Raw genomic sequence first — 56148 nt, 5'->3', positions numbered from 1 at the left:
CAATTTGTTAAGAACGGTCAAACGATATTTATGGATGGAGGAACTACGATTTGTGCAGTGGCCACACAGTTTCCGTTTAATGCACATTTTCGCGTGGTAACCAACAATCAGGCATTGGTACCCATATTGGCAAAGAATAAAGGGATAGAAATCGTTGTTTTAGGCGGGGTTTATAATCGTGATACAGAAACCAACGTCGGGACCAGAACTTGTCAGGAAGTCTCGATGTATGTTGCTGATGCCTATTTGATGGGAGCTTGTGCTGCAGATCCCAATCATGGAATAACTGCCCGCATACGAGAAGACGGAGACGTAAAGCAGAGTATGATGAATGCGGCGTTGAAAACTATTGTATTAAGTAATCACGAAAAACTGAACCATCATGATTTTTTTAAAGTTTGTGATCTTGCCCCTGTTGATGTACTTGTTACAGATCTTCCCAGCGAAGATAAAAGGCTGGATCTGTTTCGTAACAAGGAAATCCTCATTGTCTGAATAATATTATATTCTTACGTCGTTATTGTCGTTAAGCTTGTAATGAAACTTTTTGTCCACTCCGACAGGCTTCATAAATCGCATCAATAATCTGTAAGTCTTTTAAGCCTTCCACTCCGTCTACAGGAACAATCGCTTTATGTCCGTCCAAAATAATACCGGCCATTTCATCCATTTGCACTGTCTGGTGCGTTTTGTGCGGTTGTGTTAATGGTCCGATGTGTGTTTTACCTTCTATTGGACCGTACCCTGTTGAAGGCTGCAGCTCAGCAAAACCTTTTTCACCATTTAAAAAGAAACGATCCAAATTATTCATATTGTACGTTGATAAGCACGATGCAACTGCACCACTTGGAAATCCCATTTGAAATTGAATCGTTTCGTCCACACCATCTTTAAATTTCTGTGGATCCGTTTTTGTCTCTTGCGCGGTGACCCAAACAGGTTCTTCACCTACCATGTAACGGGCGCCATTTATAGCGTAAATCCCTATATCCATCAAAGAGCCACCACCCGCTAGGTCTTTGTCTAATCTCCATTGATTCGGATCACCTATCTTAAAGCCGGACAGGCCCTGAAAAAATAAAATTTTCCCAAATTCGCCTTCCTTTCTCATCCGAACAATCTCCAACGTCTTGGGCTCAAAATGCATGCGATAACCCACCAAGAGCTTAACATTAGCCTCGCGGCATGCGTTTACCATGTCTTGTCCTTCCTTTGCGTTAAGAGCCATCGGTTTCTCACATATGACGTGTTTCCCTGCTTTTGCTGCCCTTATCACATGGTTGTGATGAAGCGCATTAGGCGTAATAACATAAACTGCATCGATATCGGTATTCTCTTTTATGTTATCAAAATTTTCATAGTTGTAGCAGTTTTTATCAGGTATATTATATTTCTCTTGCCAAGCTTTTATTTTCGAAGGAGTGCCACTAATAACACCTACAAGTTTGGCTCGTCTGCAAGACTGCATTGCTTCACCGACACGTGTACCGTAGCCACCCAAGCCCATAATAGCTACTCTTAGTGGACGATCGTCAAAAAAAGGAAATTTGCTTGATAAAAACGGTATACCAGCCGTTGAAATTGCTAATCTATGTATAAATTCCCGACGCGAATGCATATAAGTTTATTTAAAAATGATTTAACTTAACTAACTAACAAAATACTTAAAACAAATGTTTTACTCAATCTGTGGAAAATCAACAAACAATACACTCACGAATGGGAATATATGCCCAAGCTTCCACATGTAGATTAATATAAGGTTATTTTTTTGTGAAAAATTGTAGTTTAAACATGTATTTTATCGCTATATTACATAGCTAATATACAAAAACAGGAAATTTCCTGTATTTTTTTGTGCTTTTTCCTCTAGTGGTTACGCTAATTGTCTCGTTTCTTTGTGTAGCAAAATAAAATTACTACCAACTAATGAGAAAAACTATGGACAAGCATTATGGCGAAATTATCGAAAGAACAATTAGACGTAACGGTTATAGTATCAGTGAACTAGCCAGACTGATGAAAGTAAACCGTAGATCCATTTATAACTGGTTTAATCAACCCAAATTCAAACCGGAAATCATCTTCAAAATAGGTTGCGCTTTGAAGCACGACTTTTCAAATGAATTTCCCGAGCTGTTTTCATCAGAAGAGTTTCAGCATGCATTCAACAATAGTAAACTGTTGAACACCGCTTTACTGAGTGAAGAGCGTGAGAAAATAAACTATTGGAAAGATAAATATATCAATCTACTAGAAGAATACAATCAGATTTTGGCGATAAGCAGTAATAAGATAAATACGCTGTCCTATCCTTCTATGTAAGGTATACTATCCTATGAAAACACAAAAGACAAGGCCAACTAAAAGTTGGCCTTGTCTTTTGTGTGATTTGATGTAGTTAGGCTGGCAAACTGATTATTTCGAGAGCTTTATTTCCACTCTTCTGTTTTGCGACCTACCTTCTTCCGTTTCGTTAGTAGCCACCGGTTTGGTTGCTCCGAAGCCCTGCGCGGTTAAATTATCCGGACTTATACCTGCATTTACCAAATAAAGTTTGACGGCGTTGGCGCGATCAACCGATAGAGCCATGTTATGTTCAGCCGATCCTTCTAGAGAAGCATGCCCATTAATGGTAAACTTAACAGAGGGGTCTTTCTTCATTTCTCGTACGATTTGATCCAATACACTATAAGAAGCGGTTTTTAGCACCCCTGAATCGAACTCAAACAAAATATTTTTAAAGTTATAATTGGGTTTCTCAACGACCGGTTCTTCCTCCTTTTCTTCGACAGGCGCAGGCTCCGGTTCTTTCTCTTTTACCGGCTCTTCCTTTTTAACTGTTTCAACGACGGCATTTGGCTGCACAGCCATCTTCTTCGATTTACAAGCTTGCATACTCACAAAAACAGCAAGTAAAATAACAAATGGATAGGTTTTCTTAATATTCATCACGCATAAAATTTCTGTAAACATAAGGAATATCCAGAACATAGAAAAGATTCTCTATGTGAGTACCTCTAAAAAGGCTATCTTGAAGCTCTTTCATTAGGAACTAAAGTCAACTAAAACTTTAATGACAGCAGATGAAGTACTTGTGCAAGTTTTAAAAGCTTCATGAATGTGATCCGCTTCAAATTGATGTGTGATATATTTTTCCGGATCGACAGCCTTTTCTTTCACGTTTTTTATAACGTGCTCGAAATCTTGTATAGTGGCATTTCGACTGCTCATTAATGTAAGTTCGCGTTTATGAAAGGCAGGATGATTGAATATAATATCGCCTTTTTGAAGGCCAATCAATATATACTCGCCACCATGAGCAACATATTCAAATGCACGATTGATCGCATTTAAATTCCCGGTACAATCAAATACAGCTATTGGCATTTCTCCGTTCGTTATTGTACGCAGCGAATCCATGGAATCTTCTGCAGTAGCTAAAATCGTGTAAGGTATGTTGAGCGCCTCTTTGCAAAACTGTAAACGATTGGGATTGATATCCATAGCAATAACTATTGCACCGCGCACCTTTGCCATTTCCATGGTACCAAGACCAATTGGACCCGCGCCTATGACTAACACAAAATCGCCCGCTACGAAGTGAGCCCTAGCTACACCGTGTGCGCCAATCGCAAGAGGCTCAATTAGGGCCAGTTGTTGTATGTTAAGCTGGTTTTCTTTAATAATCAGATGATTTGGTACACTTATATAACGGCGCATACCGCCATCAATATGCACGCCGATCACTTGCATTTGAGCGCAGCAATTTGTTTTTCCTTTTCTGCAGGCGATACATTTTCCGCAATGAAGATAAGGCATAACAGTAACCAAATCTCCTTTTTCTAAGTTTGAATCAGGAGTCGTCTCAAGTATTCTCCCCGCCAATTCATGTCCAAGGATTCTTGGATACTCGAAGTAAGGCTGAGTACCGTCAAAAGCATGTATGTCGGTGCCACATATGCCAACTTTCTCTATCTGTATGATACTATGTCCTGCCGATAGACGCGGAACCGTTGATTGAACTATCTCTAATTTACCAGGTTCTTGACATATAATTGTTTTCATTTCTCTTAAGTTTTTCGAATACAAATAAGACGCATTTTAACGATTTTTCATTTAAAACAATTAGCCTATTGTTACGGGATTTTAACTTTGTATATTCCATATTGTTCAAATAAAGAAAAATAGCCTTATTTTTATAGATTATCATATTGAATATTGTTGTTTTATGAGTTCTGGTATGAGAGCGCAGAACGGTTCATATTTTCGGCAATGAAAACTAATATAACAGTGGTTTAATGAAAGTTGAGCAAATTGTTTTACATTCAGGGCATTCGAGCTCTTTTCAGGTTCGTAAAGAGCTAAAAGCAAACATCAATAATCGATGGCATTGCCACGCCGAATTAGAACTCATACACTTTCATCAGGGAAGTGGCACTCAGTTCGTAGGAGATCATATTCAGCGATTTAAAGCTGGCGACATCGTGTTGGTCGGTTCAAATTTACCTCATTATTGGCGTTACGATGCAGAATACGACGAAAGTAATGAGCAACCTTATTCGACGGTTATACACTTCCATGAAAATTTTTTAGGCGCAGCATGGCTTAGTTTACCGGAGTTTCGCTTGTTTAAGCACTTGTTTGATTCGGCACAACGAGGAATTATGCTAAAAGGACACGAGCATCCAATTGTTGTTGATCTCATGGCAGCTATATATGAATTAGAGGGATTCAATCGGTTAATGTCTCTACTAACCTGTTTACATTATATAGCGAACATTAAGTCACCCTGTGTACTAGCCTCCGTTGGTTTTTCCTATAAACACAGTGAAAATGAAACAAATCGCCTGCATAGTATTTACAACTACACCCTTAAAAATTTTAGAAATAAAATCGAATTAGATCAGGTAGCCGCCATAGCTGATTTAGTACCCAGTTCTTTCTGCCGATATTTTAAAAATCGCACCGGGAAAACTTATACGCGGTTTTTACAGGAAGTCCGTATTGGTTATGCCTGTAAGCTTTTGGTAGAAAACAAAGGTACAATCAAGCAGATATGTTACGAAAGTGGATTTAGCAATTATACCTCATTTCACGAAATTTTTAAATCGGTAACAGGTAAAACCCCTAAAACGTATCTACAGCTACACGGAGCGGGATAAACCTATGTAATCTATAAGCATATGTTGGAATGCTAAAAAAATTAGTGTAATTTTGATTCTTTAATTCATTAGTAATAGCTTTTGATATGGATCCGACCAATGACGATAAAAATAAGCGGGACGATAGGGAAGGACAGTCGGTAGATTTGGACCGTTTGTTGGATGGTTTGCTGTTTGATACAAACATAGTAAGCTACTCCAAGCAAAAAAAAGAAGGGCTCAAAGACCTATTAAGTAAACCCCTTCAAGTTGAGAATTTTGATACGCAAATCCCTACGTATCTTCGGACATTAATGGATGCTGCAAAGCATATTGATGAGAAGCTTGTTGATATTTACCGTACTTATGATCTTTCCAATCTTAAAATCAACTATAAAAAAGAGCTAAATCCGCAGCAGTTAGCTGCAGTATGTACCCTAGATAAGCCCTTATTGGTTATTGCAGGAGCCGGTACGGGTAAGACGCGTGTTATTACTTATAAAGTAAGCTATCTAATTGAAAAGGGATTTGAACCAAACGAGATTTTGCTGCTCACTTTTACGAGGAAATCGGCTAATGAAATGCTTAACCGGGTACAAAAGTTGCTGCATGCCAAGTCTATTACGAATGTACTAGGTGGAACTTTTCACTCTTTTGCTAATTATGCATTGCGAAAGTACCATGCTTTAGTCGGCCTTCCACCAAACTTTACCATCATTGATGGCGAGGATGTGGTCGATATCATCAGCCTTCTAAAAACCGAATTAAACTTAACGCCAAAAAAAGGAAGTAAGCATTTTCCTAAATCAAGTACGATTCAGAGTATCTTCTCTAAAGCAAAGAATCATGAATTGGGTATTGAGAATGTTATTGCCGAATATTTTCCCGAATATGAGCGATTTGTAAAAGACTTTCAGCGAATTTATACTTTGCTCGCTGCATACAAGCAGCGGTCGAACTTAATGGATTACGATGACTTGATTGATATATTACGTGATAAACTAAAAACTAATACGCATTTCAGACAAGTGCTACAGGCGAAAGTAGCTTACATTTTAGTAGATGAGTATCAAGATACAAACAATATTCAACGCGAGATCGTGGAATTGTTATCACAAAAAGGAAACATAACGGTTGTCGGTGACGATGCACAAAGTATCTATTCATTCCGTGGAGCTAACTTCGAGAATATTCTTCGTTTCCCACAACATTTTGAAAATTGTGGGGTAGTAAAAATTGAGGAGAACTATCGGAGTACACAACGCATTTTGGATTTTACAAACAAGCTGATGGAAAGTGCTCGGATCGGTTTTAAAAAAGAATTATTTTCTCGATTACATAAGGGACGAAAGCCTCGCATAAATCGGTTAGTCGATACGACCGAAGAAGCGGCTTATATTGTGGACACCGTCATGACACTGAAGGAAAATGATTTAGAATATTCTGATTTCGCTATACTAAGCAGAGCGTCATGGCAATCCAATTTTGTACAAGCAGAATTGATGAAGAGGAATATTCCATTCATTGTAGTAGGAGGAATAAAATTCGGTGAAAGAAGACATGTCAAGGACATGGTGTCCTTCCTAAAAATTATGATGAATCCGATGGACGCCGTGGCCTGGCATCGTATTCTAAAGTTGCTCGAAGGCATTGGAGACGTACGCGCAAAAGAAATTATTGTTAAAATACATGAGCAACACGGTCGAATTGAAACTAATTTGTTTGAAGGGAAAAAGCATGGAGAACATTTAAAAGAACTTTTAGATCTATTTAATCGAATGCAGCAATTAGGTTCTGCACCCGTCGATTTAATTCCTCCGATCTATGAATTTTATAAACCGCTATTAAAACAATTGGAAGACGATTTTGACGCCAGAGAAATTGATCTTGAGATATTTGCAGAGATTGCAGCTAAATACGAAGATTTAGAGAAATTTTTAGCTGATTTTACGTTAGAGCCGCCATCCAACCGATATCAGGATAAGACTATACCCTTTGATGAAAGTGACGAAAAACCTCTTACGATTTCAACAATACATTCTGCTAAAGGTTTGGAATGGCATACCGTTTTTGTTCCGTTTGCCCTTGATGGTATCTTGCCTTCGGTAAGATCAATGGCATCTTTAGAAGAAATAGAGGAGGAGCGACGTTTATTTTACGTCGCTTGTAGCAGAGCCAAGGAAAATTTGTTTATCACGATGCCAGCTTATGTTTCTTCTTGGGACGCTGTATTTACAAAACCGAGTCGATTCTTATACGGCATATCAGACAATACATACGATGTCATTAACGAATGACATATGTATTTCGGAAGATTTTGCTACTCGATTGATTAGAGACAGATTACTCTGTCGTAATCTGTCTTGTGAATACATTTATGTTGTGCCTAAATGATCCTTATGATACAGCTCTTGATTAAGATAAAAAGCCGTCAAGCTTAAATTGTTGTCTACACCTATTTTTTTCATGATAGATTTTCGTATTTCCTCGATCTTCCTTTTGGTGGTAAATAGCTGATAGGCTATTTCCCTGTTGGCATGACCGCTCATAATTAACTCCAATACGTCTCGCTCTTTTTGATTAAGCAATTCCATTTTGGATGAAAAAAGCGTTGATAAACCCAAGCTACCAAGTTTCTGAATAAACTGCAAGGATATACTGGGTGCTACATATTTGTTTCCCTTGATTATGTATTCGATAGCGAATAACAGCTCTTCTTCCGAAGCGTTATCCATAATTACACCGGCTATTTGTTGTTCGAGCGATTGCGTAACCAGGGATAAATCGCTAGACGACAAGATGGCAAGCATTCGGGACCTCAATGATAGGGATTCCATCTTTTTCAAATACCGAATATCGTCTTCATTATTCAGTTCAAACAAACAAACATCTGCCAGTTCGTCGTAAGACTCATCTCTCAACAACAATAAATTCTTCTCTTCCTTTAACATGGCTTGTAAGCCGGTTTTTAATAGTGGATTCTGAATTCTTAATTTGATATTCGCGTTCATAGCTTAAGTAATAAGGTAAATGTACTGTGTTATGATTTAACATGTTGATTTTTAAATTGTTTTTTATTTTTTTTAACATGTTAGTTACGCTCTATTTTCAGCTTCGTAGAGCGTCATCACCTTATTACTTGCCAATTTTAATTGTTGTTTGTGTTGTGAAAGAAGAAAGCGCGCATCAGAAGGGAGTTCTTCCAATTTTTCTGCATAATCATAGGCTTCGTAAATTATATTTTCGCCTTCTATGCAACTTTTAAGAATTGCTCGTCTCTTGTCTTCGCTGAACAAAGCCTTCATATCCATCCAACTTCGAAAAAACTCGCCTTCAACGGTCGCCCTATCGTTTGCCTTTCCACCGGTTCGCTCGAGCTCATCCTTTAATTCAGTAAGGAATTGATAGCTTTGCGTTATAAAATTGTGAAATTCTGATTTTAAATCAGTATCATTATCATCTAATTCCTGAATAGCATTTTCGTATCCAGCTATTCGGTCATTATTAAGCTGTATTAGGTCATTCAACAGAGGTGTTTTCGCTTCGAGATTTTCCATATGTATATTCAAGCGAAATCCATGCCGTTACGTCTTTCTATCGAGTGGCTCCGGGGATTTTGTTTAAGAGGCATATTGCCCGAATCACCAGTAATATGTAAAATTTAGTACACTTTTAAAATGTTTAGAAACACATTTAACGAAAGCAAAACAGCTACCTTGAAATAAAAACATAAAGTAAGACAAGCTATAAATAATAGCCTTAATAAACCCCATTTGTCTTTATATAGAACAGGGATAAATGGCCGGGTTGAGATGAGCTATTCGTCTGCTCCTTTTTTTTTCGACTTATTGATTCCTTTTGCATCTCCTATAGAATGTGATTGATGAATATCTGATTCCTGTTTGGCCTTATCCGCCAGCTTTTCGTAAAATTTATGGAGCATATCTAGCTCTTCCTCTGTAAAATCTTCAACGTCCACCATACGGTTACTCGCTTTTTTATTCGCGGCAACAAGTTCATTTAACTTTAGCTGGATTGCCTTTGAGTCTTTGTTTTGTGACTTTTGAATCAAAAACACCATCAAAAACGTAACAATTGTAGTTCCTGTGTTAATTACCAGCTGCCAAGTGTCAGAATATTTAAAAATCGGCCCGGAGAGCCCCCAACCGATGACAATTCCAAAGGCTATTCCGAAGGCAGTAGAACTCCCTGTCCAGCCGGTTATTTTATCGGAGAATTTTTCAAAAAAATTATTAGTTGACATATAAATCTTTTTTATGATCTGTATACAGAACACCTTATTCTGTGGGATTCTTCTTAAGAACATAGAATAGGAATTGAAAGTTTTCGAATACAAACGAATTAAGTACGGCGATAACCAAGAAATAAAAAAATGGACTGCTATGGTCAACCTTAAAAGGTAAGCGCCGCGGCGAGAAAACAGGTTTTATGCAAATTATGGACCGACCGAAATGATTGGTATGGTTTTATGTGTTGTATAGAAAAGTGGATTAGTTATTATGTCAACACGACGAAAACACTGGCATTTTTATTTTAAAAGCCTTTAAACACCAGCAAATGAAATGGGTATATTAATTGTTTCATTATAATAAAAAGTTTTTATGATGTTCAAAGTGGCAATTGCGATAGGTTCGTTATTCTTTATATTAAGCTGTAACGAACAAGAACGAAACAAATACAGAAATAGACCTTTGAGCATGGAGGATTCTATTACCAACAAAATGGAAGCTGACTCGGGAATTTTGGAGTCTGAAGATAAAGCCTTTGTGAATGCAGTTATAAGGTCTGGAATGGGAGAGATCGAAGCGGGCAAGTTGGCGAGCGAGAAGTCTAGGGATACAGCCATCCAAAGTTATGCTAAACTGTTGATTACACAACATCAACAGTTGACTAAAGACATGAAGGATATTGTAGCAGAGAGACGAGTGCAAATCCCAGAAAGTTTAGATGACGCACACACAGACAAGCTTAATCGCCTAAGAAGTAAGTCGGGGAAAGACTTTGAAAGTGCTTTTTTACAACAAATGATCGAAGACCATACAACGTCGTTAACCTTATTTGACCAAGCTGGAGCGCATGCTAAGGATGTACATATACAATCATTTGCTAACAAAAACATACCCATTATAAGAAATCACCTTCAAATTGCGAAGAAACTAAGCAGCAAGCTTAATTAACTAGCTAAATATTCAAACCCATTAAAAAGACAATGATTATGGACACCATATCGAGAGAGCAATTTCTAGGGTTGGCAAATGTAAAAAGCGATCGCTGTATCACCATCTACATGCCAACCCACCGTTCCGGTTTTGAAGTGAACGAAAAACAAGACCGGTTATTATATAAGAATATATTGAAGAATGTGGAAAAGCAGGTTCTTGATTCAGGCGGAGACAAAGCAGACATACAACAATTGCTTAAGCCAAGCTATGAATTGTTAGATGATAAGGAATTTTGGTATAAACTGGATTATGGTTTGGCGCTATTCATCACAGCAGACTCTTTTTTGGTCAAAAAACTACCCATATCAATAAAAGAGGAAGTCTATGTTAATAACACCTTTTATCTCACACCTATTTTCCCGCTACTTAATAATGATATACATTTCTATGTACTAGCCATTAGTAAAAACGCAACGGCTTTTTATAGAGGGACTGCCTTTTCTATTGAAGAACTGAGCATTGAGGGTTTACCAAGAGGTATGGATGATGTCATCCATTTTGAAGAGAAAAGTGGCCAGAGGTTGTTCAGAGCAGGAGGGAGCCCAGCAACCGGCATAGGTAGTGCTCATGGGCATGACGCTGGACTCGCAGATGAAGAAGAATATGTGGCAGCTTATTTAAAAGAAGTCGATCAAACATTATGGAAGGAAAAATTGGGAAATGAGAAAGCGCCTTTACTATTAGCCGGGGTAGCATATATGGCAGCGAAATATAGACAGATCAGTCGGTATGGAAATATTGTACCTGAATATTTAGCCGGTAATTACGAGCGGGTAGACACCCACATCATTTTTGAAAAATCGAGAAATATGATGATCCCTTTTTTGCAGAAACCGGTCAGAAGCGCGTTAGCAAACTATTATAACAATCTTGGAGGAGGGACCAGCTGCGACGACTTTTCGAAAGTCATTACAGCCAGTTTTTTCGGACAAGTAGAAAACCTTTTTGTCAAAGAACGAAGTCATGCATGGGGAAAATTTGACAAGGATCGTAATCAAGTAACGCTCCATACCGAAAAAGAATATGGTGATGAGTGTCTTGTTAATCAAGCGATCATTCATACTATTCAGAACGGTGGAAATATATATGTGTTATCCGAAGAAGAAATGCCCGACGCAAAATTGCTCGTTGCAAGCCTCCGTTATTAAGGTTGTATTTCGCCTACGCGCATAATTTGCGTAACTAAATTGAATGTCACGATCGCAGTTAATGAAAACATGATATGTGCAAAAAATAAACCTAGGTAGAAATGAGCATTTATACCAAGAGAGATTAAGTGTTTCTTTAAGGTAATTCTAACGAGCAAAATACTCGCTAATCCATGGGCGGCTCCAAATAGAAGCGCCGTTATTACATCAGATCTTCCTACGCCAAGGCGCCATAACAGATAATAAACGCCAACGAAAAAGACCCCCAACAAATAACACACAATAAAGCCTATGTATAAACGATTGGACATTCCCGTGGGCCTCGTTTCCTCCTTACGCGTTTCAATTAGTAAATAACTAAATAATTCGGTTAGCGTAATTCCCCTTTGGCTAACCGTAACGTATAGTTTTTGTACGAGTACCATCAGTATGGTTGCGCTCAATCCGGATAATATGAGTTTAATAAAAAGCATTTTATGGAATTTTATTTTGTTAAGCAATGATTATTCCTTTATGCTAAGCCAAGGGCTGTTTACCCCTGTCAGCACATTAGCAGTTGGTTGTCAAGAAGATATCTGCTTTTGCAAACAGGCTTATTTACTTTTTAGGACAGCTTGAAAACCAGACCGGTTTTGTATACCGATCTCATTATAAAATCGTCCTTATTTCTAATGTTCTGCTAATCTAACAACTACAGAGCTTTTTCTTTTTTACCCTACGTAAAACAAATTCTATTCTTTTTTTAGGTATATGTCTTGTTTCTTTATAAGAAACGAAGGTTAGAAAAATTTAATTATAAGTATTGATTGCTATCTCTTCGTCAAGCAGCATGGCGTCTGCCACGGTACAATGTTTTAATCAATTGTACTACGTAAGCAAAATAAAGATGCTGATTACAGGGAATTTCAATAGCATATTATCCAGAATAATTATGAAGAAGAGAATTGCATTTATAAGCGAACATGCCTCACCCCTTGCCATGTTAGGCGGAATAGACAGTGGAGGACAGAATGTGTATGTTACGGAGCTCGCCAGACAGCTCGCCAAAGACGGCTATGCTATTGACATTTTTACACGAAGTGATTGCGATAGACTACCTCGAATAGTGCGACTGTTTCCGGATGTAAGAGTTATCCATGTCAATGCAGGGCCACAGCAAAGCATACCAAAAGAACAATTATTTGACTTCATGGAGGTCTTTAAGGACGACATGATCACCTTTATTGAATCAGAAGGAATAGATTATGCTTTAATACACGCCAACTTTTGGATGTCGGCATGGGTTGGTCTATCCCTAAAATTGAGATATCGTATTCCATTGGTTGTGACGTTCCACGCCCTGGGTAAAGTTCGGCGATTACATTTACAGGAAGATGATAAATTTCCTCAAGAACGAGTGACTATTGAAGAAAATATCGCGAGAGAAGCCGATTGCATTATTGCTGAATGTCCACAAGATAAACAAGATTTAATTAGCATGTACAACGCTAATGCGAAACGAATAGCCGTTGTCCCTTGTGGTTTTAATCCCACGGAATTTTATCCTATCGATAAAATGTACGCACGTATGCTTTTAGGACTTCAGAATGATGAAAAAATTATTTTACAATTAGGACGCATGGTTCCGAGAAAAGGAGTGGATAACGTAATCCATGCGCTAAAATACTTGAAAGGGGATTTTAAAGTAAGACTTCTGGTTGTAGGAGGAGAAGGAAACGCTGAACAATTTATGGCCAGTGCTGAATTGAAGCGCCTTCAGAAAATCGTAGAAGAGGAAGGTGTTTCCTCATACGTCGAGTTTATTGGACCAAAGAAGCGAGAAGAATTGAAATATTATTACAGTGCAGCAGATGTTTTTGTTTCCACTCCGTGGTACGAGCCCTTTGGAATTACACCTTTGGAAGCAATGGCCTGTGGGACACCTGTAATCGGTTCAAACGTAGGAGGCATTAAATATAGCGTTGTAGATGGAGTAACCGGTTATTTAGTACCGCCTAAAAAACCTGTTGAATTGGCTAACAAGATGCAAAGGCTTTTGAAATCGGAGGGTGGCTTAATGGGATTACAGGGTATCGATAGAGTAAATCATCTTTTCACCTGGCAGAACGTCAGTAATGCGATCATGATGATATATGAGTCGCTTATTGATCCGGATTTTATTGTTTATAGAGATGAGTCGCAACTTATAGCACATGCTTTTGAAGAAGCGGCTTCCACATTTCAGTTCTCAGCCGCTCTACTTTCGCCTGCTATCCTGGAAGCTGGTAGTGTTATCTGCAAAGGCTTTTCAAAGGGCAAGAAGATGCTAATATGTGGCAACGGAGGAAGTGCGGCGGAGAGTCAACATTTCGCTGCAGAGCTTATAGGTCGTTTCGACATTGAGCGAAGGCCAGCTCTTCCAGCCATCGCGCTTACTGCCGATACGTCTACATTAACGGCATGGGCAAACGATTTTTGTTTCGAAGAAGTATTCGCAAGACAAGTCGAGGCCCTTGGTACTAAGGGCGATATCTTGTTTACAATTAGCACAAGCGGTAACTCAGAAAACATATTGCACGCAATAAAAAAGGCTAAGAAACTGGGAATGATCTGTATTAATTTACTGGGGAAGAAAGGAGGAGAAGCCTATCGTTTCGGAGATGTTAATATCATTGTCCCTTCCGATAGTACACAACGCATTCAAGAAATACAATTACATGTCATCCATTCGATCTGCACGTTGATTGAACAACGTATGTTTTCGTCGGAGGGATTGGTCCGCGAGACCGGTGAATTAAGGGCAACTACTAAGCGATTAATGAAAAACCGGGATGAACGCTTAGGATACGCGGTTTTAAACACTAACGCATATTATCTGACAAAACAACATCATGCAAGTTAATAGAAAGGCAGTGTTCTTAGATAAAGACGGAACGATCATACCAGACATTCCTTATAACGCCGACCCAAATAGAATTACCTTTGAAAAAGGGGTTGTCAGAGGTTTAAAGGAATTAGCAGCTAACGGTTTTGTCTTTATCATCATAACGAATCAGTCAGGCATCGCAAAAGGTTATTTCACGGAGGATGAGATTTTTGAGGTAAAAAAAGCATTGGCCCGACTGTTTATTGAAGAAGGATTACCACCTTTTGAAGGGTTTTATTTCTGTCCTCATCATCCTGACGGTATTGTCTCTCGTTTTTCCTATGCATGCAACTGCAGAAAACCCCAGCCTGGATTGCTGGAGCGGGCTGCCGAAGACCATCACATTTCACTAAGTCAATCTTGGATGATAGGTGATATCTTGAATGATGTTGAAGCAGGAAATCGTGCAGGATGTAAAACCATACTTATAGATAACGGCAATGAGACAGAATGGATGGTTGATGGTTATTATAGGAGACCATACTACGTTGCATCTGATTTTTTAGAAGCTGCTAATAAAATTATAACTCATTTAAGTACAGTAGATCATGAGCCAAAGATTAATAGATTTAGTCCATCAGTTTAAAGAGAAGAAAGTACTCGTTATTGGCGATTTTATTTTAGACGTTTTCATAAACGGAACGACTAGCAGGATCTCTCCTGAAGCTCCGGTTCCTGTAGTGGATGTACAAAAAAAGATGCTATGCTTGGGTGGGGCCGGAAATGTAGCTGCAAATCTTCAGGCGCTAGGAGCTACGACGCTCCTTTGCAGTGTCATTGGAGAAGACCTTTATGAATCGTCTGTAAAGCCTTTATTAAAGCGGCATAAAATTCAAGAACAATATTTGGTGCATGATAATAAAAGAAGAACGGAAGTGAAAACACGTGTTCTTGCAGATCAACATACGATTGTTCGTTTCGATGAAGGTGATCACTGTTCCCTGAGTGAATCTTCAGAATCGCTTCTGATTGACCTCTTAGCGGATGCATATCAAGCTTGCGATGCTGTAATAATTGCCGATTATGAAAAGGGCGTAATCAGTGCACGCGTAATCGCTGCATTGATTCAGCTACAGACGCGTTACCCAAGGTTCATAGCGATCGATTCCAAGCGATTGTTTTCTTTTAGCGCATTGAGGCCGACTGTGGTGAAGCCAAATTATAAACAGGCCCTTAATTTACTTAATATAGAAACTATGCCTGATAGGATTGCGCAGGTAGACCAAATTTCCAAGCAACTCATCGAAAAAACGAGGGCTAAATATGTTGCTCTTACCTTGGATTCGGATGGTGCAGTTTGGATCGAAAGAGGGCAAAAATCCTTACATCTACCGGTCGATCCCGTTTATAATCCAAATGTCTGTGGGGCAGGAGACACCTACCTGGCTACAGCAACTTTGGCACTTGTTTCCAATGCCGAGAAGATAGAAGCCGCCCAAATTGCAGCCATCGCTTCACATTGTGTAATTGAAAAGTCGGGAACCTCCGTTTGTCATGCAATAGATATTGTTGATAAAATAGTGAATAAGACAAAAATTTTAACTTCTACGTCGTTATTGACTAGCCTTACAGATCAACTTAAAGCAAAAAATAAGCGAATTATTTTCACGAATGGCTGCTTTGACATCATGCATTGCGGGCACACACACTACCTACAGGAAGCAAGAAAAATGGGCGATGTACTAATTGTTGGTGTAAATTCCGATGAAAGCGTGCGCCGTTTAAAAGGAAAAAGCAGACCGATTAATATACTGAAAGATCGAATGCATGTTTTAGCGGCATTCTCATCAATTGATTATATCATAAGTTTTGGTAATGAAAATGATGAAGATAACCCGGCAAATTTAATACGGGCATTGAAACCCGATATAGTGGTGAAGGGAGAGGACTATAGAAACAAACAAATGCCCGAATTGCAAGCTATAAATGAAGTTGGTGCCAAATTGGTGCTCTTACCTTTTACGCATGGAAAGTCAACTACCAACATAATTAGACGTATCCAGGAAAATTCATCGCCAAACCAAGTCACCAAAATGAAAGCTTAAATGACTACATGGCATGGCTGTAAAAATATACTCGTGATTCGAGCAGATAATACAGGAGACGTACTCATGTCGTCTCCTGCAATCCGAGCGCTTAAAGATAGCTTTAATTGTAGGATTACATTGTTAACATCAACAGATACATCAGAAGTCGTTTCACTGTTGCCTATGGTTGATGAAACCATTGCAGTCGATTTGCCCTGGGTTAAGTTAAAAGCCAATCATGCAACTCATATAGTAGAAAAACTAGTTTCACAATTGAAAGTGGCATCGTTTGATGCTTGCGTGATTTTTACCGTTTACAGTCAAAGTCCGTTACCCGCAGCAATGTTAGCATGGATGGCGGGAATTCCGAGACGTCTAGCATATTGTCGAGAAAATCCTTATGAGCTTTTAAATGATTGGATTCCTGAGAAGGAACCCTACGAACTTATTAAACCTCAGGTCGAACGTGATCTCGACTTAGTTGAGCGTGTTGGGGCTGTAGCAAAGGAGAAAAAAATAACAGTAGCGATTAAGGAAAATGCCATTTCAAGCGTAAGAATCAAACTCGAAGCTTTGGGAATAAATCTATCGAAACCTTTCATTGTACTACATCCAGGTGTGAGTGAAGAAAAAAGGCAGTTTCCCGAAGAAAAATGGGAAGAGCTCGCTAAAGAAATGTTAAAGCTATTAGATACACAGATTGTGTTTTCCGGCTCGGATAGTGAAAGTTCAATAACAAACCGCTTGAAAGATCGTGTGAAAGATAACTCTTTTTCAACCGGAGGCCTTTTCCGTATAGATGAGTTTGCAGCACTTCTCCAAATGTCCAAACTTGTCATATCTGTCAATACAGCTACCGTCCATTTAGCGACGGCCGTTGAGACTCCTCTAGTTGTACTTTATGCTCAAACAAATCCACAACACCATCCTTGGATGGGTAATGCACGCGTGCTTGAATATAGTATTGATGAACAGATCAAAAGCAAAAATGAAGTTATTCGCTATGTTGATCGAAAATATTACGCTGACTACTTGCCTTTACCATCGGTGAATGATATCATGCAAGCGGTATTGTCTATGTGGTGATTTTATATATTACACAACACTGTATTGTTGAAATGTTGAAGCACCTTTTCGACATTTGGCTTTCTTTGACAATCTATTATTTGCTGCCTTGTAGGAGTTAGGGGGCCCCACCGATGAGGTTCACCATCCATACTAACGACCACTGCAGGCACCTGCAGTGCATAGGCTATATGGGCTACCCCTGTGCAGTTGGATAATAATCCCCTCGCTTGTTTAAGTAAAAGGGCGATCTCATCTAAATCTGTTTGACCGACAAGAAATAATGGCGGGCGGTTCATATGTGCTGATAGTTCGTTGGCAATCGTTTCTTCCTCTTTTGTCCCCGTAATAGCGACATCATAACCCGCTTCTAAACAACGGTTGGCTATTTGCGCAAAGTACTTTGGATTCCATCTACGAGATTCGCCACGTGACCCAGGATGTATACAAACGAAATTCCCCGGCGTTAAATGGAATTTTTCGCAGATATGACGATCGTCTTTTAGAAGCGGAAATTCGAGTTGTTTACCTGCATCAGGTATGCCGAGATGATGCATCAAATATAAGTGCCGTTCAATCTCATGCAAGTGTTCAGGATAGGGAACAAAATGTTCATTGTTTGGTCGAAAGAGTGAATCCTTGAAAAAGCCAGCCAATTTATTTGCATCAAATAATGAAACGAGTGCATTAACATAGGTGCCATTTCCCTGCATTTGTATTACCAAATCAAATTTACGCCTCTGCATATCTTGTAGAAAGGCCAAAATCTTTTTCGGTTCAATGGGCTGCTCAGGCAGCCCCGGATAGCCGGGGAAGGGAATGAATTCATCAATATAATTGGCAAAACGATGTTGCAGATGTTGTGTACCCGGCAGTCCTATCCAAGCAATACGCGCATTCGGATACGCTTGTCTTAATGAGCGTATTGCCGGTATCGCACATAAAAAATCTCCTAATTGTAAGGCTCTGAAAATTGCGATTGATTTCATTTTCCGATCTTAATATTATAAACGGTTCGGTATTTAATAGAACCATACAGCTGCCAAAAAATAGATAAGTACGGTATTAGTATTGAAGTAAAAACCATTTCTGCAATATGAGAGGGTGATTTACTGGTTCCTCTCAGACGTATTAAAATAAATTTAGCGGTAAGAAACAACCAAAAACTTAGACTGGCAAAAAAGGCCCACTTCAGGTTCACATGCCATAAGAGAACCATGGAAATCAATAGCAATAAAAGACTGTAATATAAAGCATTTGTTGGATGGCCGATTCGGGCTTGATAGAGACTTGGAAATTTCTTTGCCAATAACGCATTATATATGCCTTTCTTTTGTTCTTTTATGCTAATTCCCCATTTGGCCTTTCTAGCTGGATGAATAACAACGGCTTTGTTAAGTTTTATTATTGGGATTTTTGCACGGAGAAGCTTAAAATGCAAGTCGCTGTCTTCTCTCCATGCCATTTTAAATCGTTCGTCAAAACCTCCGACATGGTATAGCGCTTGTTTCGTACAAATACAATTAGCCGTGATAAACTCTGCAACCTCCAATTGTGCCGTATTCCTTTCAAAATCTGTCGGGCTCTCGGGGGTTGGTACATATACTGATCCTGTATATACGATTTTCTCCTCACCGTTATAGGCGTCAAAAATTTCCTGAAGCCAAAGTTCATCGGGAATACAATCATCATCAGTGAACGCAACCAGGTGTCCATCAGCGTATAACCATCCTAGGTTTCGGGCTGCAGCCGGTCCTTTTTTGCATTCAGTATAAAGATAAGTTATACGATTTTCAAAAGCGGTATTAAACGTAGCTACCAGCTCTTCCGTTTCTTTGTCATAACCATCACCCACCACAATAATGTCATATAAACGCTGATTAAGTGTTTGTTTAGTCAAAGCGTCTAGACATCGTGACAATAACATCGTTCTTTGGTAAGTCGGAATTACTACAGTTATCCTAAACATATCCATACGGCACCCTAAAAACTAACAAGATTTTCGTCCAAGACCATTCTTTCAGGAACATTGACATAATCCTTCTGAATTAGAAAGGATCCTATGATAAGCGCATCGAAGGGGGATGTCCAAAAGCATTCAATAGCATCTCTTGGTGTGCATACAATTGGCTTTCCCAATGTGTTAAAAGAGGTATTTACGAGTACAGGCACTCCTGTTTTCCGTTCGAACGCCTTGATAAGTCGGTAATAAAGTGGATTTTGTTTTTCATTAACCGTTTGAATACGCGCAGTACCATCGACGTGCTTTACGGCTGGTATTTGCGTCGCTTTATCGGGAATCACATCATAGATGAACAGCATAAACGGTGACTGTTTTGCTCCCACAAACCAATTTTCGGCGTCCTCTTCCGTTACAACAGGTGCGACGGGTCGAAAGTCTTCGCGATCCTTTACCTCATTTAATTTGGCTTGCATTTCAGGACTTAACGGCGAAGCCAAGATAGAACGACTTCCTAAGGCTCTTGGGCCATATTCCATCGCACCCTGAAACCATCCGATAATTTTATCTTGAGCAAGTAACGTTGCGGTCTCTTCCACTATGTCATGCATTTTGATATAAGGAATTTTATTTCGTTCCAAAATACGTTGTATGTCACTATCGGAGTAAGAGGGGCCTAAATATACGTCCTGCATGATCGAAGTCTTTTTACTTTCTCTACGTTCTTCCCGATCTTTTAATATAGCAGCCCCTAAAGCTGTACCGGAATCACCGGCAGCAGGCTGCACCCACACATTCTTGAATGGACTTTTATCCCTGATACGGGCATTTAAAACACAATTGAGAAATACACCGCCGGCGAGACAAAGATTTTCTTCCCGCGTCACCTCATAAAACCAATTCAACAACTCCAATATACGCTCTTCTAAAACATACTGAAGCGAACGTGCAATGTTAAAATGGTGTGCGGTAAAGGGAGCGTTTCTTAAGCGCTGTGGGCCAAATCTCTCAGAAAGTCGCAGATCGCTTATTTCATATTGTCCGCTTCCTGTTAAGCGCACAATCTCTCTAAATTCATCAACAAAAACAGGCTCACCATATGAAGCTAAAGCCATTACTTTATATTCGTCAGATGATCGTAGAAATCCGAGATGCGCTGTGATATCTTCATACAACAGGCCTAGGGAATGGGGCAGCTGTACTTGTTGTATCAACTCCAAGCCATTTTGGTTTCCAACGTAATAAGAACTTGATGCTGTTTCACCCCGACCGTCCATAACGAGCACGGCTGCTGCCTCAAAAGGAGAAGGAAAAAATGCACTGGCTGCATGGGACAGATGATGATCCGTAAAATGCCAGATCCAATCGTTTGTCCTTGCATTTAAAAAGGAGGATTGCAGATGGTGTGGGTAACCATCAACCAATTGTCGTGGAGCATTAATGATAGAGGAAAGAAAAAGATTTCGCCACGGCTCGGAATCTTTATCGTGTTCTGTATTTCTAACAAAAGGAATATCTGCCCATGGCCTCTTCTCATCCCCAGGGTTAACCAATAAAAAGGGATCAAACGAATAAGCGATGTGATCAACCGCAGACAAGGTGATTCCTGCTTGCTTTAGACAAAAATCAATTGCATGATAAGGTAGTTCATAGGTCGAAAATGGAATGGGGCGTTTACCATGTTTGATTTGCGTGAATCGTTCATCTTCGGCGGCTGCAATTAGGTGTCCATTTTCGATTAAACAAGCTGCGGAGTCATGAAAAGCTGCGTTAATTCCTAAGGTATACATATCTTTCATTTATAGGGTTAAATAAGAATCGGATTCCATATACAGTGCCACTTCTCTACGCCCTCAATTTTGTGCTCAAGAACCCTTTTTCATTTAGTTATTTGTTCTTTAAAATTGAGTTATTGTTATATCTTCTCGTCGAATGGGTACAGCACTATGCACTTTTTAGGACACTAATAAAATGTTGCCAATATTGCCTTCAACGGCACCGCATTGCTTGAGCTAAGGATTTTTGCATGAAGTATACTTGTGTATGTTTATAGGTTCAATAGTTGCTTATATAGGTGGTAAATAAGGATGTCATGGGATTGAAAGAACCTATATTAAAAATCTTACGTAAAAAATACGATTGCATGTCGCTCATAGCGTGTTCTTGCAATCAATACGAACTAAGTTTTAAAACTGACGAGTCCAGCGATCCAATACAGGTCTTTTTGGAACGCAAAACGTCCAAAGGAAACGTAAAGGGGCAGGGATATATTCGATGTATGATTCATGACGCTTCGGGTAGATTAAATAAAGATTACCGGCTGCCACGCAATGAATTTAATAGATTTATTATTTAACGCAAGACGCTATGTTTGCACCTATTTTATTTGGAATTATCTTTTTGTTAGCTATCGGTATCGTATACTACTTTTATAGGAAGCACTAACGTGAAATATGATATTTCACACAATGCACAGAGGTTTGTGACTTTTTAGCACCGGCAACCTAAAATATGGTATGACGTAAACAAACGAAAATGCAAACTATCGCTTATCATGCATCTCATGAACAATTTAGCCCAACAGACCTATTAGGTTGGGCTATACTAGCGGAACAGTGCGGCTTTACGGCTATACATTGCTCTGATCATTTTCATTCTTGGAGCATAACCCAACAACACAGCGGCTATGCTTTCACTTGGCTAGGCGCTGCCATGCAATCTACCAGGCTTCCTTTTGGTTTTGTATGCGCCCCTGGGCAGCGTTATCACCCTGCTATAATTGCCCAGGCTATTGCGACGCTTGGATATATGTTTCCAGATCGGTTATGGGTATCTTTGGGTAGCGGCGAAAATATCAACGAACACATCACAGGAGACAACTGGCCCGATAAAAAATTCAGAAATGAACGTTTGAGAGAATGCGCGACCATTATTCGCGCTTTATTGGGAGGCAAGGAAGTAAGCTACGAGGGTCATGTGCGTGTAGACAGGGCCAAACTTAACACGCGACCCAACAAACCCATTCCAATTTTCGGCGCTGCTGTAAGTGTGGAGACGGCGGGTTGGGTAGGTAAGTGGGCAGATGGTTTGATTACAATTAGCAGGCCGTATAACGAATTGAAGGAGGTAGTGACTGCATTCAGGAAAAATGGCGGAGAAGGGAAACCTATGTTTTTAAAAGTGCAATTGTCGTATGCAACATCAGAGGAACTGGCCCTTGTAAATGCGTACGAACAATGGAGGAATAATTTACTAGATCCAATACTTCTAAGTGATATAGCCACGATAGAAGAATTCGATGCGCTTGGATCATCCGTTAGCTTTGAGGATATACCCAAAAAAATAAGAGTATCCAGTAATTGGCAGGATCAGCTACAGTGGTTGGAGCAAGACTTGTCTCTTGGCTTCGAACATCTTATTCTTCATAATGTCAACATCTATCAAGAAGAATTTATCCGTGATTTCGGAAAATTCGTTGTCCCAAGGCTAAAAAAGCGCTAGGTTTTGTCTTGTGTGTTATCCACTCTACCGTCAAGCCCTTCCAGAAAACTAAGTCCCAGCGCATTTATCTCGAGCATTTTATTTGGATAGGGACAATCATCAGCGATGTCTACTGTAAGAATGTAGCCGTTTTGCTCCAGTATGTAGGTTGCCTTGAGAACGCTTTCAGGGTCCAATTGCATTTCCTCTGCAAACTTACCTATGGATCCAACTGACCACCTTCTTAGTAAACGAAGAAGGCGTAGGGCGTTCGAACTTAAAAACATCATAATTTATATCATTTATAATCGTAGAAAATATTTTAACAGTCTCTTGTTTCAGCAAACGATGTTTGGAATAGGTTGGGCTTAGCTTATACTTTTTTTGCTTATCCGAAACTTTCTCTTTTATTTTACTTGTGTTCCGATTAAAAAACCATAAGACTCTAAGCCTGGTATTTGGCCGCAGATAATCTTCATGACACATAGTAGAGGGATGGCCAAAATCATACCGGCGGTTCCTACACGGCTTCACCTGCCACTAAGCCTACGATCATAAGGAGTGGATTAATATTCACTTGACGGCTTACTATTAAAACTCCAATATATGGTCTGAACGAATTGCACGATCAGGTCTACTGCGGCCGATGATGCTATGGTACGCTTCAGCCCACGTTGTTCAACCAATTGCTAACTTCAATGAACAAGGTGGCCATAATGGCTGCCAATGCTATGGGTACGAGAAAGCTGCGTCCAAAATATAAAACAATAGTGCTCAGGATAGTAAACAGTAGAATATAAACAACGTATGTTAAATTTCGCATAACTAGAATTTTTACTTAAAAACAAAAAAGCGTTTAAACTGTTATAAAATAAAAAACAAAAGCCATGTATTATTTAGTTTGTTACGATTTGGAGACGGCTGTTGCGGTGGACGATGATATTGATCCTACAAACTTGAATAGTAAGCACTGTCCTCATTTAAAAAAATTTTTGCAAAAGGTTGGAAAGAAGCCAATCAGCAAAATTGACCACAATTATCCAAGTTACCGTGCTGTTTTAGATAATTATCATATTATTGGAGAAGGAAAACGTTATTCTCACTAAGAATTAGCATCTTATTTTTGAAGAAGACGTATTTACCCTATTATGAAATTTATTTTCCTAAAAAATATATTTTTTGATTTTTATCTAGCTTTTCCTTCTTTTTGGCATAAATATTGAAAATTAATAGGTACCAAGAAAGCTCCTATTCATCAAGGGCTTCCATGTTTCGGGAAATTATTTACAGTACATATATATATTCTTTTTATCTAATGAAAAACTATGAAAAAACGGGTATAGTTTTAAGAAAACTATCCCTAAGCGAGGCACGTGAGTTTTGCCATTTACATTCTTTCCCGCAGCAGTATGGTACTTACTATCAAGATTTATACGAAAATGATGAATCGCCGGAAGAATTTACAAAGCGCTTGTTATGGCTAGCAAAGTGTGTGTATACCATTCGTTTGAAATCAGCACCTGATAAAATTATCGGGTCTTGTATGATTTACAAAGGAGGAAAGAACAGGAAAGATATGTATGTGGGTGGAACCTTACTTCCGGAATATAGAAACAAGGGTTTAATGGTGGAGGCCTTCAATCAGATGTTAGAGATGGCTAAATACTTTTATGGAGTCAATGAAGTAAAGATTTTACTTAATTCTATAAATGACCAGGTTATTCAGATCATGGATAAATTGGGCTTTATGATGGATAAGAGTAGTAATGCCAATATTTACAGTAAAATATTACAGCAATATATTCCGAGAAGAACGACCAATTTACTTTATTAATGGTTTACGTATATTTAATCGGACTTAAAATCAAGTCCGATTAATTTTTTCTACCTAATCTATCACTATCGCAGTACACATGCCGGTTTTCAGAACCATTACTTTGTTAAGGGTACACTGATATTGTAAGAAACCGTTCGGTCAAAGCAGATACTTCTTTCGAACGGTTCCGGGCAGGTACTAAAGAGTGCAAACCAACGATAAAATCGCTAAATCTAATTTTGTATGAACTCTTTATGCAGACGATAAAATATCAGACTTAAATTGTCTTTCGCCCCAGTTTTTGTGATGAGGTTTTGACGTAAATCTTCGATGTTGCGTTTTGTGGTAAATAAACGGTAAGCAATTTCTTTATTGGCGTAGCCGCATACCATTAAATCAAGCACCTCCTTTTCTTTGTCAGATAGCGCGAGATCGGTGTTCAGCGTACTAATATGATCTTCAAAGTCGCTTAGTTTATTAAAAAGTCGTACCGTTAGGCTTGGATCAACGTATTTTTTACCTTGCAAAACATAGCGGATTGCAAATAAAAGTTCTTCTTTTTGAACCGATTGCGTAATGTAGGCGTGCGCCCCCGCATGCATTGCTCGGATCGCAGGCTGTAAACCATGGTCGTTGTCTAAAATTATAATCTTTAAATTACCGGATCCTTTCAACTTAGCTATCAATTCCTTGTCGATAGAATAGTTAAGATCATTACCCCAAATCAGTACGTCGACATCCGTTAGATGCTCTTTTAAGGTTTCTAGACAGTTATTGGTGTAATTGACATCTATATTGTCCTGTTGTAATATAGCTCGGATACCATCTCGACGTATAGGATTATTGTCCGCAATCGCTAACTTGGTTTTCATAATTGAGAATTAGATAATTAACCACTAAACTTTTCTGCGCAATTCACGTCGCAGTTATGCAATCTGACTGCCAACAAAGGTCGTGATTAAAGGAAACATCAATTACGTATAAATACCCAAAATTAGCTTCGGTAAATACGGTAATATACATTATTTCAGGATACCATTTTGATAAGCGTACTTTATTAATGCAGCAGTATTTCTTACACCTGTTTTTTCAATAAGACTTTGGCGGTATCCTTCTACTGTCCGTTTACTTGTAAACAAGCGTTCTGCGATTTCCTGATTCGTAAATCCATCAGCTGTGAGGGCCAAAACTTCCATTTCACGGTTATTTATTTGTAAATCAGTAGCATTTGCACTGGCTGATGAAGGGACTACTTTCATAGCTTGTCGCAAAAGTTTAAAACTAATTTCCGCGCAAATATAGGGTTCACCCTGGGCGGCAAACCGAATCGCGAACAAGAGTTCATCACGGCTTACGTTTTTGATCAAATATGCTGTTGCACCAGCCTCAAAGGCTTGGGAAACATATTTTTCATGATCCATCATTGAGAGAACGATGATATGAATACCTGGATAAAGATTTTTAATATGCTTAGTTAAGGTTATACCATCGGTATCCGGCATATTGATATCCATAACGATCGCATCCACCGTTTGTCGCTCGTCGAGGAGGAAAAGCAGCTCTTCTTGTTGATCCGTTTCGCCAACAACGGTAATATCCGATTCAATTTCCAATAAGGTCCTAATGCCTTGTCTTACAATATGGTGGTCGTCAACTAGAATAATGTTAATCATGATATCTCATTTGGTTAATGGCCAATCGCTTATTGATTCACGATAATGTGACAGCTATTTAATAAAGTGTTTTATCATGCCTACGTGTTAATATCCTATCTGTATTTTTGTCTATTTATGTGGTACGTCTAATAGATAATAGGGCTTGGCTTGATCTTCATTTCTAAGTATTGGCAAAGCCACATTGAAGACCCGGACACCGCCCGAAGTCACACCGTCGAGCTGGCCGGCATGAGCGTGGCCGTGAAAGGCAGCATAGACCTTTCTCCTATGTAAAGGGTCTGCTAGTCTCGAAGAGCCTAAAAAAGGAAAAATTTGCTCAGGTTCTCCAATTACGGTTTCCTTAATAGGTGAATAATGTAATAAAGCGATTTTGAGAATATTAGGATTGTCTTGCTCCAATCTAGCAAGTGCACGATCCAGCTGCAACGATTCATTTACGGCCTCTTGAACAAAAGATTTCATAGACTCTTCACCAAACATAGATAGCATATATTCGTCAAAGCCACCACCAAAGCCCTTTACACCCGCAAAACCAATATTATCAATAACAATACCTTCGCCATCTAGAATGACCATATTACTGTCTTGCAGAATCTGACGAATTAATTTATGTCTACCTTTTTCGTAATCGTGATTTCCCAATACACCTATAACCGGTATATTGCATGATTTTAATTCAGCAGCCAAAACGGTCGCCTCATCTTCATCTCCTGTATCGGTAAGATCGCCACAAATTAGCAGTACGTCAGCTTTGTTAGCTATTTCCTCGAAACAATCTGCCCAGCGGCCTTTATCACTCACTCGAATGTGAATATCTGCTAGCGCAGCTATTGTGGTTTTAACTTTCTTTCCCATCATTAAATTGTTGTAATTGTAGATGACTTATAATTCCATTCTTTGATATCCACCTCATATTGCGTTTGATCAATCAAAGGACCTCTACATACCTTCTCAACGGGAGGCGGTAGCTCGTATTGCTCTTTCGCTCGCTCTATGAGTTCATCAAAAAGCCATTTAGGTACTATGTGCCGATAGTCGGCCGGATAAACGAATTGAAAAGTTATTAATTGCGCTAGTAAAATGTGCCAATGTTGATCTAGGCGATTTAAAAGATGCTTCCAATCAATATGCTTTCCATATCGTAAAAAGGTATGATTGATATCAGCACTGTCGTTTCTTTCTCGATTCCTAACATACATTTTACACCAAATCAGCTCTTCAGCGGGAATAAATTTGACTGGTACACCAACAAATTCGCCGGTACTCGCACGTACGTACCAGCTGTCGTCTACCGTACAAATGTTATTAACGGTATCGAAAATAATATCTATAAAATAATCTCCCTTAAAGACTTTGGCTAGCCACCTCGCATCGGTCAATTCGGTTCGATAACCATTCAAGGCGAAATGCTTCAGGATTTTTGGATATTCACTGCTTTTACAGAAAATATCGAGATCCTTTGTATTTCTAAAAATACCGGTATAATGAAACATGGCAAAGGCGCCACCTAGCATGTACGGACTACCGCTATCATTTAAAAGTTTTAATGCTTCTTTAAAAAATGCATTGGAAATATCTTTTTGCTCCTGTGTTTCTATCATAAGTTTAGCATTCTATAAGGTTATAACAGCATCTCCGCCTTTTTTGTTCTTTTTCCGTATTGAATATACTTCACTCATGAATAACGAGATTAAAAGGAGTTTTCCTGAACCTCCTAATCTGCTATAGCTTTCAAACCTTAACCGAATCTATTTGTTTGACAACACAATAAGGTAATATTCAAACTATTATGTCTGGAAGAAAAAAAGTATTAATACCATTGAATTTCTCAGTAAAAACCTTTTATGTTCTGCAGTTTGTATTAAAGAAAGCGAATCTCTTCGATTGGTCGGTATTCATTATTTTGTCGTTCGAAAATGACAAATCTGAGAATAAAGAGGATATTGATCAAAAGCTTGAACACTTAATGAGGCAGGCGAAAAACGATTTTCCGCTTGTCCACATTAGGGGAGAGGCAATACAAGGTGACATCTTGCAGTTCCTTTTGGATTTAAACAGAAGCGAACACTTTGATCTCATTGTGTCCGGACAGTATGCAGATATTTTACATTATGCGTCGCGCGACCTTACTGAGGGATTAGTAGAGCAGTGCTATACGCCTGTATTGGTACTTCCCGAAAGCCAGCACTTGCCAAATCTTCGTCATGTTGGCGTGATGACGAGTTTTCATGAAAACGAAATAGAAAGCATTAAACTAGTTGAACAGTTATTTGATGGGAAACTAGATATAACGGTATTTCATGTGGCAAATGAGGAAAAAAAAGAGTTGGCATACGAACGAATGCGTGAATGGGAGCTTGACATTAGGGGAAATATCGAGAAGGTTGATATTCACTTTTTAGTAGTAGAAGCAGATACCGTCCTTGAAGGAGTTAAACGGGCGATAAATGAAGAGGATATAGATGTATTAGTTGTGACTTCAATTGCCAAGACCTTTGTGAAAAAGATATTGTCTAAAAATCTTTTTAAGGAACTTACGCAAGTTCAGGTAATGCGACCAACATTATTCGTAAAATGTGACTAAGTCAAAATTATATAGCTATGCCCTCCACTGTTATAGATTCCGTTCATTACAATGCAGACACCGAAGTTCTTCAAATCGTTTTCACTACTGGCTTGCTGTATCTTTATTACAATGTTCCACCCATAATTTATGAGGAACTGATCCACGCCCGTTCGAAAGGTGCTTTTTTCAATAAAAAGATACGGGGAAACTATCCATTTAAAAAAAGAGAATCACAAATTTGAACATAATTAAAACAGGATATTACAGCCATAGCGCGCTCAAAGGATTAAAACAGAATACATAGCATGACTACATTTTTTGTCGCTGTTCTACTTGGAATAATTTATGTGCTATATGTGTGATTACCTTAATAAAAAAAAATGGCTATAAGAAAAGACAAGCGCTTATCCCCTTTAAAAAACAAAGCCTCTAAAAAGAGGGAAGAAGAGGACAAGCCCGATTTATCCTATGAAGCGGGAGTAGATCCACAGAAGGACCAGATAAATGAGGTTCCAAAAAATACAGAAGACTGGCAGAATGCAAATGATGAGGACAAACTAGGGGAGAAAAATAAAAGTTAACGGATACAAACCGATACGAAACTATTCTACAATTTCCTGCCTTTTTCATTAATAATAAGTGCCTCCTTTTCAATTGCAGGTTGCTTAATTCTGCCAGGCTTTTTGTCTGGGTTCTTTTTCTGTAGCATACCGTTCCGTTCGTCTGTCCCACCATTGTTCAGTTGCTGATTACGTTCATTTTTCTTTTTCCGATCCATATAATAGTCATTTTATCTTTCTAAACTTATAGCAAACGCCGTTCCGCTACCCTCACAATTGACCAATCGCATCTCATCTTCCGGCCTGGTTTTATAGATGTACTAATAAATGGATAAGTTGTTTATTTATCCGGAATTCTTTCAATCTCCAACGCGTCTTATTGTTAGTAATCTTCTAATAGATTTTATTTTTTTATTCATTTCAGTAAAAAAATATGCTTGGCTCGGTTTTTTAGCAATGGAAGTAAAGTTTAGTTGAATTTATAATATATCCTTATGAAAAAGTTATTGTTTACAGCTGCAGTAGCAGCATTTATTTTTATTGGATGCGGTAATCGTCAAGGCGATACAAACGATGGTATGGGAGCTGGGGATGGAACAGATACATTACAAGAACCCATGCATCCCAATGATACTTCAGGAATGGCAGCACCGGTTGATACCGCAATGGATACAACATCGATGCCTTAATTAACAATGAACCAACAAGAAAGGAAAACCCATATAATGGCACTTTCTTGTTTTCTATTAACCTTAATGAGAAAAGTAATGAGCAGTTCTAATCAAAATGTACAAGATCCGCAAAAAAAACACCCGGTACCGCCCTTCCCTCAACAAGAGCAGGAGGCACCCGGAGTTGAGCGGGAAATGGAGCCAAAGGCTGACCATGGAGAAGAAAGTTATCGAGGGACAGGTAAGTTGAAAGGAAAGAAAGCCATTATTACAGGAGGCGATTCGGGTATTGGAAAAGCAGCTGCAATCGCCTTTGCACGCGAGGGCGCTGATGTTCTCATCAGCTATTTGGCAGATGTTGAAGATGAAGATGCGAAGGACACCGCCCGATGGGTGCAAGAAGCAGGAACCAAAGCGCTCCTCGTAAAAGGTGACATAGGCGAGGCCTCCCATTGTCGATCGCTAGTTGAACAGGCGATTACCGAATTTGGACAAGTAGATATTCTTGTGAACAATGCCGCATTTCAAATGGGACGAGAAAGCTTACAGGATATACCGGAAGGAGAATGGGAACACACCTTCGCGACAAATATTCATAGTATGTATTATTTATGCAAGGCAGCGGAACCTTACATGAAAAAGGGCGCAAGTATTATTAACACCACTTCTGTAAATGCCTATTCTCCCACACCCATATTATTAGCATATGCAGCTACAAAAGGCGCGATCCAAAACTTCACGTCGAACCTAGCACAATTATTTCTAGAGCAAAAGAAGGGTATACGAGTCAATGCAGTTGCCCCGGGTCCTGTATGGACGCCTTTAATTCCTTCTACGATGCCTAATGCGGATAAGTTCGGTGAAAATACGCCAATGGGACGTCCGGCCCAACCTGCTGAAATGGCTCCGATTTACGTTTTTTTGGCGTCTGACGAAAGCAGCTATATCTCGGGGGCAACGATACCTGCTACCGGTGGACGAGTTACTATTTAGTATAGACAGATTTTAAATTTATTTCTTCTTAACAATGTACCAAGAGCAATTGTGGTGGCGTCATGGCATTATATATCAGATTTATCCTCGTTCGTTTAAAGATAGTAACGGGGATGGTATAGGCGATTTAAAAGGGATTATCCAACAGTTAGATTACCTAGAATGGTTAGGAATTAGAGCGGTATGGCTGTCACCAATTTATCCTTCGCCGATGGCTGATTTTGGCTACGATATATCAGATTATAAACAGATTCATCCTATATTCGGCGAGATGCACGATTTGGAATCACTCCTTGATGAACTTCATAGGAGAAACATGAAGTTGATATTGGATCTAGTGCCTAATCACACATCCAGCCAACATCCCTGGTTTATCGAGTCCAAGTCATCAAAAGATTCACCAAAGCGTTCTTGGTATATTTGGGAAGATGCCAAACCAGATGGCTCGGCTCCTAATAATTGGCTTAGCGTATTCGGTGGAAGCGCTTGGGAGTGGGATGAAGATACACAGCAATATTATTATCATGCATTTTTAAAAGAACAACCAGACCTTAATTGGCGAAACGAAGATGTTCAAAAAGCGATGTTGGAGGTAATGCAATTTTGGTTGGAAAAAGGCGTTGACGGGTTCCGCGTTGATGTTATGTGGCATTTAATTAAAGACAAACAACTTCGGGATAATCCGCTCAATCCTGATTTTCAAGAAAGGGATGCTAATTATAATCGTCTGCTCCCCGTATATTCTACCGATCAGCCGGAAGTGCATGAGTTAGTTGGACAAATGCGTGCGCTACTCGAACAGTATCAGGAGAAAGTGTTGATCGGTGAAATATACCTGCCAATCCAACGGCTAGTTACCTACTATGGAATTAATTCGAGTGGTGCGCATTTGCCTTTTAACTTCCAATTACTCACATTGCCGTGGGATGCCCAACAAATTGCTGTTGCCATTGATGAATACGAGGGGGCAATTCCGGAAAATGGTTGGCCCAATTGGGTTCTAAGCAATCACGATAAGCCGCGTATAGCTAGTCGTATCGGAGGCCAACAGGCAAGGGTTGCTGCATTTTTACTACTTACACTAAGGGGAACGCCAACAATTTACTATGGAGACGAGATTGGCATGTACGATGTTCCTATACCAAGCGATGAAGTGCAAGATCCCCAAGGACTAAATATGCCCGGTAAAAATTTAAGCCGGGATCCCGCCAGAACCCCCATGCAATGGAACAATGGTGAATTCGCCGGTTTTTCAACAGTTAAACCATGGCTTCGAGTCGACAAGCGTTTTAAACGGGAGAATGTAGAGATTCAGAAAGATAATCCTTATAGTATGCTTACCTTGTACCGGAAGCTTATCAAGCTGAGGAATGAAGAGCCGACATTGCAATACGGCAACTATGTTCCTATATTTAGCGATCAGCAGTTGATTATTTATAAACGAGCGCTCGAAGGATATCCTACCTTTCTTATCGCATTGAATTTAACGCCAAGACCCGCTTATTTTAAACAACAAGGCAAGACCGTTTTAAAAGGCGAGGTAATTTTAGCAACAACACCCGAGACTGAGGGTCTATCACTTGAAGAAGAAATCTATGTAGGTGGGGATGAAGCACTGGTTATTCGATTAGAAAAAAACAAAACCGTTTCTGCACCTGTTCTTAATACATGAAAGACCTATGCTCTCAACATTGGTTAAAAGAAGCTGTCATCTATTCGTTGGACGTTCGAAGCTTTAAAGATGCTGACCACAACGGATTAGGTGATATTCAAGGGCTTATATCTAAATTGGATTATCTTCAATATTTAGGTATCAATTGTATTTGGCTAGTACCTTTTTATAGCTCAGACGAAAAGGATGGGGGATATGATGTGGTTAATTACTATACAGTTGATACTCGGTTAGGAACACTGCAGGACTTTGAAGTACTGGTAAAATCGGCCGCAAAAAGAAATATTAAAATAATTATCGACTTGGTAGTTAATCATACAAGCAATCGACATCCTTGGTTCCTTGAAGCAATATCCGATAGAGGCAGCAGATTTCACGATTTTTATATATGGAAGGATGAGAAACCGGAAAATGACAAGGAAGATTTGGTATTCAAGACTGTCGAAGAAAGCAATTGGGAATATAATCACCAGGTGAATCGTTATTACTACCATACTTTTTATCACTTTCAACCCGATTTGAACGTGTCAAATCCCGCAGTTCAGGAAGAGATTCTTCGAATTTTAAACTTCTGGATGCAGTTTGGCATTTTTGGTTTTCGCATTGACGCCGTTCCACACATACTTAAAAACAAAGGCGACGAGCGTTTTGAAGGAAACCCCTATGACGTTCTAGATCGATGGAAGGAAGCTGTTCTTAAAATCAATAAAGACGCGATTCTTATTGGAGAGGCGGATGTTGAACCGGAAGACTATCCCCGTTTTTTTAACAAAGGGAAAAAACTTGATGGATTATTTAATTTCTTCCTGAATAACTATCTGTTTCTCGCTCTTGCAGAACACTGTGCTAAACCGCTAATAAACGCTTTTAAACGCTTACCCTTCTCAAATGGCCACGGTCAGTATCTGAACTTTCTTCGAAACCATGATGAATTGGATTTGGAACGATTAACAAACGATGAACGAGCCCGCGTTATGGAAGTTTTTGCACCCTGTCCATTTATGCGAATCTATGATAGGGGCATTAGAAGAAGATTGCCTCCTATGTTGAACAACAATCGAATGCATATTTGTTTAAGTATGAATCTTCTATTAACACTCCCTGGAAGCCCTGTAATTCGTTATGGTGAAGAAATCGGAATGGGAGATGATTTGGACTTGCAGGAACGACAAAGCGTGCGAACAGCTATGCAATGGGACGATACATTCAATGGTGGTTTTTCTTCCGTTTCACCACCCGAGCTTAAGTGGACAGTGATTGATGGAGGAGTTTATGGATATCAAAACATCAATGTTTCCAAAGAAATGGATGACGAATTTTCAATATTATGTCAAACAAAAAAAATAATCGCCTCTCGAAAGGAGTATAAGCTGGCTTTTTGCAGTTCGTTTCAAATCTTAAAGAATGATCATCCGCAAATATTCATTTATCGATATGATCTCAATGACTATGGAATACTTATCATTAATAACTTTTCGTATACAAATGCAGACGTGGAAATAGATCTAACGAAAGAAAAACCGGTGCTAACCTGTGTGTTGGGCAGCCCCTTATCAATGAAAGAATCTGCCGGAAAAATAAATCTCATACTCTCTCCTTACAGTTACCTTTGGTATAAGCTGTCTAAACTGGAATAGCAATTGTTTACCTATTATTAAATATATTTTTAAACAAATAAATTTTATACCTATGAGCACATCGAATCAAACAAGCAATCACAATGAAATAAAGCAATGGGCAAAAGAACGGGGTGGTGTCCCGGCCAGAGTAAAAGGAACAGGAAATGGCGAAGATGCAGGTATTTTAAGAATCCATTTTCCTGAACATAGTGAGCATAATGACGACCTGGAGGAAATAAGCTGGGAAGATTTCTTTGAAGAATTTGAAGAAAATAAACTGGATTTTCTTTTTCAGGAAAAAAAATCAGATGGCGAACAGAGTACTTTTCACAAATTCATTCAGCGAAAATAAAGGAGATGGCAACAACAGCAAAGCGAAAACCGGAAACGAAGAAGAAAGCGCTCGAAGAACCTACGTTGGAAATCGAAAAAAAAAGGCAAGCTCCCGGAAAAAAAGATCTTTCCAAATCATATAATGCCTTTAAGCAATATGGCGGCAAGCAATATACAGGAATGGCAATCGGCAGAAGTCACCATTGGGAATATGACCAGGGTGACTGGAAAGAAACAAAGATTACACCGGACCTTTGGGAGATTTTTTATGCAGTAACTAAGCGACGGAAGGGACATGCGCCAAAAGGGTCGGGTGTTCCGGTAGGAACGGAATACCATTGGTATATTTTGGCTCATCAAAACGTAAAAAAGTTAAATGCGAACGACTATTCCACGGAGATGTCCGGTTTAAAATTTAAGCTTGCTCATAAACGTGCAGATAGCGATAAGTGGAGTACTAAGGCACCCACCCAACGTAAGCACCTCGTTAAATTTCTTAAAGAAATCATTGCCCAGCTAGAAAGCGACCCTATTCCATTAACCTTCGATTACGAAGGAGTGCATTACGAAGGCGAGGGAATACCAATAACCGAAACATGTCATGAAGGCGTGTGTTACGAGTTATCCATTACCTTAAATGATAAAAATTTGGGCATTATCCGTTGCGCCAAAAGCGGTTGGAAAATGGACGGAGTTGAAAAAGGGCTTGTGAAAGCGATAGGAAATCAAATCTTTTTATATTTCGAATGAACGAGATCTCATGGCAAAAAGGAAAGGAGTAGCGTATATTGGGACCTCTGGGTGGCACTACAAACATTGGAAAGGGCCGTTTTATCCCGAAGGACTAAAAGAATCGGAACAATTAACATACTTCGTAACGAAAATTCCGACGGTAGAGCTCAATAATTCCTTTTATAGACTACCTTCTTCCGAAACGTTCAGCAATTGGTATCGCGCGGTGCCGGCGCATTTTAAATTTGCAGTAAAAGGAAGCCGATTTATAACACACTTAAAAAAACTGAAAGTACAAAAAGAGGTTGTTGACGAGTTTATTGAGCATGCGGGACACCTTAAAGACAAATTAGGGCCAATACTTTTTCAATTACCTCCAAAATGGAATATTAATGAGCAGCGGCTGATCGATTTTCTGAAACTTTTACCGAAAGATCATCGCTTTACCTTTGAATTTAGGGACGGGTCTTGGTATGAGGATCGAATTTATCATATACTTGAAAAAGCGAATTGTGCCTTTTGCATCTATGAATTAGCTGGTCATCAATCACCAATTATTGTGACTGCCGACTTTGTTTATATCCGATTGCATGGCCCGGGCGCTAAGTATCAGGGCAATTATACCGACGAACAGTTGCGCAAATGGGTTGATCGATGCCAAGAATGGCAAAACGAGGGTAGAGATGTTTATGTATATTTCGACAACGACCAATCGGGCTTTGCTGCATTAAATGCCCAAAGCATGCAAAAAATGCTTACCGAATAACTTGCCATCCAAGAATCGTATGCGGTATGACGAGCCGTCTTTATATTTTACAGAAATACCCTTAAAATATGGAAACCATGAACAGCGATGATGATAAAATAAATGTAAATACCATTGAACGAATTATTTCAGTAGGTTTCGGCGCATTGCTTTTGCGAAGTTCATTGAAAAAATTCAACCTTTTGAAGACAATTCCTAGTATCTATTTAATATATAGAGGAATTACAGGTAGGTGTTTATTATATAATGCGATTGATCTGGATAGCACTGAAAGACATAATGTTAATGTTAGGAGTTATTTTACTATTAATAAGCCTCGTGAGGAGCTTTATCAGTATTGGAGAAATCTAGAAAATCTTCCTTCATTCATGGAACATCTTCTATCGGTAAAAGTTCAGGAGAATAAATCTACCTGGACTGCTAAAATACCAGGGTATCACCGTGAGATTACATGGGATGCGGAAATTGTAAAGGATGAACCAAATGAGCTAATCGGATGGCAATCGATTCGTAATCCACTGATTTTTAACGCCGGAAAAGTGGTATTTAAAGATGCTCCAAATAATCAAGGTACCGAAATAACGGTCATCTTTAGCTATAGACCTCCCGCCGGTATTTTAGGAGAAGGGCTTGCAAAAGTACTAAATAAGCCTTTGGAGTATTTAATAGCAAATGAAGTAAGGGGCTTTAAACAAATAATGGAAACGGGAGAACGAGCGACGAACAAACTGAATAAAGAATAAGTATTTACAGCATGCTGTTGTTCGATTCAACAATCTAAGATGATGTATAAACACTCGCCGAACAGGTGACACGATAGAATTATAAATATGAAAGCATTATGTTGGAATGGCGTTAGGGACCTCAAGGTAGAACGTATACCTGATCCTACTATTGTAAATCCAAAGGACGCAATAGTTAAAGTTACGATGAGTTCGGTTTGCGGGTCCGACTTGCATCTTATAAACGGTTTTGTCCCGAGCATGAAAGCAGGCGACGTAATCGGCCATGAGTTTATAGGAGAAATCGTAGCGATCGGAAAAGAGGTAAAGGGATTACAAGTAGGCGACCGGGTGGTACCGGGTGGTGGTTGTTTCTGTTATCGGCTGTGGAGAGTGCCACTATTGTAAGCAACAAACCTGGTCGCTTTGCGACAATTCGAATCCAAATGCCGGATTACAAGAAAAGATTTATCAATATCCGACAGCAGGTATTTTTGGATATTCGCATTTATTTGGAGGATACGCAGGTAGTCATGCCGAATTTATACGCGTTCCATTTGCAGAATACGGGGCCTTTAAAATTCCGGAAGACATACCTGACACCAAGGCAGTTTTCGTTTCCGACGGTATTCCCACCGGCTTTATGGCGGCAGAAATGGCCTCCATAAAGCCAGGAGATATCGTGGCGGTTTGGGGCGCAGGAGGTGTCGGACAAATGGCAATACAGAGTGCTTACTTAATGGGCGCTGAAAAAGTTATTGCAATTGATCGATTTGACTACCGTTTGGCAGCGGCTGCCACCTATAGCCATGCAGAAGTGTTAAATTATGAAGCAACGGATATATTGGAGGCGTTGAAGGAGTCAACAGGAGGAAGGGGCCCGGACTGTTGCATCGATGCAGTCGGGATGGAGGCCCATACGACTGGGATGGAACATTATTACGATCGATCCAAGCAATTCTTAAGACTGCAATCCGATCGCCCGGCGGTGTTAAGACAAGCTATAACGGCCTGTAGAAAAGGTGGAACGGTATCAGTTGTGGGCGTATATGCCGGTTTAGTTGATAAAATCCCAATGGGTCTGTTTTTGAATAAAGGTCTGACAATGCGAGGTGGACAAATGCACGGGCAACGTTATGTCCCTCGGCTTTTTGAGCATATCCGCAACGGAAAAATAGATCCATCTTTTTTATTGACACACCCGATGTCATTGGAGGAAGGAGCGTATGCATACCGCATTTTTAATGATAAACTAGATAATTGTATGCGTGCAGTGTTCATACCTTCTCAATCATTCGTTGGCGACTAATGAAAAAATTTCCATTGAAGCAATGAACAAAGCCCTTCAAGCTCTGGAAAAACACTAAAGGCATTTACGCCCAATGTGTGTAATTCATCGCGAACGGACTCTTGACATTTTCCAGGAATCATGATTTTGAGTAACCGAGATGCAAAGTCTTCTTCCTGATGTAGGGAAAGTCTTTTTTTAATGGATTCCGTGCTTTGAACAGTAAAAACACCTGATTGATTATTGATACGTTGCTTGATGATCCGAGGTCGGAACAACCTTGTCTTATTTACCGTAAAGGGATTATGATTCTCTTTCATATTTAAATAGTGTGCTTCCGTAGCCATCAATATCCATATAGTAGCATAGGGTTGCCGGGATCGCTCCATCTTATATTGCTCGGTAGCAAACCATAGCGCTGTTAAGGCATTATTCGACCAATCTAAGAGGCGTGTAGGCAGTCCATAATGTTGACCCAGGGTGAGGTAATCCCAATCATTCATTGCTTGATGTTCCTTCACCAATAAGAAATTTGCCCTTTTAAACTCTTCAAGTAATTGTTGCTCAACTTTCAGAAGATCTCCCTTAGGGCGTAATCTAAGTAATTTCGAAACCAGAGGATAATCAGCCGCCTGGCCTCTAAAAAGAAAGTCATGGCTTTCCCTTTCGTTCTGTTTTCTCTTAAAATCTTTAATGGTATCAAGATATTCGTTGACAGAGGTAATTTCTGCTTCCATCACATGATGTTTCTGAAATATATACTAAAAACGTACCGAAGGCCGTACAGTCTGTGAAAACCGGCATGTATATCGCTTTTTATTACATAACATAAACTTGTGATATGAAACCAACAAAAGCTTTTTTTCCAAGCATTGTCGGCACCACAGCAATGACGATCTTCAGCTATGCTGTTTCCGGCTCACGAGAGGAAAACTTCAAAGAACCGAAACTTCTCGCTGAGCTAACATCAGATTTTTTTGCAAAAGAATACAAATACATAGCTAAGCCGGGTGGTTGGGGTATGCACTATGCGATGGGACTTGCAATGGCGACTGTTTTTCAAGAGTTTTGGAAACAAAGAAAGCGGAAGCCTAATGTAAAGGATAGCGCTTATGCGGGGCTAATTAGCGGTTTAACCGGTATTCTTATTTGGCAAACTCTTTTTAAGGTGAGTGCTAATTCACCAAAAGTTTCTATTAAGCGTTATTACGGCCATTTAATTTTAGCACATTTGATTTTTAGTGCCGGCGTCGCGTTAACAAGCAGATTAGTAAGCCCTTTTAAAAAATATAGGTAGATTCATTCAATCGCCATAAACTTAGTACCGTCGGGTACAACGGCAGCGCCGCTCACTTTCATTTTACTTTTCATCATTGGAAAGTGCACCTTTTCCAACCTCCGTTCTTTCTTCTTAAACAGATAATCACTTAACAAAGGAAGGCACTATAATCATATCCACAAAACAACTAATATCTAGGCCTTTAATAGATCGCCACTGTAGGTAGTTTTGGTCGGTGGGAAGTGCTGTTTTTCTACCGGTTATATCAGAAATTAGGACATAGAAAAAATCTTGCCAAATATGCATAAAAAATAATATGAAAAACGAATATCGACATCCATACAGTGGATGCTGTAATAAACACATCTTATCAGCCAATTTTAACCTCGAAGAGTTTCTGTTCTTTTTTTTACGAAACCAACCCGCTATTTAGGCACAAATCCTGTAACTCTATTATCAACTAATCTTATGAGAGATCAAAACAGAACAAGTATGGGAAAAGATAAAAATGGCAGTTTCGTGCCACCAAAAGGACGTCCTTCGGGCACAGGCCGAGAAAGTAGCGGACTACGTGATGCGTTTGCCGTTACTGGGTTAGATGAAGACAATGAACTGGCGGAAAAATATACCAGCGGTCCGGATAAGCCGGCAGCAGGTATTACAATTAGGCATCAAAATAGAAATGTCGACAAGGGACGGGATAGAGAAGAAGAGCGGTAAATTAAATAAAAATCGGTGAACATAAAACAGTAAGATTATGGCAAATTCAAAAAAAAACACAGAAGGAATGCCCAATGCGCATCTGCATGAATTATTTGTAGACGAATTGCGAGATATTCTAGGAGCCGAAAAGCAACTTTTGAAAGGTTTGAAAAAGATGGCCTCCAAAGCCAATGGTGAAACCCTAAAAAACGCATTTCAGGAACACCTATCGCAAACAGAAGAACATGTGGAGCGATTAAAAAACGTATTTGATTCCATAGGTCTAACAGCAAGGGGAAAAAAATGCAAGGCAATGGAAGGGCTGTTGAATGAGGCGGAAGAAATAATGGAAGAATTTGAAAATGGGGAAGTGTTAGATGCTGCTTTAATATCCGCAGCCCAAAAAGTGGAGCACTATGAAATTGCAAGCTATGGATGTCTGGTAACCTATGCCAAATTGATGGAACATTCGGAAGCGGAGGAATTGCTAGCCACTACTCTTAATGAGGAAAAGGAAACAGACGTGAAATTAACGGACATTGCCATGTCTGAAGCCAATGTTGCTCAATAGTTCATTAGTTTTATTTAAGTGCAAAGCCCCAGTCAGTTTTAGATTGGGGCTTTGATTTATTTCATACCCCGCATGATAGGAGCAATATATAATCGTAATCAAGTAAATTTTAGCGTATGGGCACCCCTTAAGGAAACAATGGTGCTACACATTGTATCACCTAAGGAGGCGAAATATAACATGAAACCAACTAGCGAGGGCTATTTTTGTTACAAGCTGAAAGATGCAACCGGTATCATTCGATATTTTTATCAACCTGATGATAATGAAAAGGATTATCCTGACCCGGCCTCACGTTTTCAACCAGAAGGTGTACACGGTCCCTCTCAGGTAATTGACCATGCGCGGTTTCCATGGGAGGATGCCAACTGGCGCGGCATTGCTTCCCACCAATTACTTTTATATGAGCTACACGTGGGTACCTTTTCAGATGAAGGGACATTTGAAGGGGTGTTATCGAGGCTTGACGACTTGAAAACCTTAGGCATTACCGCGCTGCAGCTGATGCCTATTTGCCAATTTCCCGGGTTGCGAAATTGGGGTTACGACGGAGTTTATCCCTTTTCGGTTCAAAATTCTTACGGTGGTCCGATGGGGCTCAAAAAACTGATTAACAAATGTCACGAAAAGGGGCTAGCTGTTTTCATTGACGTAGTCTATAATCATTTAGGCCCGGAAGGAAACTATCTTGGCGAATATGGCCCGTACTTTACTGATAAGTATATGACTCCTTGGGGCCAGGCGATCAATTTAGATGGGGAATGGAGTGACGGTGTCCGTAATTACCTTTTGGCAAATATTGCGGAGTGGTTTGTTCATTACCACGTGGACGGTTTGCGAGTTGATGCTATCCATGCCATGTTTGATAATGGATCAGTTCCTTTCTGGGAGGTGGCCTGTGCCTATGTAAAGGAGCTTGAACGTGAGTTGGGGCGCCGATTATATATGATCGCTGAAAGCGATTACAATCATCCCCGGATAATTCAGCAAGGGAGCGGAGGACTTGGTTTTGATGGACAATGGTTAGACGATTTCCATCACGCATTATATACGCTGGTCTTTCCGGAGGGGAAAAAATTTTATCAAGATTTCGGAAAGATAGAACAGCTTTCCAAAGCATATAAAGAGGGCTTTGTACACACCGGTGAGTACGTGGAAGCGAGAAAGAAAAGATTCGGTGCTTCCTCTGCCGGTATACCGGGTAGTAAATTCGTGGTCTTTAATCAAAATCATGATCAGATAGGAAATAAAGGGCAAGGCGAACGTCTATCAACCAGTTTGGACTTTGAAAGACTCAAAATAACGGCAGGCGCTGTTATTCTATCACCCTACATTCCGATGTTGTTTATGGGAGAAGAATATGGTGAAAAAAATCCATTTTCTTATTTTATTAATCACGGTGATCCACAGCTGATAAGAGCGGTAAAGGATGGTAGAAGAAAGGAATTTGGAACGTTTATGGATAAAGAGGATGTATCAGCACCGGAAGATCCCGACGTATTCGAACGCTCCAAATTAAATTGGGATAAGCGAACAATAGGAAAGCACGCAATGATATTGGATTGGTACAAAAAACTGATCAAGCTTCGGTTTTCTGATCCGGTTTTTTCTAACTTTAATAAAAAAGATATACAAGTCAATGTGATCGATAGGCTTCTTGTCCTACAACGAGTGAACGAAGGAGGAAGAGATAATACATTATGTCTTTTTAATTTCTCCGAAGACGAAACTATGTATAAGATACCTATCGGCTTCCCTTATTGGAAGGAACTACTTTTTCATGATCACTCACCGGTTTATTACCAAGGGACTTCGGTGGCTATTACACCGTGGGCGGTGTGGATATTAAAGACTCTCGAAGCGCAAGAAGAAGTATATTAAATAGCATTTGCCAATCATCTCCATACGAGTGATTATCGCATTTCTTCGAATAATATAGGATATGCGATCAATCACTAAGGGTTCTGACGGCCGACAAAGTCATTGATAATCTGTATGCTCATTTTGCTATTTTTTTCGATAGACGTAATAATCTTTTGTATATCTTCCTCGTTCAATGATTTCAATCTTTCGTTTAGCAAACGGGATAGATTTTTGATGTTGCCCAAAGGCCCACCTAAATCATGCAATAGAATATGAAGGATGGAGTCTTTTTTATCATTCAGCTCATTCAAATAGTCTATATCTTCCTTTTTAGTTGTGATGTCAGTCACATAACCTAAAAATAGTTCTTTATCTAAACTATTGTCAATACGTGCATATAGAGAAAGGATACATGTTTTCTCGTTAGGGAGTATCGTCCTGAATTCAAAATCGGTGAGCGAATTTCCCTGACGTAAAAATGGGAGATATTTTTTCAAACGCCGGACATCATCCGGATGAATAATACGAGTGAGTTTATTTATACTCTTATCGCCGGAGCGGATGCCGAAAAAAGACTCAAATGATGTGTTAGCATAGCAAAAAAGCTTATCTGTTAAACTGTATATGAAATAATAGCGATTGTCTTCCGCAATAAGTGAAAGTAAAAGTTCCTCAATATTCTTCATAAAGAGTGTATTTGGAAGTTAATCGTTTGTTACCCCAATATTAAATCGGTTAAATTAACAAAAAAGAATTGCAATAGCTACAAAGTTTGTGAACATTTGGCCCCTATGTACTTCATAGTAAATCAATGACAGGCTACAATCTAACTGTTGTATAAAATTCCGTTTAATATAAACGACTGAAACAACGAGCTTGGTTTTTGATTACATAAATTCGTAGTTTTGCATTAAATTCTCTCAGTGTACATTAGTAATAATTGCGGATACATTATTGGAAACACCCTTTCAAACAGCGAAACTGGGCAACAGACCGATTATCTTCCTTAAAAAAAGAATTGAAACCTTCGATTTTAAGGTCTATACATTGTTTCTTTTTAAAATTGATCCCATTGTAGCAAAGGAGGAAATTATACAATATTGCCGAAGCTATAATGCAGATAAACTCTCTAATACGACACTTTACGCATTTATTTTTTTTGACAACGAGAAATATGCTGATTTTCCTAAACGAGCTGCTACCTACATTTATAATACGCTGGAGGATAGCCTAGCTGTCCAACATATTAAAGCTGTATACATCTCCAATGTTATTAACGGTTTTAGCAAGCTTTTTTATTATCCAACAAGTTATTTCTTTGGTCACGCGGAAGAACACTATTATCTGGATGGTTTAACAAAGAATATAAAGTAGGCATACAATAACTGTATCTCTCAAATTTACCGGAAATGTAACCCTGATCACTCGATTATTTTATCGAGATTTGACTTAGGTTAAAATCCGCTTAAATATGGCTAACGATTTACTTAAAGCTTATTTTGCCCTCGCTGTTGTTTGTATAGTATGGGGCACTACTTATTTTGCTATGCGCATTGGTGTGAATACCATTCCGCCTTTTTTATTTTCCGGATTTAGGCAGGTTGTGGCAGGAGGAATACTATTGCTTTTCCTAAAGATAACCGGCAAGTTGAACGCGCTTACCAGGACTAATTTTATACGTCAAGCAATCCCCGGAATACTGATGATTACGCTTGGTAATGGTGTTGTAGGTTGGAGCGAAAAATTTATTCCCAGTGGTTTAGCTGCATTGATTGTCTCTATCATGCCTGTGTACATCGTTGTCGTTAGTTTTGTAAGCGGGGTAGATCGTAAAATGCCAAATATAGCAATAGTCGCAGGACTAATCATGGGGACTTTGGGTATTATACTCATTTTCAACGATAATTTGAGTGATTTGTCTAATCCATCCTATTTTACGGGAATGCTCGTAGCTTTCGGTGCAGCCTTAGCCTGGGCATCAGGAAGTGTGTACACAAAATATAAACCATCAAAGGCTGATCCACTTGTTAACGCCGCTATGCAAATGCTCATCGGGGGCATAGTGCTGCTACTAATGAGCCTTTTTTTAGACGACTTTAAATTAATTCAGCCAGTTTCCAGTGATAGCTTTTGGGCTTTAGTGTATCTGATTGTGATAGGATCGCTTCTATCATATCCCTGCTTTATTTATGCTTTGGATAAATTACCAGTGGGATTAGCTTCCATCTACGCTTACATCAACCCGCTTATTGCCTTAATGCTTGGCTTCTTTTTACTAAACGAAAAATTGACGACGATGTCGCTGCTAGCGTTATTTACGACTTTAACCGGTGTCTATTTTATCAACAGAGGCTACCGTCAGAAAAATCACACGCTTCGTTTGACAAGCTCAAGAAGAGAACCGTAATTATTGGTTATTTTAAATAATTTAAACATATATGTAGCATAATTTCATCAAGATTCGTCTACTAAGTAGTAATGCGTATTACTTTTTGTTTATTATTTATTTATTTAAAAACTAACAGTTATGGAAACTAAAAATCAAATGAAGAAACCCTTCTTTGCCAGATTCTTAGAAGGACAAACAGCTCAAAATGCTAAAAATCAGGATGGTAATCAGCAATCTCCAAAGTCCGAGCTTCATCAATCGCCGGATTGGAATGTTACGTTGAAGTTCCCTTCGGACAGTGACGAGGGTCTGTAAGGTATCTGAATCTTAGCATCTACAAGGGGTTGGCGCCGACCTCTTGTCCATTTTGATTGACATGATCTTATGTATTACCCATTCCAGTGACTTTTATACTATCGACATCGTTCAAAACGCCTTAAATCGTATGGGTGTACCATCAATCCGGTTAAATGTTGATGAATTTGCGATAAATTATAAAATTCATTACGATTTTACGGATAACGGACGGCAACTTTACCGATTAAATATAAACGGGTTAACCATTGAATCTTCTCAAATCACGGCCGTTTGGTATCGCAAGTTATGGGACTTAACAGTTCCCGGCGATTTGGATCTAACTTATCGATCTGTGTTCGTGAAAGAGTACCGTACCTATTTACAGTTATTCTTTGATAGTTTGAAAGATTTATATTGGATAAATGATATGCAAGTAGACCATGCTGTTGGGGGCAACAAAATATATCAACTGAAAATTGCGAATAGCGTCGGTTTACGGGTTCCCAAAACCACTATTAGTAATGAAGCGGCAACTATCCGAGCGTTCTATAAATCCTGCGTAAACGGAACGATCATGAAGCTTCATGGTGCTTTAGAGAAAAGTATGCATGCCAAATCGTTTCTTCCAACCATAAAGCTGGCCGATGAAGACTTGAAGAACCTGGAAGAGTTATCCTACTGCCCTATGATCTTTCAAGAGTATATAGACAAGTTATATGAATTACGGATAATTTATGTTGATGGTGAGTTTTTCACCGGGAAAATTCAGCATAAAGAGATGCAGACTGACTGGAGAATCACTCGGGGGACCTCTCCATCTTGGGAGCGATATCCACTGCCAAATGAAATAAAGCATAAATTACGAAGGATGATGCAACGCTTAAATCTGGGCTTCGGAGCGATTGATATGATAAGGAATAGGGAAGGTGCTTATATCTTCCTTGAAGTTAATCCGCAGGGTGAATGGGGTATGCTCCAAAAAGAACTAAATTATAAGATCGGAGAAACACTAGCAGAAAAACTAATTGAGCACGCAAGGAAAAATGAACAATAAGAAAGTATTAATTATTACCCACGAAGGTGATAACGCCTGTGTAGCAAACGTTACAGATCATATAGAACAGATTGGTGGTAACGTAATACGATTTGATGTAGATAAGTATCCAACAACGGCCTCCTTAACAAGTTCATACAACAAACAGGGGTGGTCTGTTGAGCTAGAAGGAACAATGGCTCAATTGTTGGACGACAATCTTACCGGTGTTTGGTATCGCAGAAGCCATTACATTGGTAGAAACCTTAAAAACCTAATCCATGATGCTTATTTACCCGCGACATTGGGAGAGGTTAAACGGACGCTCTATGGAATGGTAGAATCGTTGCCCTGCTTTCAGATGGAACGTTACAGCACCTATCGACGATTAGATAGCAAAGAAGAACAATTGAAAATAGCACATAAATACGGTATGCAGATTCCTGCAACCTGCATCAGTAATTCGCCACAGAAGATAAAAGAATTTATGCAGCAAGTTGGGGGTGAGTTTGTTGCCAAGATGCAAAGCTCTTTTGCAATTGTTAAGGATAATATAGAACAAGTTGTATTTACAACTCTTTTAGATCCTGAGGATATTGAACAATTGGAAGACATTCAATATTGTCCTATGATCTTCCAAGAAAAGATAGAAAAAAAACTAGAATTGCGTGTGACCATTGTAGGCTACGAGTTTTTCGCCTTTAGCATCGATTCCCAAAAGCAGGAAGACACAAAGATTGATTGGCGTAAAGATGGACTTAGCTTGATAAACGAATGGAAATCTTTTCAGCTGCCGGAGAGAATAAAGAAAAGCCTGACACTTTTGATGGATTATTATCAATTGAACTATGGGGCCATTGATCTCATTGTAACTCCCGATGATGAATATTATTTTTTAGAAATTAATCCGGCAGGTGAATATTTTTGGCTGGACCAAATGTGCGGGCATGCCATTTCACAACAGATCGCCAAGGTACTTATAGGAGCCGCATTAAGAAGAGAGTAACAACATGCAAAAACGATCCGGTGATTTTTTTGTATTAATTGTATATTCTATTAGTCTCTATCAACAGCATAAACCAAGTGTTAGGGGCATGAATAAGAAAGTTAATATTAATAAGTGAAATGACAGCATCTTTTTTGCCTATAGACCTCAATACATGGCCGCGAAAGCCTTATTTTGATTACTTTTATTATCAATTGAAGACCAAGTACAATGTCAATCATCACTTGGAAATAACCGCGTTGCTCAATTCCATTAAAAAAAGACAGCTGAAATTTTATCCTACGTTTCTCTATCTTATAACAAAAACGGTGAATCAAAACGAAGCGTTTAGAATGGCTTTCGATGAAAATGGCATTTTGGGACTTTGGAACTTTTTAGTGCCATCATATACGATTTTTCACAAGGACGATAAAACATTTTCGGATCTATGGAGCCCTTATTACACGGGGTTTAATGACTTTTATACCACCATTTTGCACGACATGGAACAATACCGAGATATCAAAGGTATTCGTGTGAAGGCCGGACGTCCTGCTAACTTCTGTCCCATTTCTGCACTTCCATGGTTAAGCTTTACAAGTATTAGCCAAGACACTTACAGTGACTCGGATCTACTTGTTCCTATCATTAGATTTGGTAAGTACTATCAAAATATGGAAAAAACCCTACTGCCATTTTCTATATATGTACATCATGCAGTGGCCGACGGTTATCATACATCCAAATTTATTAATGAGCTGCAGGACTTATGCCGGGAAATTGATGATTGGATAGATTCGTAGATGCTAAGGGATCGAAAAGTCGCAAAACTGATCATTATTGGAAACATCTTATCAAAGAAGGGGGCACCGAAGTCGCTTGTGGCTGGCTAACAGATAAATTTGGAATAAGTTGGCAGATTATTCCAAAGAAACTGAGTGCATTAGTAGGAAATCCGGAAAAGCCCCAAGGGTGATGGCTGTTTTGATGCAAATGAAAAAAGTTGATCATTGCTGATTTGGAAAATGCATAACTGTGTTTCTGCTTTTCTATCTTCTTATGTCCACCGTATTAAACTCGTCGGGTGCCCTCTTTTTTGAGCTTATATGCGGGACCTGCTTTTACAATGTTTACAGTGACATATAAAGTATACAGATATCTACTGAATATACACATAACGGCATGCCTTAAACGGTTGATTTTCATTGTGGCCTGAGAATTGCTTATATATGCTGATCGTAAAAAGTAGACACGAATGAAGAAGTTGATTTATATTCTTGAAGATGAGTCGGATATAAGGGATATATTATCTATTTTCTTATCTGAATATGCAGAGGTAAAAACTTTTGGGAACATTAAAAGCTTTAAAGAAGCCATGCTGGCTGTTATTCCTCATCTATTTTTACTGGATATAAATCTCCCTGATGGAAATGGATTGGAACTTGCAACTGATATTTCTAAAAATCAATTGGCTAAGAACAAACCAATAGTTATTATGTCTGCCCACGCAAAAGGTGATGATTTGCAAAAAAGAAAAGAGATTAGTGCTTTTATTTCAAAACCTTTTGACTTAAGTCAGATGGAGCAAAAAGTAGTCGAATTATTAGAAGCATCTTAGTGATTTGGATAAAAGAAAAGACGGGCAATATGAAGTCACTGCCCGCCTAAAGGCGCGACCTATGGCCAGGATGTCTCAGTCATGGGAAGTACCATAATTTCCGGGATCACAGTTTCTTTTGGTAGTGATAGCACATACCGAACAGTATCGGCTACATTTTCAGGATCTTGTAGCAAATTAACATCGATGTCGGGGAAACGCTCCAGTAGAAAGGGGGTTTTCATTCCTCCGGCAATTACGGCAGTGACCTTTATACCCTCTTTACGCCCTTCCACGTGTAGGGCATGACTAAAGCCCAGCAATCCCCATTTACTCGCGTGATAGGGAGAGGCGTTAGCCCAAGCTCGTTTGCTCGCTGTCGACACGATATTCACAATATGTCCTTGTCCATTCTTTTTCAAATATGGGAAAGCGCTTTTTGAAACAATAAAGGGGCCACGAAGATTGACACTCATTACTTGGTCCCATTCATTGAGGCTTAATTCTTCCACTGATTTAGTATAATCTACTCCTGCATTGTTTATTATCACATCAAGTCGGCCAAAATGGTCTACTACTTGTTTTAGTACGTTTATCACACTGGTTTCATCACTTACGTCCATCACATATGATTGTGCATTGCATCCGGCAGCTGATATTTCCGCTGACGTATGTACCAAATCATTTTCTCTTACATCTGTTAATGCAATGCTGGCACCGTCTCTTGAAAGCCTCTTACAAATTGCTGCTCCTAGACCACGACCAGCTCCGGTAACTAAAACTACTTTATCTTGCAGTGAATTTTCCATAATATATATTGTTAATAATTTGTCTGATTAGATTGCCTCAATTGCATTGATTTTTCGATTACTAGTTCGAACGCGTCCAGCCAGTCGCGAATGAATCGATCCATTCCAAAGTTTTGTATTGCTGTCTCCCTAGCATTATCCCCCAATTTTTTGGCGTGAAGTGGATCATCGAGCAACAACTGCATTTTATTTATCAAATATGACACATCCGTATGAATGTACCCAGACTTTCCATTGTCTACGGTCATGGCCATCTCCGTAGTCGCTAAGCCTATAATTGGTAAGCCTACCATCATCGACTCACAGACTGCCAAACCTAAACTTGTGTAACGTATCGGATTAAAGAAAAAACGATACTTCGAAATGAAGGATGGTAGCTCAGGAGGCGCTATCTCTCCCAATCCACCGGCCACTTCCGATTCCATACCGATTAGATCTAAAGGAACATACTTTTGCACTTGCTTAAAAATATCGTAACCTAATCGCCTCCCTCGCTTCGCTATGCCATTGATTACTACAACTCCTTTTTCAAGCACTCCGGTATAATTGACGTCTTTAGGGATCAAAACTCCATGTTGGATCACTCTAGTAGGTGTACGATTATTGTCCCACATCAGATTGTTAAAATGGGTTACATGTATTAATAGGACCTCAGGATCATCTACTATATGCCGCGTATCGGTAGGTACCTCTCTCGGTGGATCATGTTCTAAATAAATCTTAGGTAGAACTCTTTGACGTTCATCTAAAATTTCATACTGATCTTCGAGGTAGTTCTTTCTCGACTGGAACAAAATGCAATCAAAATCCATGTCCTTTAGTTCAGAAACCGGTACCTCATATACATTGTCTCCCCATTTAAAAGTTCCGGAGCGACCGCCGTATCCTTCCGGTCTATCAGACATTACCGGTAGATAGAACTGGCACGGTACCTGAGAAAGGTAGTAAAGATAACTACCATGTATATGCCAGGTTAAAATTCTTAATGGCTTTTGCGATATTATTTGCATAACTGTCTATTTATATTTCTTCGTACATTCTTGCTTCTATTTATCATTTAATAAAATTTTCACTTCCCTTAAAACTTCACTTACTTCAATGCCTCTTACGAACGAAAAAAGGTGTTCACAATTAAGATCCCGAGGTTCAAAAGGGTAAGGTTCATTCGGAACGACACCGCACCTAGGGCATTGCATATCCCACGATATAACAAATCGGTGCTTTTTCGTAAATAGCGGTCCCCATTTAGCGAAGTTGGGTGCCCAATATATACCTACCGTTTTAGCGCCAGCAGCCCTTGCCAAATGAAGCGGTCCTGTATCGTTAGAAACGACCAATTCACTTTTGGCAAAAAGTGCTCCGAGCGTTCCCAGGGATACGTTGCGGCAGGCGTAAAAAGCCTGATTTTGCATAGTTGCAATGATTTCCTGAAGGTATTGTTCATCCTCATTGTCGCCAGTGAATAGGACAGTAACCCCGCTTTTTACAAGCTCGTCCGCCAATTGTGCAAATTTATCCGGAAGCCATCGCCTTCGAAGATCCTTAGCACCGGGATGCACAATGATGTAAGGCTGACTAATAACCAAATTTTGCAAAATCTCCTTTGCATTGGCATACTCAGCAGGAAACAGGGTAATTTCGGGCTCTAAAGTATAGAGCAATGCCCCCACTAAATCTATCAGCTCTAAATAGCGCATTACCTCGTGCTGATAATGGACAAAAGGAATGCAGTAATCTGTATCTATGGCCTCCCTGCATGTATGCCCTATTGTCACGCGGGCGTTTAATTTGCTTATAAAGGGATTGGACGCTATACCTCTGCCTTGAAAATGAATAGCTAGATCGAACTTCTCTTCTTGCATACGTTGAAAAAAATGGTCTATTTCTGCTTGATCTGCCTCTTTTCCTTCTTCATCCCGAATACCTTTATACAGGGGAACCACAACAACACGATCGATTACCGTTCGCTTTTTGACAAGAAATTCGGCGTGCCAAGGACTTCCCAGCAGTACAATCTCAGCCTCTTCATAAGCGTGTTTAAGAGCATGAATGGCTGGCAGGGTAACAAGAAAATCTCCAAGAGCGTTGGCTCTTAGAACGGCTATTTTTTTTACCTCTTTCTCTTTAATTTTATTCATCTGTTGTAGCGTCGGTTACTTCATCCGATAAGTCATTTATATATGTGCCACTATCACAAATCCCTACTAAATCAGCAAAGTCAATAATATGTTCTTTCATCAGCTCTTTGATTGTGGCAGGTTCGGTGGCTGCCGATAATTCTAAGCGTGTATCCAGTGCATATAATCTGAATACATAATGATGAATCCCTTTGAAGTATTTTGGGCAGGGGCCTTCATAGCCAAACGTATGATTATTGCACAAACCTTCAATTCCACCGGCAGGTACCTGCCCTTCTTCAATTAACGTAGTGGCAGGAGGAATATTAAAAACATGCCAATGCGTCCATGGGACTGGAGAAGCGTCTATATCTTCGATCAACAATACTAAGCTTTCGGCATCAGAAGGAACACCTTCAAATACGAACGATGGGCTAACATTTGAGCCTAAACATGTAAATCTTTTCGGAATCTCGGTACCTGGTTCAAAAATGCTTCGTATTTTCATCTGTTTTTTTTTTCTTCGTCAAACTATTCATGCATCGTAAAGCGCAAAATCTGCCACGAATACAACCTCGCTATAATCATTTTGATTATCGAAAATTCCGTATCTTAATGATTGCCAGAACCGGACAGACAAGCACAAACTCCTATCCAAAAAAGGAAAAGCTGTGAAGTAACTGCATCTAAAAAAGTCGTAAATAAGCGAAGAGAAGTGCTTTAGGTATAAAATTCAACGTAATTTCTTTTTCAATATCAGCACAACGTCAAGGAAAAATTAGAAAAGGAGAAAGCAGTTTATACAAAGAAGTGAACAACGGAGAACCTTTTTTAGGACAGTAATAAAACGTTGCCACTCCTTGATTAATCTTCATGGCTACGAAGAAGGCCACATCTACGCTCTTTTTCTCATACTGTTTGTGTAAAAGATGTATAATCATATTGTTTCATTTTAATTTAATTTTATATCGCTAAAACAAACTTATTATGGAGAATTTTAAAGCTTTATCAGCCTTCCCTGATCATTTGCAAAAGTACTTGCTTGAGCATCCCGAGGAATTGCCTACTGAAGTCAACATGACAAATTTTAAAGTGAAGCCCTTTCAAAATGCATGGACCGATATCCGGTTAAGTGCAGATTATGAATATACACGTTACATGGATGTCGTTTTTATTGATGGTGAAAAATACCCTAACAAATTACACAGTTATCTGGTTACCTACTCGAGCTCTAAAAATATTATTAATCTGAAGAGAATTATACTTTCTTAGTCCGACACTTATCTTAAGTTATTATCTTGCTGACACTTAATTGGTTTAAACCAATTAACGGTAACCATGGCGACCTTCCATTGAATTGCCCACATAAAGCATCGGCAGTAACCCATATGCAACACGGCGTTACTGCTGATAATTTCAAAATAATCACAACAAAACGCATATATCTTTTACCTTTGCTTTTTACTAAGTAAAAACTAATAGATTTTGGAAAATCTTCACGAAAACACGTCAAATCAGCAAGAACTTAAACGGGGATTATTAAATAGACATATACAGCTTATTGCTTTAGGCGGCGCCATCGGTACCGGCTTATTTTTGGGAATTGGACCGGCAGCCGTTATGGCAGGTCCTGCCGTTGTCTTCGGTTATGCAATAGCAGGTTTCATCGCCTTTCTAATTATGCGGCAATTGGGAGAGATGGTGGTTGAAGAACCGGTATCAGGAAGCTTCAGTCATTTTGCGTATAAGTACTGGGGAGCCTTTCCAGGTTATGCATCGGGATGGAATTACTGGATCTTGTATATCTTGGTGAGCATGTCGGAGCTGACCGCCATAGGCATTTATGTACAATTTTGGTGGCCTGAAATCCCACTTTGGGCATCCAGTTTGTTTTTTTTCCTCGTCATAAATGCCATTAATCTAGCCTCTGTGAAAATATACGGAGAAGCTGAGTTTTGGTTCTCAATTGTTAAGGTGATTGCCATTATTGCGATGATCCTTTTTGGCACCTATCTCCTAATTACCGGGAAGGGCGGAGAAGAAGCAAGTATTCGTAATTTATGGAATGATGATGGTTTCTTTCCAAAAGGTCTGTTTAGTATCGATGAAGGAGGGAATTACCAAGGTTTACTTACGGCTATGGCTTTGATTATGTTTTCTTTCGGAGGCCTGGAATTAATTGGTATTACAGCAGCAGAGGCAGAGAACCCCGAAAAAAACATCCCAAAGGCAACCAATCAAGTAATTTACCGTATTCTAATTTTTTATGTCGGTGCCTTACTGATTTTATTTTCCTTGTCTCCATGGCGAGAAATTACGACCGGTAGCAGTCCCTTTGTTGCTGTTTTTGACACTTTAAAGGGTTTTGAATTTACAGTCTTAGGTAAAACGTTCTCTTTTACAAGCATTATAGCCAATGTGTTAAATATTATTGTACTCACTGCAGCATTATCTGTTTACAACAGTAGCGTTTATAGCAATAGCAGAATGCTGTTCGGATTGGCGAAGCAAGGCAATGCACCCCGATTTTTGTCGAAGCTGAACAGAAACCACGTCCCGATAATGGCTATTTTAGTTTCGGCTATCTTTGCTGCTATTTGCATTGTTATTAATAAACTAATGCCCGAGCAAGCATTGGGGATTCTTATGTCTTTAGTGGTGTCGTCGTTGATTATCAATTGGATTATGATAAGTATTACCCACTTGTTTTTTCGTAAAGCAAAAAATGTTGAGCAGCTAAAATCAAAATTCCCAACGTTCCTATATCCTTTTACAAATTATATCTGCCTATTGTTCCTAATTGGTGTGCTCGTTATCATGTGGCTTACGGGTATGAAAACGCCCGTTGAACTGATTCCCATCTGGTTAATACTATTATATGTGAGTTATTTGGCCGTAAAAAGAAATAAACAAAAAACCACCGACAGATTTTAGGTGTTTTAACCTAAAGCAATTATAGATCGATGACCCTAATATATTGCATAGAAAATAAAGGGATTGCACGCAGATTAAGAATATTATTTATTCTTGCTTTTTCTATCTTGTCACAGCCTATCGAAGCGCAAGAGAAATTAGAAAGAGAATACAGGATAGCGGCGGAACATGTGCCTGAAAAAGCAAAATCCTTTATTAAAGCTACTTATTTGAATGCAAAGGCAAAATGGTATAGAGAAGAAGGTCTAAGCGGTTTTACGTTAGAAGCAAAACTTAAATGGAAGGGACAGCGACACAGTGTAGAATTCGACACATTAGGGAATTTACAGGATATCGAGATAGGCATTAAGTTTGAAGAGGTTGAAGACATAGCCAGGAAGCAAATTGAAACCCACTTACAAACTAACTTTCAACATTATAGAATTGTCAAAACACAAGTACAATTGAAAGGCTCTTCTGCTCAACTTCAGCGAATCGTTGGTAATCAAACCAGGGAAACTACAGAAGAACTCATAATAAATTATGAACTTATTATAAAAGCGAAAAGCAGCGAAGATAAGATCAATAGCTTTTACGAAATTCTTGTTAATAAACAAGGTGAGGTAATTAAATTGTCTAAAATTGTAGAACGTGCCGTAAATCATCTCATATTCTGATTATAAAACACAAATGAAGAACCATTTCCTGTTCGGGTATTTCTTTTTATTTTGCATTTCATCTTTACGTGGGCAGGATCGCTACCAATTAGGGGTTATTCCTCAAATTAATAATGAATTTAGCTTAGGTGACCGATATGAGCTAAATTCAAAAGTAGAGATACGACAACTGTTAAAAGATGGTCCTTCAAACCTTACTGCACAAAAAGGATTTCATTTTGAAAGAAGCGATTTTGAAACAATATTAAACAGAAAGCTAAGCCCTTTAGACGGAGTGGGTGTGGGGTATCTCCTTCGAATTGAAGAAGGAAAGTTAGTCCATCGTTTCATTCAACAATATGCTCATGTTCAAAATAAAATAGGCTTTCGACTTGCCCATCGTTTTCGAAGTGACCAAACCATAACCGATAATGAATGGTCGTTCAGAATCCGGTACCGACTAAGTTTTGAAAAGCCATTAGAAGGTTTAGAGATAGATCCTAAAGAGTTTTACTTAAAAATTAACAACGAATATCTTCCAACCTATGCGA

General features: G+C 39.2%; 65 protein-coding genes (2 of these 65 only partly in view). 42 read left to right on the top strand and 23 right to left on the bottom strand.

The window, feature by feature from the left end:
* A protein-coding gene (locus ACH11B_RS20485; RefSeq protein WP_130855871.1) for a DeoR/GlpR family DNA-binding transcription regulator crosses the window boundary here: on the top strand, positions 1 to 495 show its 3' portion. The gene continues 255 nt to the left of window position 1, outside the view; the window shows 495 of its 750 coding nt (coding positions 256-750); its start codon lies off the left edge, out of view; it ends in the stop codon at positions 493 to 495.
* Between the two features lie 31 nt (positions 496 to 526).
* Here ACH11B_RS20485 and ACH11B_RS20480 read toward each other — a convergent pair whose 3' ends face one another.
* The gene (locus ACH11B_RS20480) at positions 527 to 1618 is read right to left on the bottom strand and encodes a Gfo/Idh/MocA family protein (RefSeq protein WP_377608822.1); all 1092 of its coding nucleotides are present in this window, start codon (positions 1616 to 1618) and stop codon (positions 527 to 529) included.
* A gap of 323 nt (positions 1619 to 1941) precedes the next feature.
* On the opposite strand from ACH11B_RS20480, the gene ACH11B_RS20475 reads away from it, so the two are divergent.
* A complete protein-coding gene (locus ACH11B_RS20475) occupies positions 1942 to 2325 on the top strand; it encodes a helix-turn-helix domain-containing protein (protein ID WP_013667096.1) in 384 nt (127 codons plus the stop codon).
* 93 nt (positions 2326 to 2418) lie between these two features.
* On the opposite strand, the gene ACH11B_RS20470 is transcribed toward ACH11B_RS20475, so the two are convergent.
* Positions 2419 to 2952: an OmpA family protein gene (locus tag ACH11B_RS20470; protein WP_377608823.1), complete on the bottom strand. Its 534-nt coding sequence runs from the start codon at positions 2950 to 2952 to the stop codon at positions 2419 to 2421.
* Between the two features lie 96 nt (positions 2953 to 3048).
* Entirely contained in the window at positions 3049 to 4068 is a 1020-nt protein-coding gene (locus tag ACH11B_RS20465) for a zinc-binding alcohol dehydrogenase family protein (protein ID WP_377608825.1), read from the bottom strand.
* A gap of 233 nt (positions 4069 to 4301) precedes the next feature.
* On the opposite strand from ACH11B_RS20465, the gene ACH11B_RS20460 reads away from it, so the two are divergent.
* Together ACH11B_RS20460 and ACH11B_RS20455 are read left to right on the top strand one after the other, a co-directional pair.
* Positions 4302 to 5165, top strand: a complete 864-nt coding sequence (locus tag ACH11B_RS20460) for an AraC family transcriptional regulator (protein ID WP_377608826.1) — start codon at positions 4302 to 4304, stop codon at positions 5163 to 5165.
* Positions 5166 to 5251: 86 nt separating this feature from the next.
* Positions 5252 to 7441, top strand: a complete 2190-nt coding sequence (locus ACH11B_RS20455) for an ATP-dependent helicase (RefSeq protein ID WP_377608828.1) — start codon at positions 5252 to 5254, stop codon at positions 7439 to 7441.
* A gap of 78 nt (positions 7442 to 7519) precedes the next feature.
* Here the strand turns inward: ACH11B_RS20455 and ACH11B_RS20450 are convergent, their stop codons facing one another.
* The 3 genes from ACH11B_RS20450 to ACH11B_RS20440 form a co-directional block, all read right to left on the bottom strand.
* Entirely contained in the window at positions 7520 to 8155 is a 636-nt protein-coding gene (locus tag ACH11B_RS20450; RefSeq protein ID WP_377608830.1) for a LuxR C-terminal-related transcriptional regulator, read from the bottom strand.
* Between the two features lie 84 nt (positions 8156 to 8239).
* The gene (locus ACH11B_RS20445; RefSeq protein ID WP_130855877.1) at positions 8240 to 8701 is read right to left on the bottom strand and encodes a PA2169 family four-helix-bundle protein; all 462 of its coding nucleotides are present in this window, start codon (positions 8699 to 8701) and stop codon (positions 8240 to 8242) included.
* Positions 8702 to 8961: 260 nt separating this feature from the next.
* Positions 8962 to 9408, bottom strand: coding sequence for a low affinity iron permease family protein (locus ACH11B_RS20440; protein WP_130855878.1), 447 nt, complete (start codon positions 9406 to 9408; stop codon positions 8962 to 8964).
* A 358-nt stretch (positions 9409 to 9766) separates the two neighbouring features.
* Between ACH11B_RS20440 and ACH11B_RS20435 the strand changes: the two genes are divergently transcribed.
* Complete coding sequence (locus ACH11B_RS20435; RefSeq protein WP_377608832.1) at positions 9767 to 10342, top strand: DUF4142 domain-containing protein; 576 nt, start codon at positions 9767 to 9769, stop codon at positions 10340 to 10342.
* 38 nt (positions 10343 to 10380) lie between these two features.
* A complete protein-coding gene (locus ACH11B_RS20430; RefSeq protein ID WP_130855880.1) occupies positions 10381 to 11535 on the top strand; it encodes a hypothetical protein in 1155 nt (384 codons plus the stop codon).
* Here ACH11B_RS20430 and ACH11B_RS20425 read toward each other — a convergent pair.
* Complete coding sequence (locus ACH11B_RS20425) at positions 11532 to 12008, bottom strand: hypothetical protein (RefSeq protein WP_130855881.1); 477 nt, start codon at positions 12006 to 12008, stop codon at positions 11532 to 11534. The genes ACH11B_RS20430 and ACH11B_RS20425 overlap by 4 nt on opposite strands.
* Before the next feature lie 458 nt (positions 12009 to 12466).
* Here ACH11B_RS20425 and ACH11B_RS20420 point away from each other — a divergent pair, with 458 nt between their 5' ends.
* From ACH11B_RS20420 to ACH11B_RS20405, 4 genes are read left to right on the top strand one after another with little or no spacing between them, the layout of a single operon-like run.
* A complete protein-coding gene (locus ACH11B_RS20420) occupies positions 12467 to 14416 on the top strand; it encodes a glycosyltransferase (RefSeq protein ID WP_377608834.1) in 1950 nt (649 codons plus the stop codon).
* Complete coding sequence (locus ACH11B_RS20415; protein WP_130855883.1) at positions 14406 to 15026, top strand: HAD-IIIA family hydrolase; 621 nt, start codon at positions 14406 to 14408, stop codon at positions 15024 to 15026. Before ACH11B_RS20420 ends, ACH11B_RS20415 begins: the two co-directional genes overlap by 11 nt.
* Entirely contained in the window at positions 14989 to 16485 is a 1497-nt protein-coding gene (gene rfaE2, locus ACH11B_RS20410; protein ID WP_130855884.1) for a D-glycero-beta-D-manno-heptose 1-phosphate adenylyltransferase, read from the top strand. The genes ACH11B_RS20415 and rfaE2 overlap by 38 nt, the downstream gene beginning before the upstream one ends.
* Positions 16486 to 17553, top strand: coding sequence for a glycosyltransferase family 9 protein (locus ACH11B_RS20405; protein ID WP_130855885.1), 1068 nt, complete (start codon positions 16486 to 16488; stop codon positions 17551 to 17553).
* A gap of 2 nt (positions 17554 to 17555) precedes the next feature.
* On the opposite strand, the gene ACH11B_RS20400 is transcribed toward ACH11B_RS20405, so the two are convergent.
* From ACH11B_RS20400 to ACH11B_RS20390, 3 genes are read right to left on the bottom strand one after another with little or no spacing between them, the layout of a single operon-like run.
* A complete protein-coding gene (locus tag ACH11B_RS20400; protein ID WP_130855886.1) occupies positions 17556 to 18521 on the bottom strand; it encodes a glycosyltransferase family 9 protein in 966 nt (321 codons plus the stop codon).
* Positions 18518 to 19501, bottom strand: a complete 984-nt coding sequence (locus ACH11B_RS20395) for a glycosyltransferase family 2 protein (protein ID WP_256377662.1) — start codon at positions 19499 to 19501, stop codon at positions 18518 to 18520. The genes ACH11B_RS20400 and ACH11B_RS20395 overlap by 4 nt, the downstream gene beginning before the upstream one ends.
* Positions 19502 to 19515: 14 nt before the next feature.
* Positions 19516 to 21291: a carbamoyltransferase C-terminal domain-containing protein gene (locus ACH11B_RS20390; RefSeq protein WP_242627179.1), complete on the bottom strand. Its 1776-nt coding sequence runs from the start codon at positions 21289 to 21291 to the stop codon at positions 19516 to 19518.
* A gap of 736 nt (positions 21292 to 22027) precedes the next feature.
* Here ACH11B_RS20390 and ACH11B_RS20385 point away from each other — a divergent pair.
* Positions 22028 to 22993 carry a TIGR03885 family FMN-dependent LLM class oxidoreductase gene (locus ACH11B_RS20385; RefSeq protein ID WP_130855889.1) on the top strand — a complete coding sequence of 322 codons (966 nt, stop codon included), beginning with the start codon at positions 22028 to 22030 and terminating at the stop codon, positions 22991 to 22993.
* Here ACH11B_RS20385 and ACH11B_RS20380 read toward each other — a convergent pair.
* Positions 22990 to 23262: a hypothetical protein gene (locus tag ACH11B_RS20380; RefSeq protein WP_130855890.1), complete on the bottom strand. Its 273-nt coding sequence runs from the start codon at positions 23260 to 23262 to the stop codon at positions 22990 to 22992. The two genes, ACH11B_RS20385 and ACH11B_RS20380, sit on opposite strands and share 4 nt — an antisense overlap.
* Positions 23263 to 23636: 374 nt before the next feature.
* Positions 23637 to 23795: a hypothetical protein gene (locus ACH11B_RS20375; RefSeq protein ID WP_165446957.1), complete on the bottom strand. Its 159-nt coding sequence runs from the start codon at positions 23793 to 23795 to the stop codon at positions 23637 to 23639.
* 64 nt (positions 23796 to 23859) lie between these two features.
* Here ACH11B_RS20375 and ACH11B_RS20370 point away from each other — a divergent pair, with 64 nt between their 5' ends.
* The gene (locus tag ACH11B_RS20370) at positions 23860 to 24078 is read left to right on the top strand and encodes a hypothetical protein (protein ID WP_013667072.1); all 219 of its coding nucleotides are present in this window, start codon (positions 23860 to 23862) and stop codon (positions 24076 to 24078) included.
* A 209-nt stretch (positions 24079 to 24287) separates the two neighbouring features.
* On the top strand, positions 24288 to 24806 hold the full coding sequence (locus tag ACH11B_RS20365; RefSeq protein ID WP_013667070.1) for a GNAT family N-acetyltransferase: 519 nt from the start codon (positions 24288 to 24290) through the stop codon (positions 24804 to 24806).
* 215 nt (positions 24807 to 25021) lie between these two features.
* Here ACH11B_RS20365 and ACH11B_RS20360 read toward each other — a convergent pair whose 3' ends face one another.
* The 4 genes from ACH11B_RS20360 to ACH11B_RS20345 all read right to left on the bottom strand — a co-directional run bounded on the left by ACH11B_RS20360 (position 25022) and on the right by ACH11B_RS20345 (position 28065).
* Complete coding sequence (locus tag ACH11B_RS20360; RefSeq protein ID WP_013667069.1) at positions 25022 to 25660, bottom strand: response regulator transcription factor; 639 nt, start codon at positions 25658 to 25660, stop codon at positions 25022 to 25024.
* Positions 25661 to 25810: 150 nt separating this feature from the next.
* Positions 25811 to 26461, bottom strand: coding sequence for a response regulator transcription factor (locus ACH11B_RS20355; RefSeq protein ID WP_130855892.1), 651 nt, complete (start codon positions 26459 to 26461; stop codon positions 25811 to 25813).
* 111 nt (positions 26462 to 26572) lie between these two features.
* The gene (locus ACH11B_RS20350) at positions 26573 to 27322 is read right to left on the bottom strand and encodes a metallophosphoesterase (protein WP_130855893.1); all 750 of its coding nucleotides are present in this window, start codon (positions 27320 to 27322) and stop codon (positions 26573 to 26575) included.
* Positions 27322 to 28065, bottom strand: a complete 744-nt coding sequence (locus tag ACH11B_RS20345; RefSeq protein WP_130855894.1) for a nucleotidyltransferase — start codon at positions 28063 to 28065, stop codon at positions 27322 to 27324. The genes ACH11B_RS20350 and ACH11B_RS20345 overlap by 1 nt, the downstream gene beginning before the upstream one ends.
* A gap of 188 nt (positions 28066 to 28253) precedes the next feature.
* On the opposite strand from ACH11B_RS20345, the gene ACH11B_RS20340 reads away from it, so the two are divergent.
* From ACH11B_RS20340 to ACH11B_RS20330, 3 genes are all read left to right on the top strand, one after another.
* Entirely contained in the window at positions 28254 to 29048 is a 795-nt protein-coding gene (locus ACH11B_RS20340; RefSeq protein WP_149105710.1) for a hypothetical protein, read from the top strand.
* A 17-nt stretch (positions 29049 to 29065) separates the two neighbouring features.
* The gene (locus tag ACH11B_RS20335; protein WP_013667064.1) at positions 29066 to 29272 is read left to right on the top strand and encodes a KTSC domain-containing protein; all 207 of its coding nucleotides are present in this window, start codon (positions 29066 to 29068) and stop codon (positions 29270 to 29272) included.
* Positions 29273 to 29410: 138 nt separating this feature from the next.
* The gene (locus tag ACH11B_RS20330; protein WP_013667063.1) at positions 29411 to 29611 is read left to right on the top strand and encodes a hypothetical protein; all 201 of its coding nucleotides are present in this window, start codon (positions 29411 to 29413) and stop codon (positions 29609 to 29611) included.
* A 26-nt stretch (positions 29612 to 29637) separates the two neighbouring features.
* Here the strand turns inward: ACH11B_RS20330 and ACH11B_RS20325 are convergent, their stop codons facing one another.
* A complete protein-coding gene (locus ACH11B_RS20325; RefSeq protein WP_165446958.1) occupies positions 29638 to 29808 on the bottom strand; it encodes a hypothetical protein in 171 nt (56 codons plus the stop codon).
* A 276-nt stretch (positions 29809 to 30084) separates the two neighbouring features.
* On the opposite strand from ACH11B_RS20325, the gene ACH11B_RS20320 reads away from it, so the two are divergent.
* The 10 genes from ACH11B_RS20320 to ACH11B_RS20275 all read left to right on the top strand — a co-directional run bounded on the left by ACH11B_RS20320 (position 30085) and on the right by ACH11B_RS20275 (position 38407).
* Positions 30085 to 30279 carry a hypothetical protein gene (locus ACH11B_RS20320; protein ID WP_130855896.1) on the top strand — a complete coding sequence of 65 codons (195 nt, stop codon included), beginning with the start codon at positions 30085 to 30087 and terminating at the stop codon, positions 30277 to 30279.
* 78 nt (positions 30280 to 30357) lie between these two features.
* Positions 30358 to 31254, top strand: coding sequence for an SDR family oxidoreductase (locus ACH11B_RS20315; protein WP_130855897.1), 897 nt, complete (start codon positions 30358 to 30360; stop codon positions 31252 to 31254).
* Between the two features lie 34 nt (positions 31255 to 31288).
* Positions 31289 to 32926: an alpha-amylase family glycosyl hydrolase gene (locus ACH11B_RS20310; protein ID WP_013667059.1), complete on the top strand. Its 1638-nt coding sequence runs from the start codon at positions 31289 to 31291 to the stop codon at positions 32924 to 32926.
* Positions 32923 to 34563, top strand: coding sequence for an alpha-amylase family protein (locus tag ACH11B_RS20305; protein ID WP_130855898.1), 1641 nt, complete (start codon positions 32923 to 32925; stop codon positions 34561 to 34563). Before ACH11B_RS20310 ends, ACH11B_RS20305 begins: the two co-directional genes overlap by 4 nt.
* A gap of 52 nt (positions 34564 to 34615) precedes the next feature.
* Positions 34616 to 34897 (top strand): hypothetical protein, encoded by a 282-nt coding sequence (locus ACH11B_RS20300; RefSeq protein WP_013667057.1) that lies wholly within the window; start codon positions 34616 to 34618, stop codon positions 34895 to 34897.
* A gap of 5 nt (positions 34898 to 34902) precedes the next feature.
* Entirely contained in the window at positions 34903 to 35628 is a 726-nt protein-coding gene (locus tag ACH11B_RS20295; RefSeq protein WP_130855899.1) for a hypothetical protein, read from the top strand.
* A 10-nt stretch (positions 35629 to 35638) separates the two neighbouring features.
* Positions 35639 to 36376: a DUF72 domain-containing protein gene (locus ACH11B_RS20290; protein WP_130855900.1), complete on the top strand. Its 738-nt coding sequence runs from the start codon at positions 35639 to 35641 to the stop codon at positions 36374 to 36376.
* 68 nt (positions 36377 to 36444) lie between these two features.
* The gene (locus ACH11B_RS20285) at positions 36445 to 37119 is read left to right on the top strand and encodes an SRPBCC family protein (protein ID WP_130855901.1); all 675 of its coding nucleotides are present in this window, start codon (positions 36445 to 36447) and stop codon (positions 37117 to 37119) included.
* An 87-nt stretch (positions 37120 to 37206) separates the two neighbouring features.
* Positions 37207 to 37506: an alcohol dehydrogenase catalytic domain-containing protein gene (locus tag ACH11B_RS20280; RefSeq protein ID WP_246860293.1), complete on the top strand. Its 300-nt coding sequence runs from the start codon at positions 37207 to 37209 to the stop codon at positions 37504 to 37506.
* Positions 37460 to 38407 (top strand): zinc-binding dehydrogenase, encoded by a 948-nt coding sequence (locus ACH11B_RS20275; RefSeq protein ID WP_246860292.1) that lies wholly within the window; start codon positions 37460 to 37462, stop codon positions 38405 to 38407. The genes ACH11B_RS20280 and ACH11B_RS20275 overlap by 47 nt, the downstream gene beginning before the upstream one ends.
* On the opposite strand, the gene ACH11B_RS20270 is transcribed toward ACH11B_RS20275, so the two are convergent.
* A complete protein-coding gene (locus ACH11B_RS20270) occupies positions 38404 to 39123 on the bottom strand; it encodes an FRG domain-containing protein (RefSeq protein ID WP_130855902.1) in 720 nt (239 codons plus the stop codon). The genes ACH11B_RS20275 and ACH11B_RS20270 overlap by 4 nt on opposite strands.
* 104 nt (positions 39124 to 39227) lie before the next feature.
* Between ACH11B_RS20270 and ACH11B_RS20265 the strand changes: the two genes are divergently transcribed.
* From ACH11B_RS20265 to treZ, 4 genes are all read left to right on the top strand, one after another.
* A complete protein-coding gene (locus tag ACH11B_RS20265) occupies positions 39228 to 39683 on the top strand; it encodes a hypothetical protein (RefSeq protein ID WP_149105708.1) in 456 nt (151 codons plus the stop codon).
* A gap of 474 nt (positions 39684 to 40157) precedes the next feature.
* Positions 40158 to 40385 carry a hypothetical protein gene (locus tag ACH11B_RS20260; RefSeq protein WP_130855904.1) on the top strand — a complete coding sequence of 76 codons (228 nt, stop codon included), beginning with the start codon at positions 40158 to 40160 and terminating at the stop codon, positions 40383 to 40385.
* A gap of 37 nt (positions 40386 to 40422) precedes the next feature.
* Positions 40423 to 40938, top strand: coding sequence for a ferritin-like domain-containing protein (locus ACH11B_RS20255; RefSeq protein WP_013667047.1), 516 nt, complete (start codon positions 40423 to 40425; stop codon positions 40936 to 40938).
* A 72-nt stretch (positions 40939 to 41010) separates the two neighbouring features.
* On the top strand, positions 41011 to 42819 hold the full coding sequence (treZ, locus tag ACH11B_RS20250; RefSeq protein WP_130855905.1) for a malto-oligosyltrehalose trehalohydrolase: 1809 nt from the start codon (positions 41011 to 41013) through the stop codon (positions 42817 to 42819).
* Positions 42820 to 42893: 74 nt separating this feature from the next.
* On the opposite strand, the gene ACH11B_RS20245 is transcribed toward treZ, so the two are convergent.
* Positions 42894 to 43487, bottom strand: a complete 594-nt coding sequence (locus tag ACH11B_RS20245) for a hypothetical protein (RefSeq protein ID WP_377608839.1) — start codon at positions 43485 to 43487, stop codon at positions 42894 to 42896.
* Positions 43488 to 43755: 268 nt separating this feature from the next.
* On the opposite strand from ACH11B_RS20245, the gene ACH11B_RS20240 reads away from it, so the two are divergent.
* From ACH11B_RS20240 to ACH11B_RS20205, 8 genes are all read left to right on the top strand, one after another.
* Positions 43756 to 44175, top strand: a complete 420-nt coding sequence (locus ACH11B_RS20240; protein ID WP_130855907.1) for a hypothetical protein — start codon at positions 43756 to 43758, stop codon at positions 44173 to 44175.
* A 97-nt stretch (positions 44176 to 44272) separates the two neighbouring features.
* A complete protein-coding gene (locus ACH11B_RS20235; protein WP_130855908.1) occupies positions 44273 to 45208 on the top strand; it encodes a DMT family transporter in 936 nt (311 codons plus the stop codon).
* A 120-nt stretch (positions 45209 to 45328) separates the two neighbouring features.
* Positions 45329 to 45505: a microviridin/marinostatin family tricyclic proteinase inhibitor gene (locus ACH11B_RS20230; RefSeq protein ID WP_130855909.1), complete on the top strand. Its 177-nt coding sequence runs from the start codon at positions 45329 to 45331 to the stop codon at positions 45503 to 45505.
* A gap of 61 nt (positions 45506 to 45566) precedes the next feature.
* Entirely contained in the window at positions 45567 to 46541 is a 975-nt protein-coding gene (locus tag ACH11B_RS20225; protein ID WP_341273586.1) for an MvdC/MvdD family ATP grasp protein, read from the top strand.
* On the top strand, positions 46531 to 47526 hold the full coding sequence (locus ACH11B_RS20220; protein ID WP_377608841.1) for an MvdC/MvdD family ATP grasp protein: 996 nt from the start codon (positions 46531 to 46533) through the stop codon (positions 47524 to 47526). The genes ACH11B_RS20225 and ACH11B_RS20220 overlap by 11 nt, the downstream gene beginning before the upstream one ends.
* 119 nt (positions 47527 to 47645) lie before the next feature.
* Positions 47646 to 48308, top strand: coding sequence for a chloramphenicol acetyltransferase (locus ACH11B_RS20215; RefSeq protein ID WP_130855912.1), 663 nt, complete (start codon positions 47646 to 47648; stop codon positions 48306 to 48308).
* Positions 48293 to 48481 carry a VOC family protein gene (locus tag ACH11B_RS20210; RefSeq protein ID WP_041387554.1) on the top strand — a complete coding sequence of 63 codons (189 nt, stop codon included), beginning with the start codon at positions 48293 to 48295 and terminating at the stop codon, positions 48479 to 48481. Before ACH11B_RS20215 ends, ACH11B_RS20210 begins: the two co-directional genes overlap by 16 nt.
* Before the next feature lie 279 nt (positions 48482 to 48760).
* Positions 48761 to 49123, top strand: a complete 363-nt coding sequence (locus ACH11B_RS20205; protein WP_013667037.1) for a response regulator — start codon at positions 48761 to 48763, stop codon at positions 49121 to 49123.
* A 59-nt stretch (positions 49124 to 49182) separates the two neighbouring features.
* Here ACH11B_RS20205 and ACH11B_RS20200 read toward each other — a convergent pair whose 3' ends face one another.
* From ACH11B_RS20200 to ACH11B_RS20185, 4 genes are read right to left on the bottom strand one after another with little or no spacing between them, the layout of a single operon-like run.
* Positions 49183 to 49911, bottom strand: coding sequence for an SDR family oxidoreductase (locus tag ACH11B_RS20200; RefSeq protein ID WP_130855913.1), 729 nt, complete (start codon positions 49909 to 49911; stop codon positions 49183 to 49185).
* Between the two features lie 11 nt (positions 49912 to 49922).
* Positions 49923 to 50921 (bottom strand): glycosyltransferase, encoded by a 999-nt coding sequence (locus ACH11B_RS20195; RefSeq protein ID WP_130855914.1) that lies wholly within the window; start codon positions 50919 to 50921, stop codon positions 49923 to 49925.
* A gap of 36 nt (positions 50922 to 50957) precedes the next feature.
* Positions 50958 to 52049 carry a glycosyltransferase family 9 protein gene (locus ACH11B_RS20190; RefSeq protein WP_130855915.1) on the bottom strand — a complete coding sequence of 364 codons (1092 nt, stop codon included), beginning with the start codon at positions 52047 to 52049 and terminating at the stop codon, positions 50958 to 50960.
* Positions 52042 to 52536: a YbhB/YbcL family Raf kinase inhibitor-like protein gene (locus ACH11B_RS20185; RefSeq protein ID WP_130855916.1), complete on the bottom strand. Its 495-nt coding sequence runs from the start codon at positions 52534 to 52536 to the stop codon at positions 52042 to 52044. Before ACH11B_RS20185 ends, ACH11B_RS20190 begins: the two co-directional genes overlap by 8 nt.
* A gap of 479 nt (positions 52537 to 53015) precedes the next feature.
* On the opposite strand from ACH11B_RS20185, the gene ACH11B_RS20180 reads away from it, so the two are divergent.
* From ACH11B_RS20180 to ACH11B_RS20165, 4 genes are all read left to right on the top strand, one after another.
* The gene (locus ACH11B_RS20180) at positions 53016 to 53300 is read left to right on the top strand and encodes a hypothetical protein (RefSeq protein ID WP_013667031.1); all 285 of its coding nucleotides are present in this window, start codon (positions 53016 to 53018) and stop codon (positions 53298 to 53300) included.
* 213 nt (positions 53301 to 53513) lie between these two features.
* Complete coding sequence (locus ACH11B_RS20175) at positions 53514 to 54962, top strand: amino acid permease (protein WP_130855917.1); 1449 nt, start codon at positions 53514 to 53516, stop codon at positions 54960 to 54962.
* A gap of 29 nt (positions 54963 to 54991) precedes the next feature.
* Positions 54992 to 55618, top strand: a complete 627-nt coding sequence (locus ACH11B_RS20170; RefSeq protein ID WP_130855918.1) for a hypothetical protein — start codon at positions 54992 to 54994, stop codon at positions 55616 to 55618.
* Between the two features lie 13 nt (positions 55619 to 55631).
* A protein-coding gene (locus ACH11B_RS20165; RefSeq protein WP_130855919.1) for a DUF2490 domain-containing protein crosses the window boundary here: on the top strand, positions 55632 to 56148 show its 5' portion. It continues 164 nt past the right edge of the window; 517 of the gene's 681 nt are visible here — the first part of the coding sequence; its start codon is at positions 55632 to 55634; its stop codon lies off the right edge, out of view.

The organism is Olivibacter sp. EAT-5, assembly GCF_044784325.1.
In the GTDB taxonomy this organism is placed as follows: domain Bacteria; phylum Bacteroidota; class Bacteroidia; order Sphingobacteriales; family Sphingobacteriaceae; genus Olivibacter; species Olivibacter oleidegradans.
This window is presented reverse-complemented; position numbering and strand designations above follow the sequence as displayed.

Coding starts and splice junctions, on each gene's coding strand:
- ACH11B_RS20455 (WP_377608828.1), top strand. CDS start 5,252: ATGGATCCGACCAATGACGATAAAAATAAGCGGGACGATAGGGAAGGA.
- ACH11B_RS20355 (WP_130855892.1), bottom strand. CDS start 26,461: ATGATTAACATTATTCTAGTTGACGACCACCATATTGTAAGACAAGGC.
- ACH11B_RS20280 (WP_246860293.1), top strand. CDS start 37,207: ATGAAAGCATTATGTTGGAATGGCGTTAGGGACCTCAAGGTAGAACGT.
- ACH11B_RS20255 (WP_013667047.1), top strand. CDS start 40,423: ATGGCAAATTCAAAAAAAAACACAGAAGGAATGCCCAATGCGCATCTG.
- ACH11B_RS20420 (WP_377608834.1), top strand. CDS start 12,467: ATGAAGAAGAGAATTGCATTTATAAGCGAACATGCCTCACCCCTTGCC.
- ACH11B_RS20195 (WP_130855914.1), bottom strand. CDS start 50,921: ATGCAAATAATATCGCAAAAGCCATTAAGAATTTTAACCTGGCATATA.
- ACH11B_RS20350 (WP_130855893.1), bottom strand. CDS start 27,322: ATGATGGGAAAGAAAGTTAAAACCACAATAGCTGCGCTAGCAGATATT.
- ACH11B_RS20340 (WP_149105710.1), top strand. CDS start 28,254: ATGTCTGGAAGAAAAAAAGTATTAATACCATTGAATTTCTCAGTAAAA.
- ACH11B_RS20225 (WP_341273586.1), top strand. CDS start 45,567: ATGATCTTATGTATTACCCATTCCAGTGACTTTTATACTATCGACATC.
- ACH11B_RS20190 (WP_130855915.1), bottom strand. CDS start 52,049: ATGAATAAAATTAAAGAGAAAGAGGTAAAAAAAATAGCCGTTCTAAGA.
- ACH11B_RS20285 (WP_130855901.1), top strand. CDS start 36,445: ATGGAAACCATGAACAGCGATGATGATAAAATAAATGTAAATACCATT.
- ACH11B_RS20440 (WP_130855878.1), bottom strand. CDS start 9,408: ATGTCAACTAATAATTTTTTTGAAAAATTCTCCGATAAAATAACCGGC.
- ACH11B_RS20335 (WP_013667064.1), top strand. CDS start 29,066: ATGCCCTCCACTGTTATAGATTCCGTTCATTACAATGCAGACACCGAA.
- ACH11B_RS20470 (WP_377608823.1), bottom strand. CDS start 2,952: ATGAATATTAAGAAAACCTATCCATTTGTTATTTTACTTGCTGTTTTT.
- ACH11B_RS20230 (WP_130855909.1), top strand. CDS start 45,329: ATGGAAACTAAAAATCAAATGAAGAAACCCTTCTTTGCCAGATTCTTA.
- ACH11B_RS20345 (WP_130855894.1), bottom strand. CDS start 28,065: ATGATAGAAACACAGGAGCAAAAAGATATTTCCAATGCATTTTTTAAA.
- ACH11B_RS20315 (WP_130855897.1), top strand. CDS start 30,358: ATGAGCAGTTCTAATCAAAATGTACAAGATCCGCAAAAAAAACACCCG.
- ACH11B_RS20390 (WP_242627179.1), bottom strand. CDS start 21,291: ATGAAAGATATGTATACCTTAGGAATTAACGCAGCTTTTCATGACTCC.
- ACH11B_RS20395 (WP_256377662.1), bottom strand. CDS start 19,501: ATGTTTAGGATAACTGTAGTAATTCCGACTTACCAAAGAACGATGTTA.
- ACH11B_RS20365 (WP_013667070.1), top strand. CDS start 24,288: ATGAAAAACTATGAAAAAACGGGTATAGTTTTAAGAAAACTATCCCTA.
- ACH11B_RS20480 (WP_377608822.1), bottom strand. CDS start 1,618: ATGCATTCGCGTCGGGAATTTATACATAGATTAGCAATTTCAACGGCT.
- ACH11B_RS20400 (WP_130855886.1), bottom strand. CDS start 18,521: ATGAAATCAATCGCAATTTTCAGAGCCTTACAATTAGGAGATTTTTTA.
- ACH11B_RS20215 (WP_130855912.1), top strand. CDS start 47,646: ATGACAGCATCTTTTTTGCCTATAGACCTCAATACATGGCCGCGAAAG.
- ACH11B_RS20415 (WP_130855883.1), top strand. CDS start 14,406: ATGCAAGTTAATAGAAAGGCAGTGTTCTTAGATAAAGACGGAACGATC.
- ACH11B_RS20295 (WP_130855899.1), top strand. CDS start 34,903: ATGGCAACAACAGCAAAGCGAAAACCGGAAACGAAGAAGAAAGCGCTC.
- ACH11B_RS20265 (WP_149105708.1), top strand. CDS start 39,228: ATGAAACCAACAAAAGCTTTTTTTCCAAGCATTGTCGGCACCACAGCA.
- ACH11B_RS20465 (WP_377608825.1), bottom strand. CDS start 4,068: ATGAAAACAATTATATGTCAAGAACCTGGTAAATTAGAGATAGTTCAA.
- ACH11B_RS20300 (WP_013667057.1), top strand. CDS start 34,616: ATGAGCACATCGAATCAAACAAGCAATCACAATGAAATAAAGCAATGG.
- ACH11B_RS20180 (WP_013667031.1), top strand. CDS start 53,016: ATGGAGAATTTTAAAGCTTTATCAGCCTTCCCTGATCATTTGCAAAAG.
- ACH11B_RS20430 (WP_130855880.1), top strand. CDS start 10,381: ATGGACACCATATCGAGAGAGCAATTTCTAGGGTTGGCAAATGTAAAA.
- ACH11B_RS20260 (WP_130855904.1), top strand. CDS start 40,158: ATGGGAAAAGATAAAAATGGCAGTTTCGTGCCACCAAAAGGACGTCCT.
- ACH11B_RS20385 (WP_130855889.1), top strand. CDS start 22,028: ATGCAAACTATCGCTTATCATGCATCTCATGAACAATTTAGCCCAACA.
- ACH11B_RS20405 (WP_130855885.1), top strand. CDS start 16,486: ATGACTACATGGCATGGCTGTAAAAATATACTCGTGATTCGAGCAGAT.
- ACH11B_RS20220 (WP_377608841.1), top strand. CDS start 46,531: ATGAACAATAAGAAAGTATTAATTATTACCCACGAAGGTGATAACGCC.
- ACH11B_RS20330 (WP_013667063.1), top strand. CDS start 29,411: ATGGCTATAAGAAAAGACAAGCGCTTATCCCCTTTAAAAAACAAAGCC.
- ACH11B_RS20370 (WP_013667072.1), top strand. CDS start 23,860: ATGTATTATTTAGTTTGTTACGATTTGGAGACGGCTGTTGCGGTGGAC.
- ACH11B_RS20450 (WP_377608830.1), bottom strand. CDS start 8,155: ATGAACGCGAATATCAAATTAAGAATTCAGAATCCACTATTAAAAACC.
- ACH11B_RS20290 (WP_130855900.1), top strand. CDS start 35,639: ATGGCAAAAAGGAAAGGAGTAGCGTATATTGGGACCTCTGGGTGGCAC.
- ACH11B_RS20435 (WP_377608832.1), top strand. CDS start 9,767: ATGATGTTCAAAGTGGCAATTGCGATAGGTTCGTTATTCTTTATATTA.
- ACH11B_RS20445 (WP_130855877.1), bottom strand. CDS start 8,701: ATGGAAAATCTCGAAGCGAAAACACCTCTGTTGAATGACCTAATACAG.
- ACH11B_RS20305 (WP_130855898.1), top strand. CDS start 32,923: ATGAAAGACCTATGCTCTCAACATTGGTTAAAAGAAGCTGTCATCTAT.
- ACH11B_RS20200 (WP_130855913.1), bottom strand. CDS start 49,911: ATGGAAAATTCACTGCAAGATAAAGTAGTTTTAGTTACCGGAGCTGGT.
- rfaE2 (WP_130855884.1), top strand. CDS start 14,989: ATGAGCCAAAGATTAATAGATTTAGTCCATCAGTTTAAAGAGAAGAAA.
- ACH11B_RS20205 (WP_013667037.1), top strand. CDS start 48,761: ATGAAGAAGTTGATTTATATTCTTGAAGATGAGTCGGATATAAGGGAT.
- treZ (WP_130855905.1), top strand. CDS start 41,011: ATGATAGGAGCAATATATAATCGTAATCAAGTAAATTTTAGCGTATGG.
- ACH11B_RS20425 (WP_130855881.1), bottom strand. CDS start 12,008: ATGCTTTTTATTAAACTCATATTATCCGGATTGAGCGCAACCATACTG.
- ACH11B_RS20360 (WP_013667069.1), bottom strand. CDS start 25,660: ATGAAAACCAAGTTAGCGATTGCGGACAATAATCCTATACGTCGAGAT.
- ACH11B_RS20170 (WP_130855918.1), top strand. CDS start 54,992: ATGACCCTAATATATTGCATAGAAAATAAAGGGATTGCACGCAGATTA.
- ACH11B_RS20375 (WP_165446957.1), bottom strand. CDS start 23,795: ATGCGAAATTTAACATACGTTGTTTATATTCTACTGTTTACTATCCTG.
- ACH11B_RS20325 (WP_165446958.1), bottom strand. CDS start 29,808: ATGGATCGGAAAAAGAAAAATGAACGTAATCAGCAACTGAACAATGGT.
- ACH11B_RS20380 (WP_130855890.1), bottom strand. CDS start 23,262: ATGATGTTTTTAAGTTCGAACGCCCTACGCCTTCTTCGTTTACTAAGA.
- ACH11B_RS20235 (WP_130855908.1), top strand. CDS start 44,273: ATGGCTAACGATTTACTTAAAGCTTATTTTGCCCTCGCTGTTGTTTGT.
- ACH11B_RS20185 (WP_130855916.1), bottom strand. CDS start 52,536: ATGAAAATACGAAGCATTTTTGAACCAGGTACCGAGATTCCGAAAAGA.
- ACH11B_RS20270 (WP_130855902.1), bottom strand. CDS start 39,123: ATGGAAGCAGAAATTACCTCTGTCAACGAATATCTTGATACCATTAAA.
- ACH11B_RS20320 (WP_130855896.1), top strand. CDS start 30,085: ATGAAAAAGTTATTGTTTACAGCTGCAGTAGCAGCATTTATTTTTATT.
- ACH11B_RS20245 (WP_377608839.1), bottom strand. CDS start 43,487: ATGAAGAATATTGAGGAACTTTTACTTTCACTTATTGCGGAAGACAAT.
- ACH11B_RS20475 (WP_013667096.1), top strand. CDS start 1,942: ATGGACAAGCATTATGGCGAAATTATCGAAAGAACAATTAGACGTAAC.
- ACH11B_RS20310 (WP_013667059.1), top strand. CDS start 31,289: ATGTACCAAGAGCAATTGTGGTGGCGTCATGGCATTATATATCAGATT.
- ACH11B_RS20460 (WP_377608826.1), top strand. CDS start 4,302: ATGAAAGTTGAGCAAATTGTTTTACATTCAGGGCATTCGAGCTCTTTT.